The following is a 57,671-nucleotide window of genomic DNA, read 5'->3' as shown; positions in this document are numbered from 1 at the left end:
CCAAAAAGGAAACGCGCCCCCTCATCCCCACAGGAGAGGATCTTGGTCACGCCCTCAGAAAGAGACCACAAAACCTGCTGCCCCACAGGCACGCGCAGGACAAGCAGACCAATCGCGACCTGAGCCAGCAGGCAGCTCAGAACCGTGCGGAGACTGATATTTTTCCGGTCCTTTGAAAAAAAGACCGCAATACCCAGAAGCAGGAGAATACCGAGGCATCCACGACTATGCACTGAATGATCCTTCTCTCAGGGCCTGCGCTTCCACACACCCTGAGCCCATGATGACAAAAAACGAGCCTGCTTTGCGTACGGGCATCAGGCTTTTACGGACGCGCACCAGAAGCAGTCCACTGAGGAACAAGAAACTGCGCGGGGCAATTATCCTGCATTTGCGGACTGCTGAGGAAAGCATCCGTTTTTGGAAATTTGTCCAGAGACGTGGGTTTAAGCGTGAACCATATCTGCGAGAGAACAGCCTCCCCTTGCTGCGTCTTGTTGCACTGGAACTGCACACCTCGTTCCGGCAGAGGCCCGGTATCTGCTTCAATCTGACTGGTTAGCTCGGCTTTAGTAACGCGCGTGCCGGCCTCGGCCGTCAGATGCTGTGCTGAAGGAAGCTCCGCAAACCGATCCCGCAGCCGGGACGCGACGGAGAAAAACTGCTCTCCCTCCATCCCAAAGCACTGCACATGTTTGGTGTATTCATGCGCCACCAGACTGGAGTGCGTATGAGCCACGACCTCTGACAGACGATGCGACAAGCCATCGGAGAGCGTGGGGAACGCGGATGCCATCTCCCCATCATACAGGCTGCACCCTTTACGCCACCATGTCGTAACGGGCACCTGCGCCCTTATCAGATCAGACGGGCGGGACGCCCAAAGCCCGTGCAGCCCGATAAGCGGCGTGTGGGGTTGATCGGCCTGACAGGAGTTCCCCTCCGGCCCTGTGCAGAAACCGGGCTGCCATGTGAGGGCAAGCGTATAGTGCCCAAAATCTCCATGCCGGGGTGCTGTGAGCGCCATATCCGCCGCCCCACCCGCAGGCGGTGCTGAAGGATGCTGAGCACACCCGGACAGCAGAAAACAGGCAGCCATCATGCCGGAAAAAAGAAACTGTACTGCCCGCATACCCTGTTTGATCCTTACGCAGAAAGGGGAAAGGAAAAAGCGCTATCCTGCTGATGTGCAAAGCTATTAGTGTTGCTTACATCGTGTGCGGTGTCTATGATTTTTATAATGGAAACGTATTGTTTCTCATAATTTGTATAACACTCTGCGCCCGCCAGAAAAGCAGCACGGCCGCCACAACAGGAAAGACTTTATGACCGAAACTCAGGATTACCCCAAGGTTTACCTTGGTGGAGACCTTGTCTTCAGGAAAAACGCACAACAGCTTTTCAGTGCGTTTAAAGAAATTTGTCTGGCCGTCCGCCTGCACGGTGTCTCGCCTTTTGATGGCCAGGATGAGGTCGAAGCGCTGCCGCCCGGCAAAGCCACCAGCCTGTTGATCGCCCAGCTGGATCGCGGCCTGATGGATGAGTGTGACGCAGCCCTTTTCTGCATCGATCCCTTCCGCCGCGCTGCGGATATGGACCCCGGCACCGCTGTGGAAATTGGCTATATGGCCGCCCAGAACAAGCCAATGGCGGGCTATACGGTAGATGGCCGCTTTTATCATGAAAAAGTGCAGAGCTATTTTGAACAGGCCTGGCACACGCCGCTGACGGAAGAGCGCCCGCACGATGGGGCCAGAGTGCGCTGGCTGGATGCGGACAGCATGATCGTGCATTCCGAAGGTCTGTTACAAAACGCCATGGTGGAAGGGTTTATCCGGCAGGCGGGCGGCGATATCGCAATCGCGGACGATATCCTGAGCGCATTCCGGGCTGCGGCCTCTGATCTGGCTAACCTGATTTATGGCGCTGCTAAGGAAAAGGAGACGTCTCATGGATGAAAAAACCGTAGCAACCCTGACACAGAAAGCTCTGGCCGCCCGCAGCAATGCCTACGCGCCCTATTCGCGCTTTCTGGTGGGGGCCGCCTTAATCACAGAAGACGGTGAGGTCTTTTCAGGCTGCAATGTTGAGAACGCCGCCTATCCGGAAGGGGTATGTGCGGAAGCCGGGGCGATTTCCGCCATGGTGGCCGCCGGTGGCTCCCGTAAAATTGCGACCATTATGGTTGCCGGGAAAGGACCAGCCCCCTGCCTGCCGTGCGGGGGATGCCGCCAGAAAATCCGTGAATTTGCAACGCAACGGACCTGTGTTCTGGTGGTGGATGAAAACGGTACGCAGTTGTTTAAAGACGACCTTCATGCCCTCCTTCCCCACTCTTTTGGCCCTGAAAACCTTGAAACGGGCGCGGACGAAACCGCGGCCTGAGACGTGTTATCAGACAGATTTTTGCAGGAACGACGCATGAAGATCATTATCGATACGGACCCCGGGCAGGACGATGCCCTGACCATCCTGCTGGCGCTCGCCAGCCCGGAAATTGAGCTTCTGGGTGTGACGACAGTTGCCGGGAATGTGCCCGTTGAGCAAACGACTGAAAATGCCCTTAAGACGCTCGATCTGGTAGGACGCACGGATATCCCCGTGCATGCAGGTGCGGATCGTCCGCTCATTCGCCCCGGTGTGACGGCAACCCATGTGCATGGCAAAACAGGGTTTGAAGGGGTGGACCTGCCCCCGCCGAGCCGGAAAGCAACACCGGGCCATGCGGTTGATTTTATCATCCGCACGGTGATGGAAAATCCGCCCGGTGCCATCACACTCTGCACAATCGGACCGCTGACCAACATTGCCCTCGCGCTGGCCAAAGAGCCTGCACTGCGTGAGCGCATTGGGCAGATTGTCATGATGAGCTGTGCGTTTTCCGAAGTGGGGAATATTACCCCAACCGGAGAATTCAACATCTATGTGGACCCGCATGCGGCACGCATGGTGTTTGAATCCGGTGTGAAAATTGTGGTGTTCCCGCTGGATGTCACGCATCAGCTCCACACCAGCAAGGCACGCCTTGAGCGTATTGAGGCCATCCCCAACCGGATTGGCCCGATTGTGGCGGCATGGTTGCAGTTTGAAAAACGCTTTGAAGCCACAAAATACGGCACAGATGGCGGCCCGCTGCATGACCCGAATACCGTGCTCTGGCTGCTTAAACCCGAACTCTACCGTGGCCGTCAGGTGAATGTGGAAATTGAAACCGACAGCGCGCTGACACTGGGGATGAGCGTGGTGGACTGGTGGGGCATTACCGATAAAAAGAAAAACGCCCTGTTCATGCGGGAAGTTGATGTGGATGGCGTGTACGATCTGATTGTCGAACGCCTGTCTGACCTTTAATATAGCTCAGGCCGGAGCATAGATCACGCTCCGGCCTTCCTTATCAAACATTCAATAAAATGAACAAAAAACGCAAAGCGTGCTTTACGGCCCTGTTCCTGTAACTGAGGGAATATGCGTGCGGTAGCGGTCCCAATGTGCAACGAGCTCAGCAATCACCGGGGCGCCTGCGCGTTCGTTATTGTCAAAAGCGACCACCTGCCCCGGCCCTTCATCCCCCATAGACTGCGTAATGGACATATGGGGCGGAGGCATGCTGAAATTGCTGCCTGAGCGCAACACCATGACCCTCTGCGGGTCGATCGCACCAAACCGTGCCAGCACGCGCATTTCCACCTGATTAGTCTGGCTTTCCTCATTGGTCATAACAAACTGACCCTGATTTCTCGTCCACAGACGGACCCAGTCTTCTGCCCATATGTTGCGCTCCGCCCCATGCCAGTAGCGGAGCGCGCCTAATGTTTCACCCTCCAGAATGGCGGGCGGCTTCTGAGCATTGGGATACCCCGCCCACTGCGTCCGTCGTTCAGCCAGAGCAGGATCATCCCGCAGCGGCACAGTGCGACTGATGGTATACGCCCAATGTTCCAAACCACGGTTGAGCGGATAGGCTTTTGTGAGTTCCTCCACATCGGTCACAGACCCATAATGGTTAGGGTCACTGGGGAGGGTATTGGGTTTCTCAGCACCAATCGCATACAGCCCATAAGGCCAGCCTTTAGGAATTGTGCGATCATCTATTTCACGCAGCGCATCGCCATCCACAACCCAGCGCGCCCATGCGACGCTGCCTGCCGAGGCCACGTTTGGATTAACCCCGGAAATTCCCGTAAAAATCCAGTATGTATGGTGAAGGTCAAAATGCGGATCAAGCGCCAGAGCGGCAAGATCTGTCACACCATCCTTTAAAACAAGGCCATACACCCCGTCTTTATTACTCCGCAGAATTTGTGTGGGAATTCCAGCAACCGGCACACGCTTGTCCATATGCAAACGCTCGACCCAAAACTGATATTCCCCCGGCGCATCTCCAGTATCCGCACCATTTTCCCAGCCTGCCACCACAATGACCTTTGGCTCCAGACGGGGAGCTGCTGCGGCAACAGAGCAGGGTGCAAAAGCAGGTGTGACCGCCAGCCCGCAGCATAAGGCAAGCGCTTTCATTCTTTGATCCATACTCAAGGCACACTTTTTAGAAAGAATTATGGTCTGAAACGGTATTCCTGAAACCTCGAAATACCGTCTTTTATCCGCATCAGAATGCAGGAGAGACATTCCCCGCCCTTATTAATTAAGGGCGGGGATAAAAGGGCAGCGTGTGTTTAGTGCTGCGCACCCAGCCATGTATGCAGCTGAGACTGAGCCGCCTGCATCGCCTCTTTACGTGCACCAATTTCACTCAGTGCTTTTGCAGCAGCAATTTTACCACCCGTCGTTTTGCTGGAAGACGGGTCCGCCTCAAGCGCATGCGCTACGTCCGGATTGTCAGAATAAGCGGCAATCGCAGCCAGAAACCCATCCTGAGACCACGGAGCGAGATGCGTTCTGATCTCCGCCTCATGCTGTTTGACCAGCTGCCAGACCAGATCCGGATTTTCACTCTCATCCGCCACACGGCCCAGCGCCATGGCAATCCGACCATTGGGGATAGCACCGCTATAAGCCAGCGCGACGTTTTTCTCGATCAAGGCCGGATTTGTCGCCGCGGCAAGCGCGTTGAACAGACGCAGCTTGACCTCTGTTGCCTGCGTGGTGCGGACTTTCTCTGCCATAGCGGCATAGGTTTTCTCATCCGCATGCGTCATGGCAATACGCGCCACAACCCCTACCAGATCAGGCTTTAAAGACGCCGGGTCAGCCTGCCAGCGGGCAAAGCGCTTCCCTGCTTCCGCCACCACAGCCGGATCTTCAAACCTGCCGAGCACAGAAATAACGGACGGACGCAGCATAGTGTCCAGCACGTTTTCATCCGCTTTCTGGTCCCAGCCAAGACGCGCCAGAACGGGTGTCAGCTGCTTACGGGCATAGGCACGGAACGTGGCGCGGTCCGGGCTGCCTTTCAGATACTGGTCCAGTGTTTCAAACCGGCCAATAATTTCCTCCAGCACAGCAATATCGCTTTCCTGAGCAGAAAGCAGGCTATCCGCCAGATCCATATACGCGGAAAGCGGAGCCTGCCCGGAGCGGAACAGAGCAAACTGGTCCCCCAGCAGGTTGGCTCTGTCCACCGGTGCAAAATGTGTTGCGTTTTTAAGCAGAGATGCAAAGGCCGGGGCGCTATACTGCACGCGATAATACCCGCTTTCCCCCAGATTCAGCTTAAGTGGTGCCTCACACCCGGCAACGCTGAGTGTCTGCGGCGCTTTGCCCAGAACCAGCTTTTGCGTTGCCAGACCGGGGCCACCCGCCACAACAGGCACCATCCATGTCTGGGCCGCCGGATGGGGGTCATGAATGGTAAAGCGGCTTTGCGTCAGAGTATAAACCGTTTTCCCGGCTTTACAGGCAGAGGCCACATTCACCAGCGGAATACCCGGCTGTTCGGTAAAGCTGCGGGCTGCGCGGCCAACATCCAGACCAGATGTTTTAGACAGCGCCTGCCACAAATCCTGACTGGTGGTGCTGCTATAAGCGTGGGACTTCATGTAAAGACGCATCCCGTCACGGAAATGGTCTTCACCCAGCCAGCCTTCCAGCATGCGGATCACCAGTTCACCCTTGCCATAACTGATGCTGTCAAAAGCCGAGTTAGCTTCGCTCACATTATGAATGGTCTGCTGGATGGGGTGCGTGGATGGCAGGGCGTCCGTGCCCATGGTTTCCTCACGCGTTTCATGCTGGCGCGGCCAGATGTCCCAGTCCGGGTTCATCTTGTCTGTCGCCTTGATCTCCATCCAGGAGGCAAACCCTTCGTTCAGCCAGATATTGTCCCACCAGCCCATGGTGACGAGGTCACCCGACCACTGATGCGCCATTTCATGCGCGACAACCTCATAAATCAACTCGCGCGTGCGGGGTGTGCTGTTTTTGGGGTCAAACAACAGGACGTTATCGATATAGGTCAGCAGACCCCAGTTTTCCATTGCCCCGGCCTGATAGTTTCCGGGAATAGCCACCATATCCATTTTGGGAAGAGGATATTTCACGCCAAAATAGCTGTTGTAATAAGGAAGAATATTTTCCGCGGCATGTAGGGCATACTCTCCCTGCCCTTCCAGACCGGACGGGGCATAAACAGCCAGCGGCGTGCCATCAGCCTGCCCCAGCACGGACTTCATATCCCCTGCAACAAGAGCAAGCAGATAGGTGGACATACGCGGCGTGGTAGCAAAGGAGACACGCTTCTGGCTCGTGCCCTCCGGCGTGCTCTGCGTAACTGGCATATTGCTGACAGCAACAGCCTCTTTAGGCAGCGTAACATTTAACTGGAAGGTTGCCTTAAAGGCAGGCTCATCCCAGCCGGGGAACATGCGGCGGGCGTCGGCCACCTCAAACTGCGTGACCAGCATCCGCTTTGTCTCGCCGGTAGGGGCCGTGTAGTCATCCACATAAATGCCGTTCGGCGTCTTCAGGATCGGCCCGGAATAGGTGATGACCAGCGTATGCGCGCCCTTGCTGACCTTTGCCGGGAAATGCAGCGTTGCGGTCTCAGCGGCATCGTCCTGCGTGATCCCGGCTTTCACGCCGTTATCCAGAACAGCCTCAGCCAGATGCAGGCCTGCCTGATTAAGGGTCACCTCCGTGGTGGGGGTGCGCACGTCAACCTGAATGGTTTCCTGCCCGGTGAGTTTAAGGTTGTCTATATCTGTTGAAATATTGATACCGTACGAGACAGGCACAACAGTTTTTGGCAACTGTCCTGCGGCGCGCTGAAAGGAGAACACCTGTTCCGCACAGACCGGGCCGGCCAGCGGCAGCCCTGCCAGCAGGGTTGTCAAAGTCAGAAGCCGACGCATTCCATAATTCTCCTAAAAATCCGTTTAACTTATCGAAATCATTTTGACTTCGGATTATTCCGATCCTACTATCTTAACATAATCACCATTCCGTCAACGGCGGCGGGGTGGCACGGCGCCTTATCCAAGGCTGAGACGGCACACAGGGCGAATCAACGGCGGTTCGCTGGCTCATAGGAGCGATGGTTTTCCGCGCAGAACTGGCGGGCCATCTGGAAGACGTTCTGTGGATAAAGGGTTTCTCAAAGCCGGCCATACCCCGACGCTCATTGCCGCTTTCCTGTATTTTGATGTCTCCTTCATGGTCTGGGTTCTGCTCGGGCCGCTGGGCATTTCCATCGCGCATGATCTGCACCTCAATGCAGGCCAGAAGGGTCTGCTTGTCGCCACCCCGGTTCTGGCTGGGGCAGGCCTGCGGGTGCTGGCAGGTGCACTGGTGGATCTCTTCGGCCCACGCCGCGTGGCCATTGGCGCTCAGATCAGCGTTGTTCTTGGCCTGTGGCTGACATGGTTTCTGGCCCCGCACACCTACGCCAGCATGTTCTGGGTGGCACTGGTGCTGGGGGTTGCCGGCGCGTCCTTCGCCATTGCACTGCCGCTGGCCTCCGTCTGGTATCCGCCGCGCTATCAGGGCACCGCGCTGGGCATTGCTGGGGCCGGGAATTCCGGCACAGCCCTAGCCTCCCTGTTCGCCCCGGGTCTGGCCGCCATGCTGGGCTGGCTGAATGTTCTGGGGCTGGCCACCATTCCGCTGGTGATCGTGCTGATTGCCTTCCTGTTTCTGGCACGGGAGCCTGCTGCGCGCCCCACCATGCCCACCCTTGCCGCGTGGGGGCCTATCCTGAAATCCGGCGGCTGCTGGGCGCTGATGTTCTTCTACAGCGTCACCTTCGGCGGCTTTGTCGGTCTGGCGGCCTTCCTGACCATTTATTTTAATGACCAGTATCACCTGCCCCCCGCCATTGCCGGAGCCTGCACGGCTTTTGTGGTTTTTGCAGGGTCCTTCATCCGTCCGGTTGGCGGGGCCATGGCCGACCGCGTAGGCGGCACAAAAGCACTCATGCTGCTCTACGGGTTCGCGGGGGTCATCTTCCTGCTGATCGCAACCGGCCTGCCGTCTGTCTATCTGGCGTTCAGCGCCTTCTTTCTGGGCATGCTCACACTGGGGCTTGGCAACGGGGCCGTGTTCCAGCTGGTCCCCATCCGCTTTCCGCAGCAGGTGGGCATTCTGACCGGGCTTGTGGGCATGGCTGGCGGTGTCGGCGGGTTTTACCTTGCCTCCTCCCTCGGGGCCGCTCGCCAGATGACGGGCTCTTACGGACCCGGCTTTTTAACCTTCGCACTTGTCTGTCTCGTTGCTTGCGGGTGCGTCACGGCGTGTCATCGCCGTTGGACGGAGAACGCTCAATGAGACGTGTTATGCGCTGCTTTCAAAACTGGAGATCAGGCAGCCTTGTTCTGAGCGTCGCCCTCACTGGCACAGCGTGGGCAGATGAGCAGACACAGCCCAAAGCGCAAAAGCCCGTGCCGCCAGCAGCAGCTACTCCGCTGACCCCCGTGGTGCCGGTGCCTGTTCTGGCCATCCCGGATAAAAAGGCGATGCTCAAAGGCTCTCTCTACCACCCGGACTGGCAGATTTTTAATGCCGGAAACAATGCAGCCTCCGGCTTTGGCGTGGTGAATGGTTATGGCCAGGCCCGATGGACTGAAGACTGGAGTGATCTGGCTCGCACACCGCCCAACATTCGGAAAAATGACTGGTTTAACCGCCTGAAATATGTGCGGCTGAATGACAGCGGCAGCATCTGGATGAGCTTTAGCGGCGAGGAACGCCTGCGCTATATTTTTGAAAACCAGCCCATGCAGGGGCAGGCCGGAAAAACCAACGCCAGCCGCGTTCTGCTGCGCAACCAGTATGGGGCGGACCTGCATCTGGGCGAGCATGTGCGTGCCTATGCGGAATTCCTGTATGGCGTAGCTGGTGGCTCCAACACCTATGGCTATCAGACGGGTGTCCAGCGTGAAAGTCTGGACCTCCAGCAAGGGATTCTGGAAGTCAAAGGGCGGCTTCTGGGCGCACAGATGGGTGTTATTGGCGGGCGGCAGGTCTTTCTTGATGCGCCGGTTTCCATGCAGTCCCCGCGTGATCTGACCAACGTGCAGCAAACATGGGACGGCTTCCGGGGCTATGCCGTCTGGAACCGGTTCCGGCTTGACCTGTTCGACTTCATGCAGACCAACAAGCTGCCGCAAAAGGTTTTTGCAGACGGCACCAATTACAATGCGCGCCTGTATGGAGCTTATAGCTCCACGGCCCTGCCCTCCTTCAAATTCATGGGGCAGAAAAGCCAGATGTTCGCGGATCTGTTTTTCCTCGGCTATCTGTATGGCGGCGCGGCGGCTTCTATCCCCACGGCAACGGTTGGCGGCACACAGAAAGGCTCCACACGGCGAGACAATGTGGGCGTGCGGCTCTGGGGCAATGTCGGGCCTTTCAGCACCAGTCTGACCGGTATTTTTCAGGGCGGTGAATTCCGCCCGGCCAAGACAAGCCAGAGCACCCGCTCTGTGCGCGCATATGCCATAAACGGCAGCATTACGTACACACGCTCTGACTGGGCCGGCAAGCCGGGCTTTGGTGTGCAGGGAGACCTGTTCTCCGGCGGGTCTGACCGCAGTCAGGGCGGCGCCGTGGGCACGTTTGCCACGCCGTTTGTGCCGCTGCCGTATTATAATGATCTTTCGCTTTCTCTCACCTCACAAAACCTGATTGGCGTTGGCCCTATCGCCAACTTTACCATGCTCCCTACTCTGCACCTCAAGCTGCACGTGCCTGTTTTCTGGCGCGCCAGCACGCAGGACGCCATTTATGGCGGGAACGGCAAAATCTACAACTGGCGCAATAATCTGCATGGCGGCTTTACAGGTGTCATGCCCTACACCCAGCTTTCCTGGAACTTTGCGCCGCACTGGGCCTGGACGCACGATATTGAAGGCATCCTTCTCTCCCGCGGGATGCGGGATGTCGGGGCCAAAGAGGGCGCGCTTTATATGCAGACGCTCGAATTCAAGTTTTAAAGGCGGGGAGAAAAATCATGTCCACCAAAGGCAACATCATTATTGTCGGCAACGGCATGGTTGGCCATTACTGTGCGGAACAGCTCGTCATGCACGGCCTGCACGAAACCCACCAGATTCATGTCTTTGGGGAAGAACGGCACCACGCTTATGACCGTGTGCATCTGACCGATTACATGACCGGGCAGGACGCACTGGCCCTGCGGCTACATCAGGAAGATTTTCATACAGCGCACGGCATTACACTACACCTGAACAGCCGTATTACAGACATCGACCGTGCGGCAAAAACCGTTACAACAGAAAACGAAATCCTGCCCTACACCACTCTCATTCTCGCAACCGGGTCCACGCCGTTTGTGCCGCCGGTTCCGGGTAACACCGGCACCGCCGGGCTGGTCTATCGGACACTGGAAGATCTGGACCTGATCCGCGCCGCAGCGCAAGGCGCACAGCATGGCACAGTGATTGGCGGCGGCCTGCTTGGGCTGGAAGCAGCTAACGCGCTCAAGGTGCTGGGAATGGATGTGAGTGTGATCCAGCTTGGCACACATCTGATGTCCGCCCAGCTGGATGAAGAGGGTGGACGCGCCCTGCAAAAACGGATTGAGGCGCTCGGCATTGATGTGCGCGTTCTGCATCAGACGCAGGAAATCGTACCCGGCACCACCCACCGCCATAAACTGATTTTTGCTGATGGTTCCACACTGGAAACTGACATGGTTGTCTTTTCAGCAGGCATCAAGCCGCAAGACATGCTGGGGCGTGTCTGCGGTCTGGAGATTGGCCCGCGCGGCGGCATTGTGGTCGATAACCAGTGCCGCACTTCTGACCCGGATATTTTTTCCGTTGGCGAATGCGCCTTGTGGGAAGGGCAGATTTTCGGCCTCGTCGCCCCCGGCTACACCATGGCCCGCACCGTGGCAAACCTGCTGGCCGGTGATGCAGAAGCTGCTTTTACCGGCGCGGACATGTCCACAAAACTGAAGTTACAGGGTGTGGATGTCGGCTCGATCGGGGATGCGCACGGGCGGGAGCCGGGCTGCACCAGCTATCGCTTCATTGGCGAGCCAGACGGCTCCTACCGCCGCCTTGTGCTGTCCGCCGACGGTAGCCGTGTAACCGGCGCTGTGCTGGTGGGAGATAATTCCTACTACGACACCATTTTTCAGTATGTGCAGAATGAGATCGCTCCCCCGGCTGACCCGGCTGTTTTGATCCTGCCGCGCGGTGAAGGCGCGGAGCTGCTTGGCGCAGACGCCCTGCCGGATACCGCGACCATCTGCTCCTGTCATAACGTCACCAAAGGGGCGATCAGCACGGCAGTTGAGCAAGGTTGCACGGACCTCGCCACGCTCAAGAAGGATACAAAAGCCAGCACCGGCTGTGGCGGATGTTCCGCGCTGCTGAAAAGCGTTTTTGAAACGGAACTGACCGCACGCGGCATTACCGTTGACCACAGCCTGTGCGAACATTTTTCCTACACACGGCAGGAACTCTATTCCCTCGTACGCGTGCATAACATCCGCAGTTTTGAAGAACTGATGGCGCAGTATGGCAACGGCGGTCTGGGCTGCGATATCTGTAAACCGGCTGTCGGCTCCATTCTGGCATCTGCCTGGAACAAACCCATTACGGACCCGCTCTATATCCCGCTACAGGATACGAACGACACGTTCATGGGCAACATGCAGAAGAACGGCACCTACTCCGTTGTGCCGCGTATTGCCGGGGGCGAGATTACGCCAGACAAGCTGATTGTGTTGGGGCAGGTTGCCAAAAAATATAACCTCTACACCAAGATTACCGGCGGCCAGCGCGTGGATCTGTTCGGCGCGCAACTGCATCAGCTGCCCGAGATCTGGCGGGAACTGCTGGATGCCGGGTTTGAAACTGGCCACGCCTACGGCAAATCCACCCGCACGGTAAAATCCTGCGTTGGCAGCACATGGTGCCGCTATGGCGTGCAGGACAGTGTGGGCAAGGCGCTGGATCTGGAAAACCGCTATAAAGGCCTGCGCTCTCCCCACAAGCTGAAATTTGCGGTCTCCGGCTGCACGCGGGAATGTGCGGAAGCCCAGAGCAAGGACGTCGGCGTGATTGCCACGGAAAATGGCTGGAACCTGTATGTGTGCGGTAATGGCGGCATGCGCCCGCGCCATGCGGAACTGTTTGCAACGGACCTCGATGCGGAAACACTGGTTAAATATATTGACCGTTTCCTGATGTTTTATATCCGTACGGCAGACAAACTCCAGCGGACCTCCGTCTGGCGTGAAAATCTGGAAGGCGGGCTTGAGTATCTGCAGGATGTCATCATCAACGATAGCCTTGGCATCTGTGATGAGCTGGAACAGCAGATGCAGCATGTGGTGGACACCTATCAGTGCGAATGGAAAAATGCTCTGACAGATGAGGAAAAACTCAAACGCTTCCGCACCTTTGTGAACGATACCCGCCCAGACCCGAACATTCGCACCGTGCCGGAGCGCGATCAGGTCAAACCTGCGGACAATCAGCCAGAACAGCCGATCTCGGCAGGCCCGACGGACTGGACTGATCTGTGCGCGCAGAGTGACCTTGTGCCGCGCTCCGGCGTGGTGGCGCTCTATAACACCGCGCAGATTGCCCTGTTCTATCAGCCAGACGGGCACGGGGGCGGACGGGTCTTTGCCGTGGATAATCATGACCCGTTCTCCCACGCCAATGTGCTGGGCCGTGGTTTGATGGGGGATCTCCACGGGCAGCCGGTTGTGGCCTCACCGCTTTACAAGCAGCACTTTAATCTGGAGGACGGCACCTGTCTGGAAGATGCGTCCAAATCCATCCACGCCTGGGATGCCCGACTGCATAAGGGCCGTGTGGAAATCCGTGCCCGTAAAGTCACCGCCCCGGCGGAAGCTGCCATGGCGTAACCCGCATGGCCTGCGCGGAAGAAATCCGGTCTGTCTGCCCGTATTGCGGTGTCGGTTGCGGCATCGTGATGGACGTGGAAGACCAGAAAATTGTCCGGGTGCGGGGCGATAGCGCGCACCCGGCCAATGGCGGTCGGCTCTGCACCAAAGGAAGCTCATGCGACAAGCCCGTTACCTCCGCCGCCCGACTGGACTGCGCTCTGCTTCGGCCCGACCGGGCTACGCCACCTGCTCCCGTTTCCATGGACACTGCTATTGGGGAAACAGCCAGACGGCTGAAGCATATTCTGGAGACAGATGGACCGGACGCCATTGCGCTTTACGTGTCCGGCCAGATGTCCATGGAGGCCCAGTATCTCGCCAATAAGCTGGTCAAAGGCTACCTCCGCACACGGCATATCGAGTCCAATTCCCGCCTGTGCATGGCCGCTGCTGGTACGGGCTATAAACTCTCCTTGGGGGCGGATGCCCCTCCCGGCTCTTACGAAGATTTTGACTGCACCAATCTGTTTTTCGTCATCGGGGCGAATATGGCAGATTGTCACCCCATCCTGTTCCTGCGCCTGATGGACCGTAAACGGGCCGGGGCAAAACTGATTGTGGTGGACCCACGCCGCACTGCCACAGCAGACAAAGCCGATCTCTTCCTGCAAATCCGCCCCGGCACAGACCTCGCGTTGCTTAATGGGCTACTGCATCTTCTGGTGGAAAATGGTGCGATTGATACGGACTTTATCGCAACCTGCACGACTGGCTGGGAGGAAATGTCCACTTTTCTGGCCGATTACACGCCAGAGCGTGTCGCCGCTCTGACGGGCCTTGCAGAGGAGGACATCCGAACCGCCGCCTGCTGGATTGCGGAAGCAGGTGAATGGCTCTCTTTGTGGACCATGGGGCTCAACCAGAGCACCTCCGGTGCCTGGCACACCAATGCCTTGTGCAATTTGCATCTGGCCACCGGAGCTATCTGCAAACCGGGGGCCGGACCATTCTCCCTCACCGGGCAGCCCAACGCCATGGGCGGGCGGGAAATGGGCTATATGGGCCCCGGCCTGCCCGGCCAGCGCAGCGCGCTCTCGGCTCAGGACCGCGCCTTTTGTGAACAGCAATGGCACCTACCCCCCGGCACCATCCGGGATGCGAACAGCGAGGGTGCAATCGCCCTGTTTCAGGATATGGCAGAAGGGCACATCAAAGCGTGCTGGATTATCTGCACCAATCCTGTCGCCACCGTACCCCGGCGCGGTAGAGTTCAGGCTGCACTTGAAAAAGCCGAGCTTGTCATTGTGCAGGATGCCTATGCGGATACGGAAACCGGCCCCTATGCCGATATCCTGCTCCCCGGTGCGCTGTGGGCGGAAAGCGATGGGGTGCAGGTTAATTCCGACCGCACCATGACCCTTGCCCGGCAGGCTGTGCCCCCTCCGGGCGAGGCCATGCCAGACTGGCAGATTATTGCCCGCGTGGCGTGCGCCATGGGGTTTGCGGAAGGGTTTTCTTTCACTTCCGCTGCGGAAGTTTTTGCAGAAGCCAGTCGTTTTGCAAACCCTGTAACGGGCTATGATATTTCCGGCATCAGCCATAGTCGTTTGAAAGACGGCCCCGTGCAATGGCCCGCCCCGGCAGGCGATACCGCGCCACGCCACCCCATCCGCTACCGCCCCAACCCGGACGCACCCCCAGTGTTTGCCACACCCACAGGGAAAGCGGTGTTCTTTGCCCGCCCATGGATGCCGCGGGAAGACGAACCGGATGAAGATTACCCCTTCCTGCTCAATACCGGCCGCCTGCAACATCAGTGGCACACGCTCACCAAGACAGGCCGGGTGGAGCAACTGAACAAACTCAACCCCGGTCCTTTTCTGGAACTGGCCCCCGATGACGCCAAACACCTTGGGATTGCCGAAAACGATACGGTTGAAATCCGCTCCCGCCGGGGGAGCGCCACACTTCCGGCTCGTATTTCCCGGCGTGTCGCCCCCGGCACCTGCTTTGCGCCCTTCCACTGGAATGACCGCTTTGGCGAGGTGCTCTGCATCAATGCCGTCACGCCGGATGCGATTGACCCCGTCTCTCTCCAGCCCGGCATCAAGCACTGCGCCGTCTCCCTGACCCGTGTTCAGACTGCCGCCCCTCCTGCTCAGGAAAGCACAGAGATCATGCCCACAGATCAGCTTGCCCGCCATCTGGGTCTGACACCACAGAAAGCGCCTGATTTTTCCGGGGAAAGCCTTGGTTGGCTCAGTGGTTTTCTGGATGGTCTGCGCATGGCTCCTCCAAAGGACAGCGTGCCTGTTGTGCCGGGAGCCGCCCCACTTTCTGACGCACAGAGGGCGCACCTCAACGGCCTGCTGGCGGGGCTGTATTCCCGCACCCCGGTAGCAGCGGCCCCCCTTCCTTCTACAGAAGCCACTGCTCCAACCCTCACTCTCTGGTGGGCTTCCCAGACCGGACGCACGGAGGCTCTGGCGGCACAAACTGCACTCTGGCTACGGGAAAACGGGCATCCGGTGCGTCTGGCCGAACTCAATGCGTGTGACCCGGCCACTCTTTCCGGCACGGCGTTGTTTCTTGTTTCCACCTTTGGCGATGGCGACCCACCGGATAGTGCTGCTCCGTTCTGGGAGGCCCTCAAAGAACAGGACCTCACCCTGCCAGCCCTCCGCTATGCGGTGCTGGCACTGGGGGATTCTTCTTACGCCAGCTTCTGCGGGTTTGGTCGCGCGCTGGATGAACGGCTGAGCGCACTTGGCGGCACACCGCTCCTGCCCCGCGTGGACTGTGAACCGGATTATGAGGACACCGTAGAAGAGTGGCGGCCCCGGCTTCTGGCAGTATTGGGTGGCCCCGCGCCGTCCGAAACCAGCCCTGCCCTGCTCGCCCCGGCTCTGGCCCCTGGCATCACCCGCACCACGCCGGCCCTGGCACGCCTCGCCAGCGTGACCCGCCTGACCGGTAATGACCCTGATAAGGAAACATGCCACATTACACTGGATCTTTCCGGCACAGGCGTAACTTATAAAGCAGGCGATGCGCTGGGCGTCTGGCCACGCAACAATGAGGACATTGTGCAACAGGTTCTGGCCGCCCTGCAGATGCCCGAAGAAACCATCCTGACGCTGCGCCACCACGGCCCCACCTCGCTGGGCGAAGCACTGCGTCGCTGGTTTGACCTCTCACGCCCATCCGCCAGACTGCTGGAACGACTGGGCCGCACGGAAAGCGGTTATTTGCCAGACCTTATCGCAACCCTTCCGGCCCCTGTGGCACCAGAGGATCTGCCCACGCTCTTCCGGCAGATGCAGCCGCGGCTTTATTCCATTTCCTCCTCCCCCACTGTCTGTCTGGACAGCGTGCATCTCACAGTGGGCGTCAACACCTCCCCTTATCCCGGCGTCTCGTCCACATGGCTGGCAGGACTAAAGGCTGGTGATACAGTGCCGGTGTTTGTACAGCCCACAACGCATTTCCATCTGCCTGCGGATGAGACCGTGCCCGTCATCATGGTGGGGCCGGGCACTGGCATTGCGCCCTTCCGAGCCTTTTTGCAGGAACGCTCAGCCCGAAAGGCCTCTGGCCCGAACTGGCTGTTCTTTGGGGAACGACATGAACGCACCGGTTTTTATTACCGTGAGGAACTGGAAGCCTTTATGGCCGAAGGCTGCCTGACACGGCTGGACACCGCGTTCTCGCGCGATCAGCCGGAGCGCATTTACGTGCAGGACCGCATGGAAGAGCATGGTGCCATACTTTGGGACTGGCTGAACCAAGGGGCTTATTTCTATATCTGTGGAGATGCCGCCCGCATGGCGCGGGATGTTGACAGCGCCCTGAAAAAAATTATTGCACGACATGGATCAATGACAAGCGAGCAGGCAGACGCTTTTATAACCGACCTTACCCGCAGTGGCCGTTATCTGCGGGACGTGTATTGAACGAAAGGAGGACAGGCTGCATGAAAGTCCTTCTGGCTGATGAAAACTCTCACCGTGCCGGCGCACTGGCCCGTCTTCTGGAAGCCGAGGCAACGCTGGACGTTATTCTGGTAGAAGATGACACCAGCCTGATTGATGCCGTGCGCCGCCATGCCCCGGATATTGTGCTGGTGGACATTAGCCGTGCCGACCGCGATGCGCTGGACAGTGTCCGCGCCCTTTCCGCCTCCGGGCTGGAACGGCCTGTGGCCCTGTTTGTGGACGAAGATGACGAAAGCCTGATGGAAGACGCCTTTGCGGCCGGGGTCTGTTCCTACAATGTGCTGGATGCGCCGGTTACAAACGTCAAACCCCTGCTGCGCGCCGCCATTGCGCTCTATCGTCGCTTTCGGAATACCAATGCGGAACTTGAGGCCGCCAGAAAGACACTTTCCGAACGTGAGACCATAGACCGCGCCAAGTTCCTGTTTATGAAGCAGGAGCGCTGTAAGGAAGATGAAGCCTATCGCTGGTTCCGCAAACAGGCGATGCAGCAGGCACGAAAAATTATTGATGTTGCCACAGATTATCTTGCTCACCAGAACAGGAACCCGAAACAATGATCACCACCTGCCGCATTGGCCTGCTGCAACTGGCGGATAGTGCCCCTGTGCTTGTGGCCCGCAGCATGGGTATTTTTAGCCGCCACGGGCTGGATGTTGAGGCCGTGGTCGTGCCCTCTTGGGCCAATATTGCGGACGGGCTGGTGTGGAACGGGCTGGATGGCGCGCTGATGTTTCCCCCGCTGGCCATTATGACCGCTCTTGGCCAGCGGGGGCGAGCTATTGGCCTGCGCCCGGGTTTTCCGGTCAGCCGTGGCGGCAACACAATTGTGCTGCGCGGTCAAAAAGTTGATCATACAGAATGGACGGCGCAGGCCGATAAACACCGGGCTTTTGAAAACTGGAAAAACACTTTAGGCCGCAAGCCGCGTCTTGGTGTCGTTCATCTCTACTCCACACACTATCTGATTTTGTCACGCTTTCTAAAAAATCTGTCCGTTTGCCGGGATACAGAAACCGAGATTGTCATCATGCCGCCAGCCCGCATGATTCAGGCCCTCGCGGCTGGTGAGATTGACGGGTTTTGCGCAGGGCCACCATGGGGAGCAGATGCACACCTCAAGGGGCTGGCATTTATTGTCGCAGGCTCTGCCTCTCTTGCGCCAGGCCACCTGGAAAAAATGCTGGTTTTGAAAGAAATATGGAAAAGCCAGAACCCGGACGGCCCGGCCCGTATGCATGCGGCACTCACCGAAGCCATTGCCCTGTGTCATGATCCGGCACACGCGCAGGACATTACGCATCTGCTCAGCAGGCCTCTCGACGCCAACGGGCTGGGCCTGCCGGAAGAGGCTGTCAAAGCCGTCATGCCAGGCTCCCGCGCCATGGCCGATACCATGATGTTTGGCGGCCAGAACGGCCAGACGGGCGCCGCCTGTGGCTGGATGATTGAGGATATGCAAAATGAGGGCTGGCTGCCCGCACCCATGCTGGAAACCCTGCGTACCCTTGGCTGGTATGACTGCTAATAAATTCCTGCGCGTGCCCATAATACTGTGAGTGCATGCGCTGAGGGACTGTCCTTATTTTGACCGTCTTTTTGTCAGAACTGAAATAAAAAGACAATTCTCATTTTTGTGCATCCCAGAGCCAGAAATCTGTGCTTAAAAACGACTCTCAAATAGATCGTTTGTTTTTCATCATGTCATTTCTGATCCTATGAAATGAGGTGATGCGCAGCTTTCTACGTTTTGTTACTGGATGCCCGCCATGTCTTCTGCTTTTTCTACTCTGCGAGAACAGATAAAGGAAACTCGCAAGAAGACGATGGAACAACTCTGCGGCGTTACCCTGCATGGTGACCTGCAGGAACGATATGTCGACTGGAGGCTTCCTCTCCCCCTGAGCAGGAAGCGCCAGCAGCGTCTGGACATTATCCGCAACGCGGGCGTTCTGTTTATTCATGTGCCCAAAAATGCCGGGACAGCCATCTCCAAGGAGCTTTATGGCTGTAGCATGCGCCATGAAAGCATCCGCTACTACCAGAGACATGCGCCAGACGTTGTGCGCACCATGCCCAGCTTTGCCTTGTGGCGGGACCCGGTTGAACGCTTCCTGTCCTCTTATGATTTCATCCGGAACGGGGGTGGCAGCCATGTCAGCCTGCATCCCGGCTTTGCAGAACACTATGCAGATTTAACCACTCTGGACCGCATGATTGAGTATGTGGACGGTACAACCTCAATCTATCAGCTGGACCATGTGCTGCGCCCGCAACACTGGTATCTGACCGACCGCCACGGCGACATAGCCGTCAAAATGCTGTTTGATCTCAAGGATATTGACCGGATCTATCCTTTTGTCCCCGGCCTGCATGCGGGCGAGATCAAGAAGATTAACACCACGCAACGCTTCACCACAGATCTTCGCCCCCTCCAGAAAGAGAAAATCATGGATCTCTATAAGGAGGATTACAAAATTCGGCAGGCCATTTTACCCGTTGATATGCTGCCCGAAAAATACTGTTCCCCTCAGAAAATCAGCATGCAGCGCAGTCCATCTGCCAGTTTCTATCCAGCCCTTAACACCAGCCTCTGATTGCTCACCCGTAAAGCACGGCAGATTTGTGGCAGCCGTGCAGTCGGAAGGCGGCCTCGCGCAAATATGATCGATTTTTTCATGTCATTTATCCTATAATATTTATCGTATATTCCTATTATTTTTCACATTTGACATATTATATTTATTTACTACTTTCCCCCTTTTAGTAAAAAAAAATCCTCTTATGTTTTCCCCTAGACAGGCGAGAGAGTCTTTTTCTCCCGCTCTGCATAAAGGGTTTTGTAATGATGAAAAAAGCTATTCTCCTCGCCGCTGCTCTGGGTGTTGTGGCTCCGGCTCTGTCTCACGCTGAAGAACACAGACACCACCACAACCAGAACAGCGACAACGGCAATTCTGACAACCAGAATAGCAACGACGGTGACGAAAACGGCAACCGCCGTCATGGTGGTGAGCATCGCGGTCATCGCGACAACTCTTCCAACTCTGATAACCAGAACAACCAGGGTGACAACCAGAATGGTGGTGAGCACCGCCATGGGGGCAACCACCGTGGTGAAGGCCGTGACAGCAACCGTGACGGTGGCCAGAACAACGGCGACAACCAGAACTAATCTGGTTCTGACCGCATGAAACAGAAAGGCACTTCCCCGGAAGTGCCTTTTTGCATGCTCTCCGGTTTTTCCCTTGCGTTCCTTTATAAAAGCAGCGTCTTAATAGACGGATACATGAGGCCTGACTGATACGAGAACAGCACATTTGTCTTCACATCCCACTTCCTCCTCGCCGACACGCTCCGACGCGCACGCAGCCATGACAGACACCCCGCAGGCTATCCATATCCTGATTGTGGAAGATGACCCCGAAATTTGCGGGTTATTGCAGCGCTACCTTCAGCGACTGGGGTATGAGGTCTCCACCGCCCTCAACCGCGCCGGCATTGATGCCGCAGAAAAGCGCCGTCCTGTAGATCTCACCCTGCTCGACCTCATGTTGCCGGAAGAAGACGGGCGCACTTTGTGCAAGCATCTGCGCCAGACATCCGCCACGCGCATCATCATGGTCAGCGCGCTGAATGATATTCATGACCGTATTTCCGGGCTGGATCTGGGCGCAGATGACTATGTCTCCAAACCGTTTGATCTGGAAGAACTGGCCGCCCGCATCCGGGCCGTGCTGAGACGCGCCCAGCCCGAAGCCGCCCAGCCGGAAACTCAGGGCGTTCAGCACTATCGCTTCGATAACTGGTTGTTTGAACCCGCCAAGCGCGCGCTATACGGCAAGACTGGCATCCGCGTGGCTCTGACTGGGTCAGAAACAGATTTGCTGTTGACCTTCTGCCAGAACGCCCACCATGTCTTTAACCGGACCGAACTTCTGGCCCGGATTCATGGGGATGAGAAAAACGTGGACCCCCGCGCCATTGACCTGCTGATCAGCCGCCTGCGCCGCAAGCTGTCGCATGAAGGACGACAACTGGAACTGATCCGCACCATTCGCGGGGGCGGCTATATTTTCGACCCTGACGACAGCACCCCATGAAGACATTTCCACGGCTCTACCCCCGCACCATCTATGGCCAGATGGTCATGCTGGTGTCCGTGTGCATGTTCCTCACACTCAGCATTACGTCTTTTCTACTCTATGCGTTTCGGCCTCTGGTGCCGCCACTACCGGGCGGCCCATGGACAAATATTCTGGCGATTGAAACCGGCATTGAAGCACTGCAAGCTGCGCCACCTCAGATCCGCGAGGCCATTGCCCAGAAAATATCCAGCAATGACATCACGTTTCTTGTTGGCCAGCCTGCCCCCTGTGTGGCGGTGCCGACCGACCACATCACGGATTTTCTGCAACGCATGCTGGTGTATCGGGGCAATCTGACCCGCCACGCCCTGCGCGCCAAAAGCTGTGCCCCGCATGATGCCGGAATGCCAGTATCCTATCTGTATCTGCCCCACGATAACATCAGTGTTCTGATCTCCAACACCCCCAACCATCACCTTGGCCACATGCTGCGCTGGACCATGCCGCTCACGGTGTCTCTGGTATCCTTGCTGACCATCACGCTCTCTCTCACATTCTGGAGCATCTGGCATATCAGCCGGCCTTTGCGAAACATTGCCACGCAGGCCGATGCGTTTGGATATGACATTGCCCCGGACCCTCTGCCTGAGCATGGCCCAACAGAGGTGCGGCGACTGACGCATGCCTTCAACCGCATGCAGGCGCGGATTGCAGCCTCGGCCGAAGAACGCACGCGGATGCTGATTGCCATTGGGCATGATCTGCGCACGCCTCTTACCCGCCTGTTCATGCGGCTGGAACTGGGCGGTGAGGAAGCCTCCCCCGCCGCCATGAAGCATGACCTCACGCTCATGAAAAAAATGCTGAACGGGGCACTCCATTTTCTGCGGGAGCAGACAGACGCCGAAAAGGCGGAAGCGATTGACCTCGCCTCCCTGCTGGAAAGCCTGTGCCACGAGTTTAATGTGGTGGGCCATACCATTCACTATACCGGCCCTACGCAGTTGATCTGCATCTGTCAGACCACAGCGCTGGAACGGGCCATGAGTAATCTGATTGAAAATGGCCTGAAATATGGGACAGAAGTCACAATCAGCCTGCGCACAGAAGGACGCCGCGCCCTGATTGACATCAGCGATAACGGCCCCGGCATTCCGGCTAATCTTCTGGCCTCAGCGCGCCTGCCCTTTTACCGGCTGGACCCGGCCCGTGCGTCCGATGGCGGGCTGGGACTGGGACTCTCCATTGCCGATGCCATTATCACCCGCCACAATGGTCAGCTTTCCCTCAGCAATATTGAGCCGCATGGCCTGCGCGCCCATATCTCGCTGCCACTCGGCACCCTTCCTGCCTCCTGATGAAGGCCGGAAGGGTGGAGCTGATTTTCAGACCGCCCCAACATCCTTCACCGCCGCATCAGCCTGCCCCTTCACCCAGTAGCCCGATGCCTTGATCCATTGCAGCGGCACTTTGCGGCTTTCCAGAAGATACTGGCGCACAGCTTTTGCGACGCGGGCTTCTGCCCCTACCCAGACAAAGGTTCCGTCTTCTATCGTGAGTAAGTCGAGGGTTTTCAGGATATCCTGCGCCTGATCTGCTGCATCCATAGGACGATGCACCCAATACGCGCTGTGCCGGGCTGACGTGGTGAAAATCTGCTCATCCTCACCATTTGGCACAGCAACGACCGTTGTCACAGCGGCCTGCGCGGGTAGTTCCTCTACACGGCGCCCAATGGCAGGCAGAGCGGTTTCATCCCCAATCAGCAGCCAGCGCGCAACCGGCCCGGCAATAACCTGTGACCCTTTGGGGCCACCAATTTCCAGTGTATCGCCCACCTGCGCTGCCCGCGCCCAGGCCGCTGCGGGCCCTCCATCATGATTGACAAAATCCAGAACCAGCGTGCGCTTTTCCGGATCATACTGGCGGGGCGTGTAATCACGACGTGTCATAACGCCATCCAGACCGGGAATGGAGATCTTGATATGGTCATCGGGTGAGGCGCTCACAAACCCTTCCAGATCATCACCTGTCAGGGTGATACGGATCATATGCGGGGTCAGGCGCGTAACGTCTGCCACACGCAGGCTGCGCAGCCGGAGCTCGTGTCGCACACGCTGGATTTCAGGAGCGCGGCCTTCGTATCCTGAGACTTGAGTCGTCGTCATGATTTCTTCCTTACTCTCTATAAAATGGAAGCTGCCCTGCTATCACAGCGCAATTAGTGTTTTAAGATATAGTTTATGATATATATCCCGTCAAGCACATCCCATCACGACAGGGGCTGGGCACAAACTGACCTCGCAGTTGTCCACTCCAGATTTTCAGGAAAAAAGGGGGGACAGACCATCAGATATAGTCGGACGGTCTGACTCTCCTCACCATACGACAAGGAGACATCCGGACGGCCCCTCGTCCCGTCCGGCTGAAGGTTATTTCTGCGGTGTCGGTGTCACTGTTGCTGGTGTCGCAGGAACAATCGTCGGAATTGTCTGCTGCCCTTGAACAGACGTTGCGGAAGACCCTGCCGTCGGAGTTACAGCCAGAACCTTCACCGGAAGCTCTGCGCCAGTCACGCCCGTAGGTGTTGTAGAGGCTGCGCCGGAAATGTTCCCTGTGGTGGGGGCCGGCACGCCAGAGACAACGGCCTTTTTGTCAGGCTGCGGTTGTATGAAGGCTGATGTTTTCCAGAAATTGGGCGGTGAACCACTTGGCACAGCGCGACGGACACACCCGCGCACAACGCTGGAGCAGACCCCATCTGTGCCGACCAGCATGTCATCATCGCCGCTATAATAAACATCCCGGACCCGACCATCGACGATGCGGAAATCGGCAATACAGCTATTGCCATCCCCACCCCCGACATCTCTGACAATATTTACAACAGACTGTACCGGGATCAATGTAGAGGTCGTCGCTGTGCCAATATTGCGGCCACGCTGATATTCAAAAATTTTGACGTGATCATCGATGGTCTGCGTCTTGGTTGGAATACCTGCGCACGCCTGCACATCCTGTTCCGTCATACCAATCATCGTGACCTGCGCCTTATGCGCTGTGCGAGACGCATAATACCCGCATCCGCCCAGACCAAGCAGCATGGAACTCATAGAAACATACACAACAGACCTGGCGACACGGCGCATAACAACAGGGTTAGTCAGGAACAACGTCATCTCCATTTCGACCTCAGAATGCAAGATCTAACGAATTTTCTGCCCCCTGCCAACCTGAACACAGAGCATACAAGACCATCTTTTACTTCTGACACAGGCGAAAAACTTTTTTCTTCCTGTTAAACCCTGAGCGTCAGACCTTGATATTTCCACTCTCAGAATTTTGAAAATATACTCTTCTACGAATAGTCTTTTAAAACCGAACCATGCTGACAAATCCTTTTATTTTCTAAAATTTCTTTGGAAAAGACCAGATCGATCAGGCAAACCTTATTCCCTCTGAGATCAGCTTTCTGTTTTCAGAAACAGCACTCCTGTCATACGTGCATAAAAGAAGTTTTAACGTCTTCCTTGTATTCTGCCGACAATACAAAGAACTGCGCGCGTTACGTTATAACACGTTAAAAATACTGTCTCGTTCTTAATATTCTATGAAAATTTTATGAAGAATTGTGCCATCACCGCGTCCCCGTTTTCCATACATGGAGCATTGCTTGACAAACCTTCCTCCGGACGATCATCTGGATACGGTCAATTTGAATATTTTTAAGATGAAAAAATAAGTTTCCATTCTGAAAGGACTTTGTTGTGCACTTAAATCGCTTTCTTCTGGCTGGCACCTGTCTTCTGGCAGGTCTGAGCCTTACCCCCTTAATATCCAGCAGTCAGGCTGCCTCCACACACACCGCCAGCAAACCCGGCGCAATGACCGCCTCATCTCCCCTCCCCGCAGCATTAAGCCTGCCGGATGCGGGGCGCGCTCTGCGCATCACCTATCTGTCCACCAACGGGATTACCGGTAAAGGACTGGTTCCGGTAACAGAGGAAATTATTCTGCCCGCTGGTAAGGCCCCTCCGGGTGGCTGGCCGATTGTGGCATGGGCGCATGGCACGACGGGCGTTGCGAACCATTGCGCACCCTCCTGCAACCCGTGGTCCGAGCGTAATCGCAAGTATCTGTCTGCATGGATGAAGCGCGGCTTTGCAGTGGTCGGCACCGATTATCAGGGTTACGGCACACAGAACACTCATGCGTATCTCAACACGCGCGTGGAAGCTTACAGCGTGCTGGATGGCGTGCGTGCGGCACTGGGTTCCGTTCCCGGCCTGCAAAACAAGATCATGATTGTTGGCCAGTCTCAGGGTGGCGGTGCGGCCTTTGCCTCTGCGTCTTACGCACCAGACTATGCACCAGACCTGAATATTCGCGGAACTGTGGCAACAGGCGTGCCCTATGTGTCACAGGAACTGCTCCAGCAGATGTCTGCCTCTGGCGCGCATGAAACAGGCTTCAACCCGGTTGTTGTTTACACGCTTTATCTGGCGCAGGGACTAAGCGGGTATGATCCCGACTTCAAACCCGAAACCGTGTTTACCGACAAAGCCATGCCGGCTTATCAGGCCGCGGCTGATCTCTGCGTCTATCCGCTAACAGATAAAGCGCGGACCGAAGGCCTGAATTTCAGCAACGCCCTCAAACCCGGTTATCAGAACGCTCTGGCCCCTGCGCTGACCGCGATGGCTTATCCGACCATGAAGCTGAAGCAGCCGCTCTTTGTCGGCACCGGTGAGGTTGATCAGGACGTGCCGCCGCCGCTTCAGCTTGGTCTGGTCAAAGCCGCATGTGCGGCCGGAACGGTTGTGCAGGCGCATATTTATAAAGGCCTGAATCATGATCAGACAGTCAATGCATCCCTGCCAGATTCAGAAGCTTTTACAAAAGCTGTCATGTCCGACCAGCCGCTGACCCCGCAATGCACACCAACACCTGAATAAAAACAGACCCAGACTGTGTGGCAGGGATACACATCCCTGCCACATGTCTTGCGGGTTCAGGCTTATGCCTTAAACGCGGCGGTGCGTTCCGGGCTGGCTTCAGCCAAAGCTTTGCGCACACCGGCCGCATCAAAATCCCCGCAATAGACCGGCGTTCCGGGTTGCTGACGCCAGGACTCTGCAAGGCTTCCGGCATCCACCGGGTCAAACCCCAGTTGATCAACGAGCGCCATCACCAGCTTTTTCGCAGTGGCATCATCCCCGGCAACTGGCAACGCAATACGTCCGGCAGCCCCATGCGGCTTTCCGTTTTCCAGAAGATGCTGTGCGTAGATGTTATTAAAGACCTTGATGACCGATCGGCCAATCTGCCCGGACATCCACACGCTTTCCGGCATCCCCTCTTCTATCGCAGCAATCCGCCCATCACGCTCACGCGGGTAGTAATTGCCGGTGTCTACGATCACAACATCCGCAGGAACATGTTCAAAGACGGACCGCCCCAATACCGGAATGTTCTTTTCCGGGATAGTGACAATAATCAGCCCGACATCCTTGACGGCATCCGCAACCGTGACAGCTTTTGCCCCGCTCTCACGTGCCAGATCCGCTAAGGTTTCTGGCCCGCGTGAATTGGCAATTTTGACCTCATGCCCAACTGCCGTCAGCCTGCGGGCCAGTGTGCCGCCAATATGGCCGGCGCCAATAATACCGATTTTCATGCCTCTGGCTCCTTCTGTTCTGAACAACCTTTTTTAAATATGGGATGCGTTTGCGCTCAGAACAGAGGGAGAGTGTTAAACCGCCAGATTACAGGTCTATCCGCATCCGGCCCCCCACCATACGCGGCGTGCCCGGCACACCAAAAATACCATTCAGCCCTGTTTCCCGCGTGATGTCATAACGGCGGTCAATAATGTTATTGGCATACGCGCTGACGGACCATTTATTGCTCCGGGGCGCAAAGGTCAGACCAACATCCATCAGAAAATAAGCCGGCATCTTGTAGAGCGTATTGCCGGGAATATTTTGCTGCGCCCCCCGATAGCTGTATTCAAGATAAGGTGTCAGCGTCCAGTCTTTCCCAAGCCCTGCCTTGTAGGAAGCTGAGCCCTGCAAGGTGAGTTTGGGAATGCCCATATCCACGCCATTGAAGCTCTTGTAATACGGGCTCAACACACCTGTTTTGATATAGTGTGATGTAATAGCTGCGGTATCCAGCGTATTGAAATCCTGATAATTGCCGCGCTCATACCCAAGATGCTGGTGGAGGAGCAGACCGGGAATGGGATTAGCATCAATCTCCATTTCCACACCCCAGATCCGGCTTTTGGGGATATTCATATATTGCCCGACCACCCCGTAATTCGGGACAAGCGCAAGCCCCACCATTTGCTGGCCGTGATAATCATACCAGAAGGCATCTGTATTGATACGCAGCTTGTGATGAAAATAGTCGGATTTGAAACCCACTTCATACGCCAGCAGAGATTCCGGTTTAGTTGGCGTCAACTGAGATGCCACAACCGTATTATTGGCCGTAAACCCGCCCGGTTTAAACCCTTTGCGGATGGAGCCATACAACATCAGGTTATCCAGGGCCTGATATTCAATGCCACCCATCCCTGAAAACTGGTTGGTGAGCGCCCCGCGTCGGCCATACCGTGTGTCAAACGGTGTGGGGTAAAGCGGTGTGTTGTAGCGCAGGGTTTGCATGTTGAAGAGCGTGCGGTCATCCGACTCATGCGTAATTCCGGCTAGCAGGTGCAGGCGTTTTGTTGCCTCAAACCGCAAATGCCCGTACTGGCTGAAGGCCTGCTGGTTCTGGTTGTAACTGGTCCGCTGAATATACGGGCGGGTGCCGGACTGCGTATAATCGTTAAACAACGAGGTATGCATGGTTGTGCGGTCATAATACATACCCACAACCCACTGGAAGCGCTTCTGCGAAGGGCGTGACGCCAGCTTGACCTCCTGAGAGAACAGGTTGGCGTTTGTATTGACGTTCACATCATAAATCGCGTAGCGCGTGCCATCCATGTCCATCAGATTATGAACATACATCTGCTGGAAAGCACTGGTTGACGTCAGATCCGCAAAGTCGAAATGCCGCGTGGCATTGATGCCAGCTCCCCAGAACGTATTATCGTAAGATGGTTTGGAATTGCTGGAATAGCCAATGGTTTTCAGGAATTCCGGACGGAACCCCCATGCTGTATCCCGGTTGTTGGCATAGGTCGGGGTCCCGCGGGAGAGATCCTGAATATTATAGGCCCCCATAGCCTGCGAATTATCCTTGATCCAGTTACCACTGAACACAACATCCGTTTTGTCATCCGGCTGCCATGCGACTTTGGCACGAATCCCCCCTTTATTGGCATTACCAAGGGTCTTTCCCGTATCAATATTTTTCTGAAACCCGCCGCCTTGCTGGGTGAAGCCGGCAATACGATATTGCAGGTTGGATGTGAGCGGCCCCGAAACATACAGGTTGGTAATACTGCGGTTATAGGTCGCAATATCTTCCGATGCACCATAATGCAACGTTTTGGTCGGGTCCGCCGTTTTCAGATTAATTTCACCCGCTGTAACCGTCTGACCATGCGTAAAACCGGACGGACCTGTGCTGACATCCACACCAGCCAGATCAAACAACGCAGCCCCGGCCATATAGCCAATTGGCAAACCGACCCCATCCACATAGGTCATGACGGACGGTGTGTTGTTGGACGTAAAATCGTTCAGCCCCACACCGCGCAAGGTAAAGTTTACACTGGAACTGTTACCCTGCGGTTGCACCGTCAGATCCGGGGCCAGATTCATCAGACCTTTTACGTCCGTCACCTGATGCCGGGCCAGTGTGGTGGCATCAATATGCGTGACAGAAACGCCACGGTGCTGCATTGCCCCCTGCCCGAACGCATTGCGGGCACGGCTGACAGTCAATTCTTCCGACTGTCCATAAACAGGCCCACGCTTTTTGCTGCGGACTGCGGCAGGTGCAGCATGACCGCGCGGTGCTGTTTTAACATGCTGCGCAGCCGAGGGCGTTGGCGTTGCCGCCAGTGCTTTTTGCACATCCGCTATCATGGAGAGTACCAGCGCACTCGTGCAGAATAGAAGAGTGTTTTTATATCGTAACATTTTCAACCTCCGCAGTCTCTCTCATCAGGGTTCAGGCGATGCATCATTCTCGTTGAGGCATCTCTCAGTGTTTGTTTTAGAAAGTCTCTTGTAACAAAATACGATTTGTAATTTGTTGTTAATTAACCGGAACGATATAAATACAGTTTTGCCCACACCAGAGTCTTTTAACCCGGAATATTTTTGGGAAAATTTTGTGCAGAACGGTCCTGAAGCGGAAGTCTGTCAAACCCCAGACAGACTTCCCTAAAGTGTTTTTCAGGCTAAAGTCAGCTCTTCTTTATCATCAGGATATTTTGTCAGAATTTCATACCCTGCTTCCGTAACCAGCACTGTATCGGAATGGCGGAAACCGGCTTTACCACTGATGTAAATACCCGGTTCAATACTGAACAACATGCCCGGCTGAATCACGTTGTCTTCACCAATCGCCAGGAAAGGCGCTTCGTGACTGGTGACACCAAAGCTATGCCCCGTACGATGCAATGGTGTGTCATAGCCAGCCTTTTTCGCAATCGCCAGGCAGGCAGCATCAATGTCTGAACCAACCGCACCCGGTTTCAGCATGGAATACGCCTTATGACGCATTTCCATCATGGTATCGAAGGGCTTGCGTGCCTCTTCAGGAACATGTTCCAGAAAGAACGTCCGCTCAATCTCTGCGCCATAGCCGTTAATTTTCCCTGCAATCAGCCCGAGAAACGGGCCACCCGGCTCGCACGGAGCCGTCAGGCAGGAGAAGTTGTGAGGGTCATCCGTATAGGCTGGCGGCTGGATCAGCCCGGCAGCGTGCGTGGACATCACGTTATAATTCGGCGCTTCCGTCAGGCAACGCTGATAAAAATACGGCGTAACACCTGCAATGGCATGCGCCACCATCGTGCCGTTTTTGACCGCGCCCAGCATCATGGCCAGCGCCTGTGTCATCACATCACTGGTCCAGGCAATGCGGGAAATTTCATGCGGGGACTTAACTTCCCGCACGGCGTCAATAATATTCAGAACCTGCGTCGGGTTGCTGACCATGGCGCTCAGATACGCAGGACATGCGCCCTCAAGGCCAATGGTACCCTGTGCTGGCAGCACATGCTTCAGGCGGTCAGACCAGCGCGTGCCGGGCAATGCGGGAAACTCTGCATACTCCACCAGCTGGAGTTCATCCCCCACCTTGTGGCGCTCCACATGCGCTCTTTCCAGACGAGGAATAATGAACGTCAGATCTGACGGCGTGATGACCAGTACAAATGGCCGCTCATGCACGAAGTTTGCAAAGTTTGTCAGGTAATAAATGTTATCGGGGTTGAACGAGATGTAAGCAGACAAACCTGCCTTTTCCATCTTCTCCCGAACCTTTTTGATCCGTTCGGCAATTTCCTGACTGGAAACCTGATGAGCACTCAAAGATGGCATCGTCACGTTATACCCTTTCTGGCGTTCAGACCGCCCTTCCCTCAGGAAGGCCGCCCCGGAAGCTTGTATAACAAACAATACGTCCTACTTGTTTATGAGTCGTCAAGACATTTATTGGCTTTCTGCCGTCAGGTTGTTTCTTTGACGATCTTCAGCAGTTCCGCCCGGGAAAACCCGCACCAGATCTGATACGCCTCTTGCAGATCACTCAGGGGGGTGCCCCGCGCGATCTCAATAGCGACACCCCGCAGGAACGTTGAGTTAAGCAGACGCAGCGTGACAAACTTCGGGTCCGGCTGGCCATGCTGCCTGCCGGAAAGCCAGCGTGTCATAAACTGATCAATGCGGGCCAGCACAGGCTCAGTGGCCGCTGCCAGCTCCGGGTCACTCCGCCGGGCGAGCTCAATTTCCACTGTGGCGATAAAATCCGGGCCCTCTGTCACCAAAGTCCACATGGCGTCCAGCATGGCGTCTACCCGCTGTTCCGGCTGGCTTTTACGCCGCATGGCAGGCCGATAAAGCCGTGTGCGCTTGAGGGCATAATGCCGCAGCACCATGGCCATAATCTGGGCCTTGGCCGGATAATGATGCTGCAACGCCCCCAGACTGACGCCGGCCACTTTGGCAATGCGCTGGATAGTGGTGGCGGCATATCCCTGTGTTTGTAGCAGAGTGACGGTCGCGTGAATGATTTTTGTCCGTGTGGCCGCACTGCGGTCAGCCTGTGTGCGACGGCGTACCGTGGTTGAAGATGCTGGCATACGGAACAGATCACTCAGTTGCGGCAAGGGGCCCAGGTTAAAATGTGCTTTTACAGACACTTCTGCCCGGAAGGAATCCCCTTCCCACGCATGACGCCGAATTGAGAACGGGATCAGACCGCCTGCGCCCTCAATGCCCCTCCTGCTCCATATAGAATTCAATGGGCACCGTCAGCACTACCGGATTGCCCACCACACTGTCGGGCGGACTGGGCAGCGGCTCCGCACGGCGCACCAGCGCCAGAGCTTCCTGATCCAGCAGAGTATGGCCTGAACCACGCTGGATATGGGCTGAGAGCACATGCCCGTGGCGGTCCATGGCAAAATGCAGCATGGGCACACCTTCCTGATGGTCCGCCATAGCCTCCGCCGGGTAGCGTTTATACCGCTCAAGCCGGGCCAGAAGTGCCCCCTGCCATGTTGCCGGGCTTTGGGACGCGTGCGAGGACGATGCTCCCGGCGCAGGCGCGGCCTGATTTAAAGCCGGAGGCGCTTCCGCCGCGGGTGGGGCTGTTGTCTGGTCCGCAGGCGGTGTTTTGTCCGGCACAGGCTTTTTTAAGACAGGGGCGGGTTTGGATTTTTTCACAACCTTATGCTGCTTTTCCGGTTTAGGCACCGGAACAGGCGGATTGGGTGCGGGAGATGGAGGCGCGGAAACCTTGGGCGGCTCTTCCGGCGCGGGGGCTGGGGTGGAAAGGGTTTGCTGCGGACCGGGCGGCACATCGGAAACGGGTGCTGGCGTGGAAACGGGTTCGGGGGCCAGATCAATCGCGATCGCGGCGGGAGGCGGTTCGGAAACCGGGAGTTCCGCAGGCGGAAGACGCAGAACGGCCCCCACCACACCACCAGTTACAGCCAGCACCACCAGCAGAGAAACACCCCAGCGGCGCTGCTCTTCCTTCCGCGCGCTGCGCAGTTGTTCCGCACGCCAGGCGGCAAAGGCCCCTGAATGTGCAGTGGTCACTCCGCTCCCATCAGTCAGGGTCGCACTCATGGAGCCGCCCCGGCTTCGGCCCCTTCCTCCTGCCCTTGCAGGTTGACCAGAGCGACCTTGAGATAGCCGGCAGAGCGGAGCTTATCCATCACGCTCATCAGCGTGCCATAATCCACCGTTTTGTCAGCACGCAGGAAAATACGCTGGTCCTTGTTCCCTTTTGTCACAGTAGCGAGTGCGGACGGCAGGGCTTCTGCCGCAACATCCTCTTCCCCCACCGCAAGGCCGTGGTCGGCTTTAACGGTCAGGAACACCGGATCATCCGGGCGGGGGGCTGGTTTTTCGGTTGAGGAAGGCAGATCGACCGGCACATTTACCGTCGTCAACGGGGCCGTGACCATGAAAATGACCAGCAACACCAGCATGACATCAATAAACGGTGTGACGTTGATCTCATGCGCTTCTTTCAGCGTCTCGTCCGCATGCCGGATACGAATGGCCATCTGCGCCCCCTATTCCGCCACGGCCTGATGGTCACGCTGACTAAAGCGCACCACTGTGCCCCGCGCCCGCTGGGCACGCAGACGCCCCAGATCCCGCGAGACCAGACGCATGATAAGCGACGTAATATCCGCCACCTGTGCACGGCACCCGGCAGACTGGCGCGCCAGATGGTTGTAGATAATAACAGCAGGAATAGCAGCCACCAGCCCCAGCGCCGTTGCCAGAAGGGCCTCGGCAATGCCGGGAGCTACAACCGCCAGACTGGTCGCTTTAGCCGCAGCAATACCGGTGAAGGAGGACATGATCCCCCACACCGTACCAAACAGACCAATAAACGGAGACGTCGCGCCGATGGTGGCCAGAAGGCCTGTGCCACGTAGCAGTCGGCGGCCTTCTGCGGCTTCCAGCCGCTCCAGATGCAGGACGATACGCTCTTTCAGCCCGTCCTCATCATCCGGGATATCGACAGAGCGCATCCGCTCCGTTTCCGCCGCCACGACAAGAGTGCGGGCAATACGGCAGTCCTGCGTGAGAACCTCGCCCCGTTCCAGCGTTTCCGCCTGCTCCAGATTGTCTTCAGCCTGAGAAAGTTCGCGCCGCAAACGGACAATTTCCACAGTTTTTGCAATCAGGATTGTCCATGTCACCAGACTGGCAAAAGCCAGCAGCAGCATCACACAGCGCACAACCGGGCCTGCGTTCAAAAACATCTCCCATGGAGAAAGAGAGACAGCATTCACGAGGGAAACGGGTGATGAAGGCATGAAAAATCCTGCGCGTTTACAACGATGTCAGGCGGGAAACCACGCAGAAAGCGGCCGCATAACGGCTTTTCCTGCGGGGACAATCAGGCCAGCGATAACAAGGCCTCCACCATCATGCAAGTGAGAATCACTATCATATAGAGAAAAATCTACCCCCGCATAAAATGTGGCAAAGCCTGTTGCCGCACGGCACATGGAGGTCCGGCTGCGGGACCCGATATAACTTATTGAAATATTGTATATTTTCAATTTCGGTTTAAGAGTCTCACTTTTTTGTGCCCCTCTCTCCCCTGTGGCGGCTGCGCCACACACCGGGAAAACGCCCCATTTAGTTATTGATAATCATTTGCATCTTAGCATCGGACCTCATATCAAAAGCCCGCATTCCTTACTTCCACCATACGAACCGGCAGCATGGTTCATCAGGAGCACGACGCATGAGTCGCACAGAGTTGCCCCTTCCGCCATCACAGGGCATTGGCCTTCAGCTTGCTGTTGCTTTGGGTGTGTCCGTCGGGCTGGGCGCTACAGAACAAGCCCACGCAGACGACACGACGCAGCCCCCTCAGCCCGCCACGACCGACACCACCATCAAGCTGCCAGCGGTGCGTGTGGGTGGCCATCATGATGATTCTGACGCAGCGTCTTACAGTGCTGGCAATACCAACAGCCAGACACTCAATATTTCCCGTATGCCCGGCTCCGTGCGCGATACGCCGCAGACCATTACGGTTGTGCCGCAGGAGCTGATGAAGCAGCAGCGGGCCTTCACGCTGGATCAGGCGCTGAGCAACGTGCCCGGCATCACACTCTCCACCGGGGAAGGCGCAGGCGGCCTGAACGGGGACCAGTTCCGCATCCGTGGCCTGCAGGCGCGGCAGGATATCTATACGGACGGCCTGCGGGATTTTGGCACCTACACCCGCGATGTGTTCAATACGGACAGCGTGGAAGTTATCAAGGGGCCATCAGGCGAGTATTTTGGGGCGGGGAACGTCGGCGGCGTAATCAACCAGACCCAGAAACATGCGCATCTGGGAAATTCCTATAATTACGATCAGTCTTTTGGCAGTGGCCCACTGTTCCGTGGTGTTGGGGACATCAACTACCAGATCAATGATGACATGGCCATTCGTGTGAACGGCATGTTCAACAAGCAGGATGTGGTGGACCGGAATAATGTCACCTCCAACCGCTACGGCGCGGCGGTGGACTTTGGCGTCGGGCTGCGCAGCAAAACCTCCTGGCATCTAACGTGGCAGTGGCTGAACAGTGACAGTAAACCGGATTATGGCGTCAGCATGATTCAGGTGAACGGCATTTACCGCCCGATCACGGAATATGGTGTGCCCCGCAACACCAGCTACACCCGCAACTTTGACTTTGACCGCTCCAACATCCACACGCTGACTTCCGCCCTTAAGTCAGAAGTCTCCCGCTGGCTGACCATCACCAACGATACACGGCTCAGCCTGTATAACCGTGACTACACTGCCACAACGCCTGCCGCCTGCTCCGGCGCATGCGCAAACGCCATCCTTTCCGGCCAGAACTATGCCCTACCCTATGGCGCAGGGGGTGGTGCGGCGTATCGTCAGGAAGGCTGGGGTGTGCAAAACATCCTGATGGGACGGTCTCAATTCAAGACCGGCTTCATGCATCATGACATCAAGGCAGGTGTTGATATCAACTACGCCAGTGACTCTCGCTGGCCGGGCAGCTTTACCAACCGCAACAACAACCAGACCATTATCAATCCCAGCTATAACTCCCCCGGCACGTCTCTCAGCTTCCCGGATTCCGGGTATGGCAATGCAAACGCGCGTGATCTGGGCCTCTTCTTTGCGGACCGGATCCAGCTGACCAAGCAGCTCTCCCTGTTCGGCACAGGCCGCTGGGATTCTTTCAGCAGCACCTATTACAAACGCTCAACAGCAGCGCAGGGGCGCGCCGAGCAGAAGTCTGATCGCTGGAGCCCCTCCGCCAGCATCATGTATTCCCCCGTTAAAAACACCTCCTTCTACTTCACCTTTGCCCGGTCCTATAAGCCGGTGGGCACGGACGTTTCCTCTCTGGTGACCGTCAAACCGCAGGCCGGGGACGTCGCGCAGAAGGGTGTGAATCTTTCCCCGCAGCGGAGCGACCTGTTTGAAGTCGGGAACAAGTCTGATTTCTTCCACAAACGCCTTGGCACCACGGTTGCGTTCTTCCAGATCAGCGAAAACAATTCCCGCTACTATGACGTGAATGGCGATATGGAAACCGGTTTTTCCGACTCTGGTAGCGGGCGCCGTGTCCGCGGTGTCGAGCTGAGTGCGACCGGCAAGATCACGCAGGACTGGCAGGTTTTTGCCTCCTATTCCTACATGGACGGCATTGTGACGCACAGCACCACCGGGGACAATGGCAAGACGGCACCGCAGGTTCCGCATAACTCCATGTCGGTCTGGAGCTCCTATGACCTCTCCCGCCTGATCCTGAACCCCGAATGGGGCACACTGAAAATTGGCGGTGGGGCACAGTATTCTTCCGCTTACTGGGCCGGTCCGGATACGACAAATACAGCCCGTATTCCGCATAACTTCGTGCTGAACGGCATGCTGTCATGGGATTTCAAGCATTACCGTGTATCCTTTAACGCCAACAACATTACCAACCGCCTGAACTATTCTTCCTCCTTCTCCGGCTCCCGCGTGGTTCCGGCGTCCGGGCGGTATTTCATCGGCAACGTTGGGGTGTCGTTCTAACCCTATGACACTGGTTCTGGCTGAACGACCAAAGGAGAGGGGGGCTTCCTCCCCCTCTGCCTCCTCGGCCCCTCTCTCACCTGTTACCATGCAGTTGCTTTTAGGCCAGATTTGTCTGGACAAGGGGAAACCCGCCGAAGCCTTCAGCATGTTTGAGGTTGCATCCCGATCCGGTGATGCACGTGCGCTGAACATGCTGGGCCGCGCCTACGAGCGTGGCTGGGGTGTCCCGCGTAACCCGGTGGCAGCCAGCGCCTATTTTACACAGGCTGCCGCCGATGGAGATGGATGGGCTATGTTTAACCTCGCCGACCTGTATCTGGCTGGCGAAGGTGTGCCTCAGGACATCAGAAAAGCGTACGCTCTTTATATTTCTTCCGCACAAAACGGTGTTTCAAAAGCGTTCAACATGCTGGGCTTGATTGCGGAAAGCGGTCGCCTCCCTGAGCTGGAGCCGGAAAAGGCGCAGGATTTCTTTCTTGCTGCCGCAGAATGCGGGGACTGCTGGGGCTACCTTAACCTGGCCCGCAACGATTTGTCTTCCGGTCGTCCCGAACCTGCCATAAAGTGGTTTTCCCGCGCGCTGGAAGAGGGATTTTGCGATGTGTTCAAAGCTCTTGAAACCATATTGCAGGGTCAGACAGACCCGCGCCTGCGTGCCATTGCAGAACAAGCCGGCCAGCGCTGGCGGGTTGCCTCTGCGCGCTGATACAGCCTTGCCCCTCTAACCGCGTATATGCCCCCACAGGATGACGTTTTCCATGAATCTGGTTATTAGGAAATATTCGACCCCGTTGATTACGGGCCTGTTTCTTGTTTCCGCCATTTCCGGCACGGCACTGTTTTTCCACTGGCAGTCCGGCTGGTTCCATTCCATGCATATCTGGCTGAGCATGGTGCTTCTGGTGCCATTCTTTTTGCATCTGTGGCGCAACTGGGCTCAGTTTTTGCTGTATTTCCGCAATAAATCGATGCTGGCCGCCTGCCTGCTTTCTTTTGTGGCCGCGGGCGGATTTATGCTGACCTCCGGGCACAGAGGCGGTAATCCGGCCATGCGCGTCTTCCCTGTGCTGACAAAGGCTCCGCTGACGGATCTGGCCCCTCTGCTGCATCGCTCACCGGATGATCTGGTTGAACGCCTGACCCACTCTGGCTACACAGTTCATGCCACGACCGACACACTGGACCAGATTGCCGCGGCCAGCGGGCAGCAGGCCTCTGCCATTCTGCTCAGTTTGCTGCCGCAACAGGGTGGTGGTGGTGAACATCGCCACGGCAACAGACAACCTTCCTGAACGGACCCCGCCCTCATGCTTGTTCATATCCCCAATGTTCTGACACCAGAAGAAGTGTCCTATTGCCGTGCCACACTGGAGAAATCCGAATGGGTCGATGGCAAGGTGACGGCGGGGGACCAGTCCGCCAAGGCGAAATTCAACCTTCAGATCCCCCAGGACAGTGCGGAAGGGCGGGAACTGGGCGAGATCATTCTCCGCGCCCTTGGCCGCAATCCCACCTTTAACAGCGCGGCCCTTCCGTTGCGTGTCTTCCCGCCGCTTTTCAACCGGTATGATGAGGGCATGCGCTTTCACGCTCATGTGGACAACGCTATCCGCCCTGTGCCGGGCACCGGCTTTCGGATGCGGACGGATGTCTCCTCCACGCTCTTTCTGAGCGAACTGGACGAGTATGACGGCGGCGAGCTGATGATTCAGGATACGTTTGGCGTGCAGAGCGTCCGCTTTCCCGCCGGGGATATGGTGCTCTACCCCTCCAGCAGCCTGCATAGCGTCAGTGCGGTTACACGCGGCTCACGCTGGGCCTCATTCTTCTGGTCCCAGTCTATGGTGCCGGATGATACACAGCGCACACTGCTCTACCAGTTCGACCTGTCTATTATAGAAACCCGCAAATTTCTGCCCGATGACAGCGCCGCCGTGCTGGGGCTGACCTCCACCTATCACAACCTGTTGAGGCAGTGGGCACAACTCTGACACGCCCCGGTCCCATCCGGCCCCTGACAATCGGATTTATGGCTTTATCTGTCTGATTTATCAGGGGCCGGTTTTGCAGTGCTATTCTGCTTTTTCACCCCTGCTCTCCCTTGCCAGATGAAGCGATCTGCCTATGGTCTGATACACCTGCTTTTTCAGGCAGGCGCCATAAGCAGGGAGTTTCAATCCATTGGTCACGCCGCAGCCCGTTGATACAACACTGACTCAGGCCGCTGTTTTCCTCGTCCTGACGCTGAACGAGGATGAGTCCGTTAATCCGCAGGTGGTGGACCTGCTCGCAGATCTCTCCTCCCTCGTGCGCGGGGTGGGCTTCCGTATTCCCGATGGTCGGCTGAGCTGCATTACCGGCATTGGTTCCCACGCGTGGGACCGCCTGTTTGGCCAGCCGCGCCCCAAAGAGCTGCACCCGTTTCAGGAAATCAATGGCGTGCATCACGCCCCCTCCACACCGGGCGATTTCCTCTTCCATATCCGCGCCACCCGCATGGACCTGTGCTTTGAGCTGGCCGCGGCCATTGTCTCCCGGCTGGAAGGGGCCGCCGTGGTGATTGATGAGGTGCATGGGTTCAAATATTTCGACTCCCGTGATCTGCTGGGCTTTGTGGACGGCACGGAAAATCCGGAAGGTCAGGCCGCTAAAGTTGCAACCCTGATTGGTGATGAAGACCCGGCCTTTGCAGGCGGCAGCTATGTGATTGTGCAGAAATACCTGCATAACCTGAAGAAATGGGACGCTATTCCCACAGAAATTCAGGAACATATCATTGGCCGCAAGAAGGTTTCTGATATTGAGCTACAGGATGCAGCCAAGCCCAGCTACGCGCATAATGTGCTGACCAATATTGAAGAAAACGGCCAGCAGCTTCAGATCGTGCGTGACAACATGCCGTTTGGTGAAGTGGGCAAAGGCGAGTTTGGCACCTATTTTATCGGCTATTCCTGTTCCCCTGCCCGCACGGAACAAATGCTGCAAAACATGTTTGTTGGGAAACCTGCCGGGAATTACGACAGGCTTCTGGATGTCAGCACTGCTGTCACCGGAACGCTGTTTTTTATCCCGACGTCAGACTTCCTTGATGACGCTGCCGATATGGCTGCCGACGCAGCGGAACCCGCCTCCTCCGCACCGGCGGACACGCAAACGCCCGAAGCCGCCCCGCAGGATGGCTCTCTTGGCATTGGATCCTTGAAGTAAGGAAACGTTACGATGAATAATCTGCATAAGCATCTGGCTCCTGTCTCCAGCGCCGCCTGGGCGGAAATCGAGGAAGAAGCCGCCCGCACCATCCGCCGCAATCTGGCGGGGCGTCGCGTGGTGGATACGTCTGAACCCAAAGGCACCGCTTTTGCGGGCGTTGGCACAGGCCGCGCCTCTGCCCTTGTTACGCCGGAGGATGGTATTCGCGCGGTCAAGCGTGAAGTCCTGCCGCCGGTAGAAGTGCGCGTGCCCTTTACGCTCTCCCGCGAGGAAATTGACGCCGTGGAACGCGGCGCTCTGGATGCAGACTGGCAGCCGGTGAAAGATGCTGCCCGGAAAATTGCCTTCTTTGAAGATCGTGCCATTTTCAACGGCTATGACGCCGCAGGCATGGCGGGCATCCGGGAACGCAGCTCCAACGCCCACATCAAACTACCCAGCTCAGCCAAGAACTATCCCGGCGTCGTGGCCGATGCCCTGAACAGTCTGCGCCTTGCCGGTGTAAACGGCCCGTATTCCCTGGTGCTGGGCGCACAGGCCTATCAGGCCGTGACGGGCGGCGGGGATGACGGCTACCCGATCATTAAGCACATTGAGACCATGATTGCCGGCAAGATCATCTGGGCTCCGGCCATTGAGGGCGCTTTCCTTGTCTCCACGCGCGGGGGTGATCTGGCGCTGGATATCGGGCAGGATTTCTCCATCGGCTATCTGAGCCACACGGCCACCACCGTGGAACTCTACCTGCAGGAAAGCTTCCTGTTCCGGGTTCTGACGGATGAAGCCACAGTCGTTATCGACTAAAAACTGTTTCGCCGTAGCCCCCTCTGCAAGGGGGGGAGGCTACGGGCAACAGGCGGGGCGCAATGCCTCCGCCGCCAATACCCGGCGTATGCTTTACCGCCCCATATGCGGATCTGTGCGGCTGGGTTTTCCATTTTCCATATGTCCGGCAAATTGCATGAGCAGAGTGCCGTCATGCGCATCATACACAGCCAGATCATACCAGTTGTCAGATGCAGCAAGCAGCCATGATGTTGCAGTCTCTGCATCTGGTGGCACAGTGACGGTATGCCGCACGTGAGTATAACCGTCTTCAATCCGCAGCATCCGGGGAGCCTGCCCCGCATGGCGCAGGGACAGAAAGATGTTGCTTTGGGCAGGATCGTAACGAAGACGACACTCCGGCAAGTCCTGACCATAAAACGCCCGGAAGAACCCATTCGGCCCATGAACTGTTAAGGACTGCCCCGCTTTGGCCTCCACAGGCACAGACAGACTCTGGCCTGCTGCAAGGGTATAATGGCGAGCTGTATAACCATCCCTGATGCGCAACACAGCACCTTGCGTGCCCTCATTCGCAAGCTCCAGCGCTCCATGAGACAGCCTGTTAGCATGCAGCACATAGGGCAGAGCGCGGGCTGGACGCTGCCCGGCTTCCTGCTTAGGCATGGTTTGCCGGGCAGGCACAACCGGTTTGGGCAAGGCGCAGGATTTGCGTGTGTCTGCCAGATAGGTATCCGTGCGCGGCAGGGATGCTTCCCACTGGCGGTTAGTCTGAGCAAAGTCGAAAAGTGACGTCATGTCCCCACACACGCTGCGTCGCCACGGTGTAATGTTGGGGCATGACACGCCAAAGCGTGTTTCCAGAAAACGCAAAACGGACGTGTGGTCGAACACCTGTGAATTGACCCACCCGCCCTTGGTCCACGGGGAAATAACCAGAGCAGGCACGCGAGGACCTAGGCCGACGGGCTGGCCATAATAACTTTCCCCATCTGTTGAGACCGTGCAGGCCCCCTGTTGCGCATTGAGTGCCGGAACAGGAGGGGGCACATGGTCAAAAAAGCCGTCATTTTCATCATAATTGAGAATAAAGACTGTTTTGGCCCACACATCCGGATGGCGGACAAACACATCCATCAGTTGAGAAATCAGATATTCCCCGTAGCCCGGCGGCGCGTTGGGATGTTCACTCAGGGCGGTGGGCGGCACGATCCATGAGACCTGCGGCAGTGTGCCTTGCGCCACATCGCGCTCAAACGCGGCAATCAGGTAGCGGCCTTCTGTATCCTGCATATCCGCAGGGCCAGAGCCGTCTACAATGCTGCGCGCCCCGCGATACGCCCATGTGTCCTTCCCGATGGTGCGGAACGCTGCAAAAGACGCCAGAGGGTTATCACCAAAATTATCGTATTCCTGATACACTTTCCAGGATACGCCTGCCTCCTGAAGTTTTTCAGGATAGGTCGTCCAGTCAAAGGGTTTAAAATCGGCCCGGTCATGCGCCATGTCGGCAGACCAGTTGCCATCATCAACATTCTCTACGGCCTGCTTGCCGGCATTGCCCACGGCCAGCCCGTTGGTGCCGGTGAAGAAATAGAGGCGGTTGGGGTTTGTCGGGCCGAAAATAGACGCGTGATAGGCATCACAAATCGTAAACGCATCGGCCAAAGCGTAGTAATAAGGGATTTCCTTACGGGTGAAATGCCCCATCGTCATGGGCGTTTTATGCGGAACCCATGTATCCCAGTTGTTCCACTCCGCCTGAGTGTTTTTCCAGCTATGGTCCAGACTGGCCAGACAGGCGCTGGACGTGTGTGCGGTGTTAAACAGGAATGGCAGCACATGGCCGCCTTTTCCATCAGGCTGCGCGAAAATGCTTTTTCCATCAGACTGTTTTTCTGCACGCGGATCTCCATACCCGCGCACGCCCTGCAAACAGCCGAAATAATGATCAAACGAGCGGTTCTCCTGCATCAGGATAACCACATGCTCCACATCCTGAATGGTGCCGGTTACCGCATTGGGCGCAACGGCGAGCGCCCGTTTGAGGTTTTCCGGCAGGGCGGCCCCCGCTGTTGCAGCCGCACCAAACTTTAGAAACTGGCGACGATTAGGGGCACGAAGCATGGAATTATCCGTCACAGAAGACATAAAGCAGAACGTAAAAAACAGTTTTAGAAATGCTTACGCACGGTAAAGAACACCATCCGCGGGGAACCTGCCTGAAGCGTTTGCAGGCTGCCGGTCGGATCGGTCGGGCGGAAGCCCGCACTCCCTACTGTGGCCACATAGCGTTTATTAAACAGGTTGGTCACGTTAATCTGCATATCCAGACCACGTAGCGCCCAGTTCTGGCTATGGAAGCGATAACCCACGTTCAGGTTAAAGATATCGTTCGGTTTGATCCACTGGTCATTCGTATAGGTATATGTCCGGCGGCCCTGATACTGCATGCCGAAATTACCCCAGATTGACCCATCATCATAACTGATCTGAACGTTTGCCAGATTACGCGGCATGGCCACCACGCTCTTACCGCGTGTGTTGTAGGTAACGCCACCCGTTGTCAGATCATCATTATAGGTCGACTGATTGTAGGCGTAAGACACATACAGGGACCAGTTATCAGTAAAGTGATAGTTGAATGCGGCATCAATACCACGGGCTGTTACACCACCACCATTGACCAGAATGCTGGGAATACCCTGCACGTTGTTGGTTGCGTTGGGTGTAATGGAAAGAAGCCGGTTTTCAAATTCGATGTAATAGCCGGTCAGAGATGCCTGAATACGACGATTATGGAAGCGATAACCGATTTCCTCACTATAGGACATTTCCGGGCGCAGAGAATTTTTCGTCGCGGCATAGGCCGCACTTGTCATGGCGAACGGGCTGGTAGCACCAGTGGAGGAGTTATCAAAAGCCGCCATGTTTCTTGCAAAATCTGCAAAAATTTCATTATGGCGATTGATACGATAGTTAGCGCCAATCTGCGGCAGGAAGCCATTGGCTGAGGTAATAGAACCGCCGGCATAAGTGTTAGTGGGCACCGGCACGCCCATCTCGTTCCCTTCCAGCTGCCGACCACGGTTATCCACCACCAGCGATTTAAAGCCGTAATTCAGCTTCAGCGCCGGGGTAATCTGCCAGGTATCCTGCAAATGGAACTGATAGGTTTTGGTATTGAACGCACTCTGCCACTGGGTTGCGAAGGAATTACCCCGGAACCAGTGAACGGAACTGCCCGTATACCCGCTTTCGCTCAGCGGATAGAAGCGACGTGCCTGTTCAAAATCGTTATTTTCAAACCAGAAACCACCCTCAATGGTGTGGTGTCCAATTTCGTAAGACAGGCTACCAATAAAGCCTTCACGATGAATATCGTATTCCGTTGTACGGACGGAAAGCGGAGAGCCACCAAGCGCCTCCGGGGTTGGCGTATAGGGGGTAGCGTAAATCCCTTCCCCTGTATTGGTATGGCCGTAGACGGTTGCAGAACCTTTCAGGCGGTCAGTCAGACGGAAATCCAGCTTGCCATACCCCAGCACGTCCTCACGCAGACCGGCAGAGTTGTAGTAGGACTGATCCTGATCCTTAATCCCAGCCGGAAAAGCCGTGCCATTCTGATAAGCGCGGGCAATATCTTTCGCCAGACCATAGTTATTGGTAATATTATCGAGCTTATAACCGATTGTGCGGATCTGCTCTTTTGAAATATCCTGATAATCATTTTCGGCGCGCTGGCTGTAATCTCCAAACAGCGTCAGCTTGACCTTATCACCCAGCGGCTGCACGAATTTGGCGTTGGCCTGCTGCTGCTGCTGAATGCCCTTGCCTTTCCACTTGTTGGCATCCTGATAATCATAGGACACATACAGGCGGCCACCACCGGGCAGCGTGCCGCTATTAACGCGGGCAAACGTACGCCATGTGCCGTAGGAACCACCCGTGGCAGCCACATCCGCACCAAACTTTTCAGTCGGGTCAATAGACGTGAATTCAAGCGCGCCACCAAGGTCATTGGAGGCAGCAACCCCGACGGAACCTGCCCCCTGTGCCAGTGTCGCCGTTCCGTTATTTTCTGTTTGCAGGGCACGGCCAATGGAAAGGCCATTATCGTTCCCATAGGCCAGATTGCCCAAAGGAATACCATCCATGGTAAAGCCGAGGCGGCTTTGATCAAACCCACGAATAATGATCTGCTGGGACCATTCATAAGACCCCAGCGCATCTGATGACGTAAACATGACGCCCGGCAGTTTCGACAAGGTCTTCAGGGGGCTGGTACCGGGAACCACCTGTTGCAGAGCCATGTGGGAGAGCTTTTGCGTCTCACGCGCAGCGCCAGCACCCATGACGACGATGGACTCAGCCTTATCATCCTGCGTGGATGTTGCTTTTACCGTTTTGGGAGCCGCCGCCGTTTTGTTTTTGGCTGCGGGTTTAGGGCTTGCCTGTTCTACCTTTCCGGGCTGGGTGGCGGCTGAAACAGTTTCAGCCTTGGCATAATGAAACAGTAAAGAACTCATACATGTTGTCAGAAGCAGCAGTTTATTCTGTTTCATACAGCGCGATCCCTCATACCGAGGCTCCCAATAGGGGGTTAGATAACGCTGCGCAGACTATCGTCTTGTTCTGCCATGTGTGTTGTGATTTTATTACGTTAAAGTGACAGTTTAATGTCACATTCCCCCGATCAAATCTTGTTCAAATATGAGACAAAATGAGCGTGAAGGAGGGTGGCCGGAACGCAGAACCCAGCCTGACCGAAAAATGTTAAATGCAATAATATTAAAAAGTTTTTTAAACTCTGTTTTACATCTTTGACTCTATTTCAGAAAATATGCATAGGCCTGATGAGACAGCGTGTTCAGCACCCTGATGCCCGCCTGTTCATCCGGCAAGCCAGATGTCAGCACGACCAGAATATAGCGTTTGCCATCCGGTAGCGTGACAAGAGCGGCGTCATTCCGCACACCCTGAACCCAGCCGGTCTTATGCGCCACGGGTGTCCCTGCGGGCAGACCGGGGGGAATGATGTCATTAAATTTTTGCCCCAGCATAATCTGGATCATGCTCTGGCTTTGCGTCTTCCCGACAATCTGGCCGTTATCCAGCTTTTGCAAAAATGCGCCCAATCCGCGTGCTGAAACCCGATTACGAATACCCTGATCGTTTGCATCAAAATCCTCAATCATACGGCCGAAGACAACACCGTTGAGGCCCTGCGCTTTTACAATCGCACGAATTGGCAGCACGCCCAGCTTTTCAATCATCAGGTTGGTCGCCAGATTACTGCTATACTGGATCATCACCCGCAGGAGTTCTGAAACAAGCACTGCCTTGCCTGCCTGCGCGTAAAGAGGGTCATAAGAATCCTCTTTCTGCTCGAGCGCAAAGCTGCCCTTCCCCACCAGAGAATGAAAATGGTTGTGAACCGTAAGAGTATCTTCTGGATGCAGGGTGCCTTTTGTAAAGGCATCATAGGCTGCATCAAGCACAAACAGTTTGATAGTGCTGGCAGCGTTAATCAGATCATCACAGTTCAGGCACACATCAGGCGGCTGCCCGCTCCGGGCGGCATAAACAGCAAAATGGCCGGGCTGGTTTTTGACAGTTTCCGCCATGATCTGGGCCAGAGGTTCCCCGAAGGCGGGAGATGCCGCGCTGGCCAGAGGAGACATAAGGACCACTCCAGCTAAAAACGCTTTTACCAGAACACCTGAAATTTTCAGTGCTTTCATCAGCTTACTCCCAACCTTATCACTCATGCGTCCCCGCATACGCCGCATAGGGCGTTTCAAGGGAGCGCTGTTGCCCTTCAGGGCTTATGGGACGCCAGTGTGCGGTCAAAGAATGTATCCATCCACATATACGCCGTCAGCCAATCCTGCATGCGGAGAAAGGTGTGCCGCTCATTCGGGAAGGAATGTTCCTCATATGGCACGCCCTGTTCTGACAACATCCTTGCCAGAAGAGTCGATTGTTCAAATTCCACGTTATAATCATCATCACCATGCACAAGCAGAACCGGTGCATGCCAGTGGGCAATATCCGCCGCCGGAGAGGACTGCCACTCTACATCGTGCGCTTTCCTGTTTTCCTCGGGAGACAGACCGTATGTGTCAGGGTCAATCATATCATGTACGCCATGAAAATCAGCGCCGGCAGCAAAGACGTCACTATTGCGGGCCAGAGCGAGTGCCGTCAGGTAACCGCCCCAGCTGCCGCCCCAGATCCCGATGCGGGCGGGATCAATATCAGTTCTGGTCTTAAGATACGTGGCCGCAGCAAAAACATCCCGATACTCACTGGCTCCACCTCCGCCAGTTTCAGGAGCATTCCGGAACGCCTCGCCATAGCCCGTCCCGCTGCGGTAATTGACAGACAACACCACATAGCCTTGCGCCGCCAGAGTCTGGTTCATCGCATAGGCGTTGGAATAATAGTCCATGCCATTAAACGCAGGGAGCGTCTGGCGGTGCGGGCCTCCGTGCACAAATACCAATGCAGGACGAGGCGTTTTTGCGTCTCCCTCTGGAACAAAGAGCTGCCCGTGCACCTCCATGCCATCTGCGCTGTGGAACACAACTACCTGCGGTGTCACGAAATGCACATCTGACGGCGCTTGCGGGGAAACGAGAGAAGCACTTTCACCCTCTGCTCCCACCACCACCGGATGCGCTGTCTGTGTGACGCTGGCGGCCATCACGCCCACCTTGCCTCCGGCCACAGCAAGATCTGTTTCCATGTCCTCACTGTGTGTCAGGCGTTGCGGTGAAGATCCATCCAAAGCCTGACGCCATGCGTGCCAGACATCCACATTCCCGACATTACTTGTGTAAAAAAGAGTTTTTCTGTCCTGAGATAGCCGATAGGCTGAGACTTCCGCTTTATCCGGCGTCAGACAGGTCGGAATTCCTGTGCCCGATGCCGCCACGGTGCAAACCCGCATCCATCCGCTGCCTTCCCACGGGAAGAGCAGATGCGCATTGTCAGACCATAGTAAGCCACTCCCCTCCGGCACAGCAAACCGTGCGCCAGTCCCGGCAGGCGGGGTCCACACCACATGGTCCGTATTCGTGGACAGATCATAAACATGAAAAGACCAGAACGAGCCTTTTTCATTCTTCTTATCAGTAAGTGGTCTGTGTTCCCGCACGAACGCCACAGAGTGGCCATCCGGAGAAAATGTTGGCAGACTGTCCTGCCCAAGCGCTGGAGCCAGAACTGTCATGGTCGCCGTTTTGACGTGCCATAGTCCGATGAGCGCATGGCTCCCACGGTCCAGCGTGAAGACCAGCGACGCGCCATCCGGTGCCCATTGGAGTGATGTCAGGCTCCCCGGCACGGTCATGACTTCTTTCGCCATTTTGCCAACGGGTGCCAGAAACAAAGAGCCTTTGTGCGAGAACGCCAGCGTCATCCCATCCGGCGAGAAGGTAGGATTCCAGCCCTCCCCCATCCGCATTTGCCTGCCACCTTCCAGCACCACATTCACGCTCTGATGCGTTCCCGATGCTGAAAGATGAGGATTGGGAGACGCTGCGTCCGGAAACTCCGGGTCGCCGCCCTCCACATAGGCTAATGTCTTCCCATTAGGGGAAAGGACTACCCCCCATAAATTGGTTCCGTCATCCTGCGTGAAGTGGGTCAGGGCTTTCGGCGCGCCTGACGCATCCGCTGCCAGAATATTCCGCACCCCATTGCGCTTTTCCACCCACGCAAAGCGGCTTGCATTGCTGGCCCCGACGAGATCTGTCGCAAATGGCAGAGACAAAAGTGCCGTGATCTGGTGCCGGGCTCCGGCCTCATCAAGCAGTGCCGCGCTTGCGGGAGAAGCTGAGTATAAACCACCGGCCAGAAGGGCTGCGGCAAAGACAGAACGGATCATCATGATTATTTCCCAGCCAGAGTTGTGAAAATTTCTTCTTCTACTCTAGAGAAAGAAGAATACTGGCCGGGCCTCTCCTGATCATAATCAGGGTAACCGCCCGCCGCAAACAGATAGGCCTCTCCGTTTTTCGGATTATACCAGAAGCCGGAATGTAGCCCGTATGCATCCCCCAGATGGCCGTGTAGCCCCCCCTGATACCCGACATACGGGATGGCAGGCTTGCCATTGGTGTCTTTTGTGCCTGTCAGCGTGAACAAGCTCAGGCCATAAGCGCTTAGGGGATATGGGCAGACGCCGTTCTGGCCATTAAATGTCCATGTGGGGGTTTCCATCACCTTGATGCTTTGCGGCGCCAGAAGCCTGACGCCGTCCAGCGTGCCGCGCTGGATCATGAATTGTGCGAGACGCGTCAGCCCTTGCAGCGAAATATGAAGGCCACCTTGTGGAGAAAACATACTTCCATTGCTGCCAATTTTGTAGGACGCGAGAGCCTCTTTGCTCCAGCTTTTAAGAGGCTGGCTATCCACCGTGGCCTCGTAGCCAGAAGGAACATGCTGATAAAGCGTGGCCACACGCTCCGGATGCTCAAGCTCCGCGACGTTATAGCCCCCGTCAATCTTCAACGGGTCCAGAACATGGTGTTTCTGATAGCGGTCAAACCGCTCCCCGCTGACCCGCTCGATTATGGTCCCGACAAGTCCGTAGGCCAGATTGCAATAGGTAAAATATGTGCCGGGTGCATGACCATCATGAAACGAAAAATGATAGTCCTGACTACCAGCTTTATGGGTCTTATCAAAAAAATCCTTTACCGACTTGCCGGGTGGCAAAAAATAAACCTCACCATCCCGAAGGCTCGAAGTGTGGTTTAAAAGCATCCGCACAGTAATGGGGGTTGTCGGAAAATCAGGATTGCGCAGCGAGAAGCCAAGATACTCCGAGACGTCATGATCCAGATTCACCCTGCCCTGCTCGACCAGTTCCATAAGCCCGATGGTAGTCACCACTTTGGAAATGGACGCAATGCGGAAGAGGGTTTCTTGCTTAACCGGAACAGTTTGTGCGCCATCACGCCGCGCAAAACCGCCATAATACTGGTAAACAGGCTGACCATGTTCCAGCTTGACGGCAGCCAGCGCCGCCAGAGGCAGGCGTTCACCATGCGTCAATACGGCATCCATCTTTTTATCAGTCGGGGTTTGCGCCAGAGCGGCTGTGCTGAAAAACGCCAGAGCCAAAGCGGAACAGACTTTAAGTTTCATAGCGTTTTTCCTTTTGGATACAGGACATCATGATGTCTGGCTGCTGCCTGAACGGCGTTTGCAGAAAACGAGAGAGGCTGCATAGCCCCCTTGAGCCAGAGGTACAGGACATCCGCATAATGCCCGCTGTCCGGCGAGGCAGACTGGCCGGGGAAGTTCAGGAACAGTGAGTTGTCCCATGCTCCGACATCACACACCATCAGATAACTCGCCCCACCTGTGACAGCGTACGGATTGTAGCCCTGTGCACGCGCGGTTTCTGATAAATCCGAATTATACCAGCGCGCCATAACCGTGTAGGGGTCTCCGCCACTGCGTGCCGTTTCTCCTCCTATGGGCAGAAAGGCTTCCGCCACAGCGTTTACGGCACACAGCGGATGACGCAACTGCACGGTATGCAGCCTGCCCCACTGCCATGTAGCCGCCACCGGCCCCAGACGGTCGCGCAATTCTTCAACAGCCTGCTGAAACGCTCTGACAAGCAGAGCATCACGCTCTGCCTCTGGCGTCGTCCCCAATCGGCTATCGGGCTTTTGCAAAATATCCAGAAGAACAGACGCATTAAGCGGCTGTGGCAGAAGGACACGCAGATTTTCCGGCACCAGAGCCTGATAAAACAGGCTATTCAGCCGGGTCCACCACACCTCATACAACGCAGCGGCGGCACTTGTGGCTTCAACGCGCCCATCCCAGCGGCGCAGCAACGCGGCTTCTGCCTGTAGGGATGCAGGAACTTCCGGCAACTGTTGCACCACAGACAAGGCCAGATGAGAGAGCGTATCATGCTGCAACGCCACGCTGTCCGCTACAGTGGCATGAGGAGACGCCTGAAGAACCTCTGCAACACGGTTGTGACGATAAGGATCTTTCCATTCGTAGCTGACGCAGCGTTCCTCATACGGATAGTCTGCCGGCAGATTGAGTTCATTGGATGTGCCAAACCAGCCACGGGCGGGATTGAAGCTGTTGGGAAGTGCATCCAGCGGCTGGAGGCCTTTCCAGTCATACCGCCCATCGCCGGGCGCTGGCAGCAGACCATCATAGCCGTTGCGGCGTTCCGGCAGACCACCCGCAGCCTGCCAGCCAATATTCCCGGCCGTATCAGCATAGGTAAAATTGGTTGGGCTGGTATGGAGTTTCAGGGCTTTGCGGAAACTGTTCCAGTCGTTAGCCAGATTGATGCCGATATTGGCGAGCATACCATTCGCGCCCGGATAGAGCCATGTCGCGGAAACTGCCACTGCCCTGTTCCGTGCCGTATCAGCGGAGACAACCGGCCCCTGTGCCGCATAACGCAGAGTGACGTTTTGCGCAGGGCCACCGCGCACAGCAATGGAGATCTCTTCATGCTCCATTTCCACCCAGCGCCCGTTATGAAAATAGCGATCAGGATGGTCGGGGTGTGTGCGCAGGATGAACAGATCTTCCTGATCGATATGAAAATTAGTGCGCCCAAAAGCAAAATGTGCGTTATGGCCTTGCATCACGCCCGGCATACCCGGAGCACCGCCACCAATAACATCCAGCCCCGGCGCAGTCAGATGAATAACATGCCGTGGCCCGGGTGAACCGAAACTGAGGTGCGGGTCATTCGCCAGAATGGGCCGTCCTGCGGCTGTACGCGTGGGCGCAATGACCCATGCGTTACTGCCCTCATTAGCCCGCCGGTGATCGCCCTCACTGGGGGATGAGACCGCATGCAGACCGGAAAGGGGTGGTCCATCCTGCAACACACCAAATAGGCCCAGATCCTGCTCTGTGACAGCCTGCACATCCAGCCCGTCCGGCACCGTAAGCGTATGAGCGGGACGCAGGGGCTGGATCAGCGCATCATAAGCAAGCGCATCATGTGCCGCCAGTTGGGCGCGGCGGATCTCGGCTTTCGTGTTTCCCGTTGCTTCAGCCCGGATACGGACCAGATCCAGAACATCCCATTCAAGCGGTTTATAAGAAAAAATATTGAACTCTGCAGGGAGTTTTTCTTCGCCGCTATTGATGCGATCAAGATAGGCATTGATGCCCGCCGCATAGGCGCGGGCGCAGGCCTGCACAATGGGAGGCAGTGCTGCAAACTCTGCGTGTGCATCACCCCGGAACAAGAAAAGCCTGCTTGCCGTATCTGACTCTACACACTCAGGCCCGTAGACTTCCGCCAGTCTGCCCAGCGCCCGCCGATACTCAAAATCGAGCTGCCACAGCCTGTCCCGCGCAATTAGATAGCCGTTTGTAAAAAACGCATCCGGCACGGAAGCGGCCCGCACATGCGGCACGCCCCACTGGTCCTCCAGCACCTCGACCGGGGCGTTGAGTCCCTCCAGCCCCACCATGTGCGAGGGTGCCTTTTTCCTGGCCTGAGCGCGGGTGCCAAACCCTGCCAGACCGGCGGCAACACCCCCAAGCAGAACATGACGACGGTTGAGCAGGGAGGAGTGTCTCATTTTAAGGCTGCATCTTTTCAACAAGGTCCCGAATTGTCAGGGCGGACCCGCAGGAAAGCGTGAACCCCAACGCCCCATGCCCGACATTGAGCAGCAGGTTACGCCATTGCGTCCGCTCCACCAAAGGCACCCCTGTGGGCGTGGCGGGCCGCATCCCCGCCCATGGGATAGCGGACGCGTAAGGCCCGGCAGCGGGAAGCGTTTCCTCCGCCAGATGTTTCAATGAGGCTATGCGGCGCGGATCGGGCGAAGCATTCAGCGCGCCAATATCCACCATGGCGGCAATACGGAGCCGATCGCCCAGACGGGCATACACAACGCGGTTGTCATAATCCGTAACACTCACATCAGGCAGAACGGCGGGGTCCGCCTGCACGGTCAGGCTGTAGCCTTTCAGGCCGTAAAGAGGCAGTCTTTGACCCAAAGGCTGCATCAGCTCACGGGAGGCCAGCCCTGCCGCCAGAATCACAAGATCCGTCTGCCATACTGTCCCATTGATCCGAACCCGGCACCGGCCACCCTGATCGTCCTCCAGTGCGGCATTACCTTTTTCCATCTGAAACTCTCTGCTTTTCTGAAGGGATTTAAGAAGCGCCTGACAAAACAGGTAGCAATCCGCCACTTCATCATCGGGAGAAAAAATGCCGCCTGCCAATGTGGGTGCAAGCCCCGCAAACGCTGGTTCCACCTGCGCGCATTCCGCCGGGGTCAGAACCTGTTCCTGCTGAGGGTTACTGACAGATTTGGCCGCTTTGGAAAATTTGTGTGCGTTCCGATACACAACCAGCTTACCGGGCTTCCGCCACAAAAAGTCCGCCAGCCCGTCCTGCCGCCATTGATTCAGGGCCTGTTGCCCCTGCAGGGCAAGCTTCAAAAGCCGGGCAGCGTTGGCCTTGTTGGTTCTGGCATTACAGGCCAGCAGAAAATCCGCCAGCCACCGCCACTGCTTCCAGTCCAGCCGGAGCCTGAGAGAAATGGGAGAATCGGCCTGAAGCATCCATGAGAGTGCCTCCAGCGGGATCCCGGCGTCCGCCAGAGGACGGACATAGCGGTAGCTCAGCTGGCCGCCATTGCCAAAACTGGCCTGCTCGCCAACATGATCCTCCCGCTCCACCAGTGTCACGCTATGTCCGGCCCGGATGAGCGCGTAAGCGGTTGTCAGGCCAATAACGCCGCCACCCACTACTGTGATTGTCCGCTTTGCCGCCATAAGAACCGCCGACCCCTTATGATCATGGTAACCCGTTCAAACAGGCGCATGCCATGTTCCGGGATCTTCTCAGAAGAAAATCTAAAAAGGGATATTCGCTCATGCCATTTAAAAAATGCCTGCCCCCCTTAACCTCAGGTTAAGTCCGGGGAGTTTCCCCTCCTAGGGCACACTCTGCGGTAACCCCAGAGCCTCCCCGACCGCCGTTGCCACATCATGCCGCAGATGCACCACGCTTTGCCCACCATTAGGGTGCACACGGTTGGTCAGAATGAAAACATAGCAATCATTATCAGGATCAATCCACAGTGATGTTCCTGTGAACCCGGTATGGCCGAAGGAATGAGGCGACAACCGCTCTCCTCTTGGAGAAGCATAAGGCGAGGCAATATCCCATCCAAAACCACGCAGGCTTTTCTGCCCTGCGGGCTGCTGGGGTGTCGTCATCCTTATCAAGGCTGCACGACTGAGAGGAAACACGCTGGGGCGCCCAGCCCGTTTATCCAGCAAAGCCTGCGCATAGCGAACAACATCCTCAGCTGTGGAAAACAAGCCGGCATTGCCCGCCACGCCATTCATGCGACGGGCCGTGGGGTCATGCACCACGCCGCGCAACATCCTGCCGTGTTCATCATACTGTGTGGGGGCAATACGTGCCTGTTCGGTGGCAGGCGGAAGAAAGCCGGATTGCGTCATGCCCAGCGGGCTGAGGATGGCGTTCTGTGCGTATACATCCAGTGTCTGACTTGTCAGTTTTTCAACAAGCAGACCTAGGGCAATAAAATTAAGGTCACTATAAATAAAGCCGCTACCCGGTGCAATTTTGGGAACAGCCTGCATGATGCGGTCCGTAGCCGCTGCTTTACCCCACCAGTCCGGCATGCGAGGCAGATCGGGTTGCAGGCCGGAAAAATGCGTGAGCAGGAGCCGGACCGTAATCTGCCCTTTGCCCGCAGCCGCAAATTGCGGAAGGTAGCGAGCTACGGGGGCCTCCACATCCACCACACCTTTTTCCACAAGCTGCATGACAGCCAGCGCGGTGATCATCGGTTTGGTGAGGGACGCCATATCAAACACGGTGTCCCACGTCATGGCCTCATGCGTGGGCACGAGGCTGCGCGCGCCAAAGACGCCACGATGAATCAGCCGCCCGTGCTGGCCCACACCCCAGACCGCGCCGGGGCACTCCCCCTTGCTGATCGCCTGCTGGATCAGCACATCTGCTTTTGCAAACCTGTCAGCCTCACGCGGCGTCTGGCAAGCAGAAAGGGCCGCCTGCGCCAGAAGAAGAGAAGACCCTTTTAGAACACCCCTGCGGGAGAGAGCGGCAAACTCAACTGTCATTGAGCGGAAACTTTGAGTGGGTGCAGATCCTGTGCATCAAAGCTGAAGTCCGATCCGACCACCTGCATATGGAACCCCGTGACCTTGCCAGATGTATCCCGCTCAAACTGCACGTAGCTGTCATCCTCCGCATCCTCTGCACGGTTCTGCCACTTCGCTACAAACAAATCATGCGGCAGAGCGGACAAGGTGCCTGACAGGCCATCAGCTTTCCCAAAAGTCATGACAAGGTCATTACCTTTCAGGGAAAGGTGGATATCCCCACGCCATGCGTCGTGATAAAGACCAACATAGTCTTTCAGATCAGACACGGGGACGGAAATGAAGGGCCGCGCAGGTGACCCCGGCCCGGTGGTGGATGCTTCTTTAGCTGCTTTGTCCTGCGCTTTTTTAGTCTCATCCTGCCAGTATGCGACCCAGTCTGCACTTTTTCCGGTGGCTATGAGAGAACTCATGGTCAGAGCAATGGCCGCAGTTGCGGAGTTAGCATAATGATTGGTGAGGACAACCAGCCCGCTCTTCTTCTCTGGCAGCATGGAGACATAGCTGACCATGCCGCTGATCGTCCCTGTGTGCCACACGCGTTTCAGGCCGTAAAAATCTTCCATAAACCAGCCATAGCCGTAAGCACGGAAGTGACTTTGCGTTTTAGTGCCGCTGTCCGGCACCGGAATGAGTGCTGACGGTGCCCAAAGTGCATCACGCTGAGCAAGACTGATAATTTTCCGACCCTCTACAGTCTTGCCGCCGTTCAAAAGTGTCTGCACCCAGCGGTTCATGCCGTTCACGCTGCACCACACCCCACCTGCCGGCGCCACGGCAACCGGCTCGAGCGTAGCACGGTCCGGCAGAACACCGTCACTCCCCTGCCCTGCGGCAACATCCGTCTGCCCCTTGACCGGAAATGTGCTCTGGCATGCCGGAAGACCTGCTGCATCAATCAGATGCGTCTGAACGTAGTGTTCCCATGTCTGGCCAGAGATTTTTTCCACCAGCGCTCCGGCCACGACATACAGCAGGTTGTTATAGGCATAGTCTGCCCGAAAGCGCCCCGTGAACGGCATATAAGGCAGTGCCGCCAAAACCTCCTTACGCGTGAAGGTGCTATGGGAGAACAGCATCATATCCCCCGCTCCCAGCCCCATACCGCTATGATGGGTCAGCAGGTCACTCACACGGAATTCACGCGTAATCCACGGGTCAGAGACCTTGAATTCCGGCATGACGTCATTAACGCGATCCGTCCATTTGAGCTTGCCCTCATCCACAAGGGTTGCCAGCGCGGTGGCCGTAAATTCCTTACTGTTGGAGCCAATGGCGAAGAGGGTATTAGGGTCCACCTTCTCGCTTTTTTCATTGTCTCCTCTACGACCATAGCCTTTGGCAAAAACAATTTTTCCATCATGGATCACACCGACGGCAATACCGGGCACATCAAAAGCTTTCTGCGCCTTGCTGACAACATCATCGATCTGCTGTTCTGTCAGACCATCCGGCAAAGACGGTGTAGCCGCCTGAACAGAGGCCCCGCCTAACGCCAGCATCAGTGCAGCCAATGTGCCGCACTGCATGGCTGCGCCTGCACGCTGCTTCACTTTTGTCTGTTGCTGCCGCAGTGTAGAGAAAACCTGGGAATGGAACATGAAAACCTAAAGCCTTAGAAAGAATTTTTACAGTACACGCCACAAAGCGCCAGGAAGACGACCATACGGGGAGATCGCTTCATCCTTTCCATTGGTGGCCGCACGATCACCACGTAAATACGATATCGCAATGTTCAGAAGAAAACCGGACGCTGTCCATGTCAAAAATATCATGAACCATTAGCCAACGGTTAAGGGAGCCTAGCGCTTTCACAAGGCAGGCAGGCCAGCGAGGTCCTTCTTAATTTCTTCTTTAAGAAGAGCCAGAATATCGCGTGAAATATGGGACAATGCATAATCAGCCCGGAAGAGGACCGTGCAGGCAATCCCTAGCGGGGGTTTGAGCGGAAGCGGCTTGGGTAGACCGGGATGATGTAAGGCCGTCAGCCCATCCACAATGGCGCAACCACCACCAAGCCGGACCAGTTCAGCCGCCATATAATGTGTGCGCACCCGCACGACTGGCACGGTTGAAAGACCGGCCTCTTCCCACACCATATCCAGAAGGCGGGCGGTAGGATCATTCTCGCTCAGTCCAATGTAGCGGGCTGGATTGATCTCCTCCAGCGCGACCGGACCTGCAAGAGTATCCTGATCAATCAGCAATAATGGAACATCCGCAATATGGCTGGCGGTCAGCCCCTGCTTTTCGTAAGTCCCAAATACAATACCCAGATCAAGATCATGATTGAGAATACGTGCGACGATTTCCGGCCCGTGCAGGGTATCGATTGTCAGTTCATTTCCCGGATGGGCCGCGTGATAGCGCTGGATGACACGCGGCACCACACTTAGCCCCAGACTTGGCACACAGCCGATGCTGATGGCGTGCCCATCCCGCGCATAACGCAGATTTTCCGTTAATCTTTTGAGGTCAGAAATTTTTTCAAAAATTGTATTTACATGGGGCAGCATGATCCGGGCTTCCCGCGTGGGGACCAGCCTGCCTCCTGTGCGCTCGAACAACGCAAACCCTAAAGACTGCTCCGCATACCGCAGAACCTTGCTGGCAGCGGGCTGGGAAACATGCAGCACCTCGGCAGCACGACGCAGGGAACCTGTGGACATGATCGCGTAGAAAACTTCGATCTGACGTAAACGCATAACGAGCGCTTCACCCTTCCTGCTTTATTGTGCTGGTACAATTCTGTCATAGCAGAATGTTAAAACATCACAACAAATTTGAAGGGTACATTATTTATTGCCATACCACTTAGCGCTGCTTTTCTGAATTTTAGTATTTTGGCCACTAGGCCCCGGCTTTGGAGAGTGTTGCTGTGCCAGCCGCCGGCCT

Annotated in this window: 43 protein-coding genes (1 of these 43 running past the window's edge); 20 read left to right on the top strand and 23 right to left on the bottom strand. The window is 56.3% G+C overall.

All coding sequences use genetic code 11. The annotated features are described in order from the left end of the window. Together HK23_RS07975 and HK23_RS07970 are read right to left on the bottom strand one after the other, a co-directional pair. Positions 1–233, bottom strand: partial view of a NupC/NupG family nucleoside CNT transporter gene (locus tag HK23_RS07975; protein ID WP_086653559.1) — the 5' portion only. It extends 1,003 nt beyond the left edge of the window; only the first 233 of its 1,236 coding nucleotides appear in the window; the start codon lies at positions 231–233; the stop codon falls past the left edge of the window. A 92-nt stretch (positions 234–325) separates the two neighbouring features. Then, positions 326–1,132, bottom strand: a complete 807-nt coding sequence (locus HK23_RS07970; RefSeq protein WP_086653558.1) for a ribonuclease T2 family protein — start codon at positions 1,130–1,132, stop codon at positions 326–328. A gap of 193 nt (positions 1,133–1,325) precedes the next feature. Between HK23_RS07970 and HK23_RS07965 the strand changes: the two genes are divergently transcribed. The 3 genes from HK23_RS07965 to HK23_RS07955 are packed head-to-tail and all read left to right on the top strand — an operon-like array spanning position 1,326 to position 3,351. Next, positions 1,326–1,958, top strand: a complete 633-nt coding sequence (locus tag HK23_RS07965; RefSeq protein WP_086653557.1) for a nucleoside 2-deoxyribosyltransferase — start codon at positions 1,326–1,328, stop codon at positions 1,956–1,958. Continuing rightward, positions 1,951–2,385, top strand: coding sequence for a cytidine deaminase (cdd, locus tag HK23_RS07960; protein ID WP_086653556.1), 435 nt, complete (start codon positions 1,951–1,953; stop codon positions 2,383–2,385). Before HK23_RS07965 ends, cdd begins: the two co-directional genes overlap by 8 nt. 36 nt (positions 2,386–2,421) lie before the next feature. Beyond that, positions 2,422–3,351, top strand: coding sequence for a nucleoside hydrolase (locus HK23_RS07955; RefSeq protein WP_086653555.1), 930 nt, complete (start codon positions 2,422–2,424; stop codon positions 3,349–3,351). 84 nt (positions 3,352–3,435) lie between these two features. Here the strand turns inward: HK23_RS07955 and HK23_RS07950 are convergent, their stop codons facing one another. Continuing rightward, complete coding sequence (locus HK23_RS07950) at positions 3,436–4,515, bottom strand: purine-nucleoside phosphorylase (RefSeq protein ID WP_256940114.1); 1,080 nt, start codon at positions 4,513–4,515, stop codon at positions 3,436–3,438. Between the two features lie 158 nt (positions 4,516–4,673). Further along, entirely contained in the window at positions 4,674–7,307 is a 2,634-nt protein-coding gene (locus HK23_RS07945; protein WP_086653554.1) for a M1 family metallopeptidase, read from the bottom strand. 226 nt (positions 7,308–7,533) lie between these two features. Here HK23_RS07945 and HK23_RS07940 point away from each other — a divergent pair, with 226 nt between their 5' ends. From HK23_RS07940 to HK23_RS07895, 10 genes are all read left to right on the top strand, one after another. Continuing rightward, entirely contained in the window at positions 7,534–8,718 is a 1,185-nt protein-coding gene (locus tag HK23_RS07940) for a nitrate/nitrite transporter (protein ID WP_086653553.1), read from the top strand. After that, a complete protein-coding gene (locus HK23_RS07935) occupies positions 8,715–10,385 on the top strand; it encodes an alginate export family protein (protein ID WP_256940113.1) in 1,671 nt (556 codons plus the stop codon). The genes HK23_RS07940 and HK23_RS07935 overlap by 4 nt, the downstream gene beginning before the upstream one ends. A gap of 17 nt (positions 10,386–10,402) precedes the next feature. Beyond that, on the top strand, positions 10,403–13,300 hold the full coding sequence (nirB, locus tag HK23_RS07930; protein WP_086653552.1) for a nitrite reductase large subunit NirB: 2,898 nt from the start codon (positions 10,403–10,405) through the stop codon (positions 13,298–13,300). 5 nt (positions 13,301–13,305) lie between these two features. Then, a complete protein-coding gene (locus HK23_RS07925) occupies positions 13,306–17,235 on the top strand; it encodes a bifunctional nitrate reductase/sulfite reductase flavoprotein subunit alpha (RefSeq protein ID WP_086653551.1) in 3,930 nt (1,309 codons plus the stop codon). Between the two features lie 20 nt (positions 17,236–17,255). Beyond that, positions 17,256–17,837 carry an ANTAR domain-containing response regulator gene (locus HK23_RS07920; protein ID WP_086653550.1) on the top strand — a complete coding sequence of 194 codons (582 nt, stop codon included), beginning with the start codon at positions 17,256–17,258 and terminating at the stop codon, positions 17,835–17,837. Beyond that, positions 17,834–18,805 carry an ABC transporter substrate-binding protein gene (locus HK23_RS07915; protein ID WP_086653549.1) on the top strand — a complete coding sequence of 324 codons (972 nt, stop codon included), beginning with the start codon at positions 17,834–17,836 and terminating at the stop codon, positions 18,803–18,805. Before HK23_RS07920 ends, HK23_RS07915 begins: the two co-directional genes overlap by 4 nt. Positions 18,806–19,046: 241 nt before the next feature. Continuing rightward, positions 19,047–19,874, top strand: coding sequence for a sulfotransferase family 2 domain-containing protein (locus tag HK23_RS07910; RefSeq protein WP_143217515.1), 828 nt, complete (start codon positions 19,047–19,049; stop codon positions 19,872–19,874). Between the two features lie 248 nt (positions 19,875–20,122). Beyond that, complete coding sequence (locus HK23_RS07905; protein ID WP_086653547.1) at positions 20,123–20,452, top strand: hypothetical protein; 330 nt, start codon at positions 20,123–20,125, stop codon at positions 20,450–20,452. Between the two features lie 199 nt (positions 20,453–20,651). Continuing rightward, positions 20,652–21,380 (top strand): response regulator transcription factor, encoded by a 729-nt coding sequence (locus tag HK23_RS07900; RefSeq protein ID WP_086653546.1) that lies wholly within the window; start codon positions 20,652–20,654, stop codon positions 21,378–21,380. Beyond that, the gene (locus HK23_RS07895) at positions 21,377–22,723 is read left to right on the top strand and encodes an ATP-binding protein (RefSeq protein WP_256940112.1); all 1,347 of its coding nucleotides are present in this window, start codon (positions 21,377–21,379) and stop codon (positions 22,721–22,723) included. The genes HK23_RS07900 and HK23_RS07895 overlap by 4 nt, the downstream gene beginning before the upstream one ends. A 27-nt stretch (positions 22,724–22,750) precedes the next feature. Here the strand turns inward: HK23_RS07895 and HK23_RS07890 are convergent, their stop codons facing one another. After that, positions 22,751–23,533: a siderophore-interacting protein gene (locus HK23_RS07890; RefSeq protein ID WP_086653545.1), complete on the bottom strand. Its 783-nt coding sequence runs from the start codon at positions 23,531–23,533 to the stop codon at positions 22,751–22,753. 264 nt (positions 23,534–23,797) lie between these two features. Next, positions 23,798–24,478: a hypothetical protein gene (locus tag HK23_RS07885; protein ID WP_143217514.1), complete on the bottom strand. Its 681-nt coding sequence runs from the start codon at positions 24,476–24,478 to the stop codon at positions 23,798–23,800. Between the two features lie 654 nt (positions 24,479–25,132). On the opposite strand from HK23_RS07885, the gene HK23_RS07880 reads away from it, so the two are divergent. Next, the gene (locus HK23_RS07880; RefSeq protein WP_086653543.1) at positions 25,133–26,320 is read left to right on the top strand and encodes a lipase family protein; all 1,188 of its coding nucleotides are present in this window, start codon (positions 25,133–25,135) and stop codon (positions 26,318–26,320) included. Positions 26,321–26,382: 62 nt separating this feature from the next. Here the strand turns inward: HK23_RS07880 and HK23_RS07875 are convergent, their stop codons facing one another. The 7 genes from HK23_RS07875 to exbB all read right to left on the bottom strand — a co-directional run bounded on the left by HK23_RS07875 (position 26,383) and on the right by exbB (position 33,837). Further along, positions 26,383–27,069, bottom strand: coding sequence for an NADPH-dependent F420 reductase (locus HK23_RS07875; RefSeq protein ID WP_306300685.1), 687 nt, complete (start codon positions 27,067–27,069; stop codon positions 26,383–26,385). Between the two features lie 61 nt (positions 27,070–27,130). Then, positions 27,131–29,464, bottom strand: a complete 2,334-nt coding sequence (locus HK23_RS07870) for a TonB-dependent receptor (RefSeq protein WP_086653541.1) — start codon at positions 29,462–29,464, stop codon at positions 27,131–27,133. A gap of 258 nt (positions 29,465–29,722) precedes the next feature. After that, positions 29,723–30,874 (bottom strand): M24 family metallopeptidase, encoded by a 1,152-nt coding sequence (locus tag HK23_RS07865; RefSeq protein ID WP_256940116.1) that lies wholly within the window; start codon positions 30,872–30,874, stop codon positions 29,723–29,725. A gap of 128 nt (positions 30,875–31,002) precedes the next feature. After that, a complete protein-coding gene (locus tag HK23_RS07860; RefSeq protein WP_086653568.1) occupies positions 31,003–31,635 on the bottom strand; it encodes a TetR/AcrR family transcriptional regulator in 633 nt (210 codons plus the stop codon). 130 nt (positions 31,636–31,765) lie between these two features. Continuing rightward, on the bottom strand, positions 31,766–32,629 hold the full coding sequence (locus HK23_RS07855; protein WP_086653540.1) for an energy transducer TonB: 864 nt from the start codon (positions 32,627–32,629) through the stop codon (positions 31,766–31,768). After that, positions 32,626–33,072, bottom strand: coding sequence for a TonB system transport protein ExbD (gene exbD / locus HK23_RS07850; protein ID WP_086653539.1), 447 nt, complete (start codon positions 33,070–33,072; stop codon positions 32,626–32,628). Before exbD ends, HK23_RS07855 begins: the two co-directional genes overlap by 4 nt. Positions 33,073–33,081: 9 nt before the next feature. Then, positions 33,082–33,837 (bottom strand): tonB-system energizer ExbB, encoded by a 756-nt coding sequence (exbB, locus tag HK23_RS07845; protein ID WP_086653538.1) that lies wholly within the window; start codon positions 33,835–33,837, stop codon positions 33,082–33,084. 437 nt (positions 33,838–34,274) lie between these two features. On the opposite strand from exbB, the gene HK23_RS07840 reads away from it, so the two are divergent. The 6 genes from HK23_RS07840 to HK23_RS07815 all read left to right on the top strand — a co-directional run bounded on the left by HK23_RS07840 (position 34,275) and on the right by HK23_RS07815 (position 40,601). After that, complete coding sequence (locus tag HK23_RS07840; RefSeq protein WP_086653537.1) at positions 34,275–36,584, top strand: TonB-dependent receptor; 2,310 nt, start codon at positions 34,275–34,277, stop codon at positions 36,582–36,584. Between the two features lie 4 nt (positions 36,585–36,588). Beyond that, the gene (locus HK23_RS07835; RefSeq protein WP_086653536.1) at positions 36,589–37,293 is read left to right on the top strand and encodes a tetratricopeptide repeat protein; all 705 of its coding nucleotides are present in this window, start codon (positions 36,589–36,591) and stop codon (positions 37,291–37,293) included. Between the two features lie 52 nt (positions 37,294–37,345). Continuing rightward, positions 37,346–37,879 carry a hypothetical protein gene (locus HK23_RS07830; RefSeq protein WP_063908794.1) on the top strand — a complete coding sequence of 178 codons (534 nt, stop codon included), beginning with the start codon at positions 37,346–37,348 and terminating at the stop codon, positions 37,877–37,879. 15 nt (positions 37,880–37,894) lie between these two features. Further along, positions 37,895–38,578, top strand: a complete 684-nt coding sequence (locus HK23_RS07825) for a Fe2+-dependent dioxygenase (RefSeq protein ID WP_086653534.1) — start codon at positions 37,895–37,897, stop codon at positions 38,576–38,578. Positions 38,579–38,768: 190 nt separating this feature from the next. Continuing rightward, positions 38,769–39,794, top strand: a complete 1,026-nt coding sequence (locus tag HK23_RS07820; RefSeq protein WP_086653533.1) for a Dyp-type peroxidase — start codon at positions 38,769–38,771, stop codon at positions 39,792–39,794. 12 nt (positions 39,795–39,806) lie between these two features. After that, positions 39,807–40,601 carry a family 1 encapsulin nanocompartment shell protein gene (locus tag HK23_RS07815; protein ID WP_086653532.1) on the top strand — a complete coding sequence of 265 codons (795 nt, stop codon included), beginning with the start codon at positions 39,807–39,809 and terminating at the stop codon, positions 40,599–40,601. Positions 40,602–40,694: 93 nt separating this feature from the next. On the opposite strand, the gene HK23_RS07810 is transcribed toward HK23_RS07815, so the two are convergent. From HK23_RS07810 to HK23_RS07765, 10 genes are all read right to left on the bottom strand, one after another. After that, positions 40,695–42,710, bottom strand: a complete 2,016-nt coding sequence (locus HK23_RS07810; RefSeq protein ID WP_086653567.1) for a phosphocholine-specific phospholipase C — start codon at positions 42,708–42,710, stop codon at positions 40,695–40,697. A gap of 47 nt (positions 42,711–42,757) precedes the next feature. Further along, a complete protein-coding gene (locus HK23_RS07805) occupies positions 42,758–45,148 on the bottom strand; it encodes a TonB-dependent receptor (protein WP_256940111.1) in 2,391 nt (796 codons plus the stop codon). Positions 45,149–45,412: 264 nt separating this feature from the next. Then, positions 45,413–46,267, bottom strand: a complete 855-nt coding sequence (locus HK23_RS07800; protein WP_256940110.1) for a serine hydrolase — start codon at positions 46,265–46,267, stop codon at positions 45,413–45,415. Between the two features lie 137 nt (positions 46,268–46,404). After that, positions 46,405–48,480 carry a S9 family peptidase gene (locus HK23_RS07795; RefSeq protein ID WP_086653531.1) on the bottom strand — a complete coding sequence of 692 codons (2,076 nt, stop codon included), beginning with the start codon at positions 48,478–48,480 and terminating at the stop codon, positions 46,405–46,407. Between the two features lie 2 nt (positions 48,481–48,482). After that, positions 48,483–49,742 carry a serine hydrolase domain-containing protein gene (locus HK23_RS07790; RefSeq protein WP_086653530.1) on the bottom strand — a complete coding sequence of 420 codons (1,260 nt, stop codon included), beginning with the start codon at positions 49,740–49,742 and terminating at the stop codon, positions 48,483–48,485. Then, complete coding sequence (locus tag HK23_RS07785) at positions 49,739–52,180, bottom strand: penicillin acylase family protein (protein ID WP_086653529.1); 2,442 nt, start codon at positions 52,178–52,180, stop codon at positions 49,739–49,741. Before HK23_RS07785 ends, HK23_RS07790 begins: the two co-directional genes overlap by 4 nt. A 1-nt stretch (position 52,181) precedes the next feature. Next, a complete protein-coding gene (locus HK23_RS07780; RefSeq protein ID WP_086653528.1) occupies positions 52,182–53,390 on the bottom strand; it encodes a D-amino acid dehydrogenase in 1,209 nt (402 codons plus the stop codon). Positions 53,391–53,552: 162 nt separating this feature from the next. Continuing rightward, positions 53,553–54,734: a serine hydrolase domain-containing protein gene (locus tag HK23_RS07775; protein WP_086653527.1), complete on the bottom strand. Its 1,182-nt coding sequence runs from the start codon at positions 54,732–54,734 to the stop codon at positions 53,553–53,555. Beyond that, a complete protein-coding gene (locus tag HK23_RS07770; protein ID WP_086653526.1) occupies positions 54,731–56,377 on the bottom strand; it encodes a serine hydrolase in 1,647 nt (548 codons plus the stop codon). The genes HK23_RS07775 and HK23_RS07770 overlap by 4 nt, the downstream gene beginning before the upstream one ends. A 210-nt stretch (positions 56,378–56,587) precedes the next feature. Next, positions 56,588–57,481: a LysR family transcriptional regulator gene (locus tag HK23_RS07765; protein WP_086653525.1), complete on the bottom strand. Its 894-nt coding sequence runs from the start codon at positions 57,479–57,481 to the stop codon at positions 56,588–56,590. Positions 57,482–57,671: the final 190 nt, after the last annotated feature.

Source organism: Acetobacter malorum, assembly GCF_002153605.1.
Classification (GTDB): Bacteria; Pseudomonadota; Alphaproteobacteria; order Acetobacterales; family Acetobacteraceae; genus Acetobacter; species Acetobacter malorum_A.
Note: the sequence above shows the minus strand (reverse complement) of the source record. Positions and strands in the feature narration are given on the sequence as shown.

Bases quoted from the DNA above. Each gene is read 5' to 3' on its own strand.
- HK23_RS07970 (WP_086653558.1), bottom strand. From the start codon at position 1,132: ATGCGGGCAGTACAGTTTCTTTTTTCCGGCATGATGGCTGCCTGTTTT.
- HK23_RS07965 (WP_086653557.1), top strand. From the start codon at position 1,326: ATGACCGAAACTCAGGATTACCCCAAGGTTTACCTTGGTGGAGACCTT.
- cdd (WP_086653556.1), top strand. From the start codon at position 1,951: ATGGATGAAAAAACCGTAGCAACCCTGACACAGAAAGCTCTGGCCGCC.
- HK23_RS07955 (WP_086653555.1), top strand. From the start codon at position 2,422: ATGAAGATCATTATCGATACGGACCCCGGGCAGGACGATGCCCTGACC.
- HK23_RS07950 (WP_256940114.1), bottom strand. From the start codon at position 4,515: ATGAAAGCGCTTGCCTTATGCTGCGGGCTGGCGGTCACACCTGCTTTT.
- HK23_RS07945 (WP_086653554.1), bottom strand. From the start codon at position 7,307: ATGCGTCGGCTTCTGACTTTGACAACCCTGCTGGCAGGGCTGCCGCTG.
- HK23_RS07935 (WP_256940113.1), top strand. From the start codon at position 8,715: ATGAGACGTGTTATGCGCTGCTTTCAAAACTGGAGATCAGGCAGCCTT.
- nirB (WP_086653552.1), top strand. From the start codon at position 10,403: ATGTCCACCAAAGGCAACATCATTATTGTCGGCAACGGCATGGTTGGC.
- HK23_RS07925 (WP_086653551.1), top strand. From the start codon at position 13,306: ATGGCCTGCGCGGAAGAAATCCGGTCTGTCTGCCCGTATTGCGGTGTC.
- HK23_RS07920 (WP_086653550.1), top strand. From the start codon at position 17,256: ATGAAAGTCCTTCTGGCTGATGAAAACTCTCACCGTGCCGGCGCACTG.
- HK23_RS07915 (WP_086653549.1), top strand. From the start codon at position 17,834: ATGATCACCACCTGCCGCATTGGCCTGCTGCAACTGGCGGATAGTGCC.
- HK23_RS07910 (WP_143217515.1), top strand. From the start codon at position 19,047: ATGTCTTCTGCTTTTTCTACTCTGCGAGAACAGATAAAGGAAACTCGC.
- HK23_RS07905 (WP_086653547.1), top strand. From the start codon at position 20,123: ATGATGAAAAAAGCTATTCTCCTCGCCGCTGCTCTGGGTGTTGTGGCT.
- HK23_RS07900 (WP_086653546.1), top strand. From the start codon at position 20,652: ATGACAGACACCCCGCAGGCTATCCATATCCTGATTGTGGAAGATGAC.
- HK23_RS07895 (WP_256940112.1), top strand. From the start codon at position 21,377: ATGAAGACATTTCCACGGCTCTACCCCCGCACCATCTATGGCCAGATG.
- HK23_RS07890 (WP_086653545.1), bottom strand. From the start codon at position 23,533: ATGACGACGACTCAAGTCTCAGGATACGAAGGCCGCGCTCCTGAAATC.
- HK23_RS07885 (WP_143217514.1), bottom strand. From the start codon at position 24,478: ATGAGTTCCATGCTGCTTGGTCTGGGCGGATGCGGGTATTATGCGTCT.
- HK23_RS07870 (WP_086653541.1), bottom strand. From the start codon at position 29,464: ATGTTACGATATAAAAACACTCTTCTATTCTGCACGAGTGCGCTGGTA.
- HK23_RS07865 (WP_256940116.1), bottom strand. From the start codon at position 30,874: ATGCCATCTTTGAGTGCTCATCAGGTTTCCAGTCAGGAAATTGCCGAA.
- HK23_RS07860 (WP_086653568.1), bottom strand. From the start codon at position 31,635: ATGCCAGCATCTTCAACCACGGTACGCCGTCGCACACAGGCTGACCGC.
- HK23_RS07855 (WP_086653540.1), bottom strand. From the start codon at position 32,629: ATGAGTGCGACCCTGACTGATGGGAGCGGAGTGACCACTGCACATTCA.
- exbD (WP_086653539.1), bottom strand. From the start codon at position 33,072: ATGGCCATTCGTATCCGGCATGCGGACGAGACGCTGAAAGAAGCGCAT.
- exbB (WP_086653538.1), bottom strand. From the start codon at position 33,837: ATGCCTTCATCACCCGTTTCCCTCGTGAATGCTGTCTCTCTTTCTCCA.
- HK23_RS07840 (WP_086653537.1), top strand. From the start codon at position 34,275: ATGAGTCGCACAGAGTTGCCCCTTCCGCCATCACAGGGCATTGGCCTT.
- HK23_RS07835 (WP_086653536.1), top strand. From the start codon at position 36,589: ATGACACTGGTTCTGGCTGAACGACCAAAGGAGAGGGGGGCTTCCTCC.
- HK23_RS07830 (WP_063908794.1), top strand. From the start codon at position 37,346: ATGAATCTGGTTATTAGGAAATATTCGACCCCGTTGATTACGGGCCTG.
- HK23_RS07825 (WP_086653534.1), top strand. From the start codon at position 37,895: ATGCTTGTTCATATCCCCAATGTTCTGACACCAGAAGAAGTGTCCTAT.
- HK23_RS07815 (WP_086653532.1), top strand. From the start codon at position 39,807: ATGAATAATCTGCATAAGCATCTGGCTCCTGTCTCCAGCGCCGCCTGG.
- HK23_RS07810 (WP_086653567.1), bottom strand. From the start codon at position 42,710: ATGCTTCGTGCCCCTAATCGTCGCCAGTTTCTAAAGTTTGGTGCGGCT.
- HK23_RS07805 (WP_256940111.1), bottom strand. From the start codon at position 45,148: ATGAAACAGAATAAACTGCTGCTTCTGACAACATGTATGAGTTCTTTA.
- HK23_RS07800 (WP_256940110.1), bottom strand. From the start codon at position 46,267: ATGTCTCCTCTGGCCAGCGCGGCATCTCCCGCCTTCGGGGAACCTCTG.
- HK23_RS07795 (WP_086653531.1), bottom strand. From the start codon at position 48,480: ATGATGATCCGTTCTGTCTTTGCCGCAGCCCTTCTGGCCGGTGGTTTA.
- HK23_RS07790 (WP_086653530.1), bottom strand. From the start codon at position 49,742: ATGAAACTTAAAGTCTGTTCCGCTTTGGCTCTGGCGTTTTTCAGCACA.
- HK23_RS07785 (WP_086653529.1), bottom strand. From the start codon at position 52,180: ATGAGACACTCCTCCCTGCTCAACCGTCGTCATGTTCTGCTTGGGGGT.
- HK23_RS07780 (WP_086653528.1), bottom strand. From the start codon at position 53,390: ATGGCGGCAAAGCGGACAATCACAGTAGTGGGTGGCGGCGTTATTGGC.
- HK23_RS07775 (WP_086653527.1), bottom strand. From the start codon at position 54,734: ATGACAGTTGAGTTTGCCGCTCTCTCCCGCAGGGGTGTTCTAAAAGGG.
- HK23_RS07770 (WP_086653526.1), bottom strand. From the start codon at position 56,377: ATGTTCCATTCCCAGGTTTTCTCTACACTGCGGCAGCAACAGACAAAA.
- HK23_RS07765 (WP_086653525.1), bottom strand. From the start codon at position 57,481: ATGCGTTTACGTCAGATCGAAGTTTTCTACGCGATCATGTCCACAGGT.